This window comes from Mycolicibacterium sp. XJ2546 (assembly GCF_053483195.1).
Window position 1 is genome coordinate 115,344 of the sequence record NZ_JBEFRW010000009.1, and the last position, 57,671, is coordinate 173,014.

Genomic DNA, 57,671 nt, shown 5'->3' on the forward strand with positions numbered 1-57,671 from the left:
TACACCCCACGTTCCTGTACGAACTACTGTGGAACCTCCTGGTTTTCGCGTTCTTGATCTACGTGGACCGTCGGTTCACGCTCGGGCACGGCCGGTTGTTCGCGATGTATGTCGCGGGTTATTGCCTCGGCCGGTTCTGGATCGAGCTGTTGCGGGTCGATGATGCGACGCTCATCGACGGCGTGCGAATCAATTCGTTCACGTCGACGTTCGTGTTCATCGGTGCGGTGGTCTACATCATGGTTGCGCCGAAGGGCCGCGAAGATCCGGCCATGCTGAAGGGCAAGGCGGTGTCCGCCGAGGACGTGACCGAAGAGCTTGCGGCGGTGGGCGCGACGGCGGGTGTGGTGGCTGCGGCGAAGGTCGCTGTCGACGACGAGCCCACGTCCGAGGCCGCGAGCGAAGCGGAGAAGCTCACCGCCGATGTCCTTAGCGCACCGTCGGAAGATATCGCCTCGGCGGAAAAGTTTGCCGCGGAAGGTGAGCCCGAGGCGGCGGAGGAGCCGGACACCGAGTCCGAGGCCGCTGCGGAAGCCGAAGAGCTCGCCGAGGATGTCGAGGAAGCGCCGGCAGAGGACATCATCGAGGCGCAGGACTTCGCGGAGGCCAAGGAAGACGCGGAGACTGAGGCTGCCGTCGACGATGTCGATGAAGGCGAAGAGCTCGCTGCCGAACTCGACGAAGCCGCCGATGCGATGGCCGAAGAGGTGGCTGTCACGGAGGCAGCCGGCGCGGATACGGTCGAGCCTGAGGCCGGCGTCGGTGCGGTCGAGGGGCTGAAGGAGGCCGAGCCCGAAACGGACGGGGACTCGGGGGCATCCGATTCTGACGCTACGGGCGAGACTGCAGTCAGGGCTGTCGAAGCCGACGAGCCTGATGCTGGTGTGGGTGCGGCCGAGGGTGAGGCGGCCGTCGAGGGGCTCGAGGAGGCCGAAGACGTCGCCGCCGAAGTCCATGAAGGCGCCGACGAAGCCGACGAGGAGGCCGAGCCCGAAACGGACGGGGACTCGGGGGCATCCGATTCTGACGCTACGGTCGAGACTGCAGTCAGGGCTGTCGAAGCCGACGAGGCTGAAGAAGTCAACGAAGCCGCGGAGCCTGATGCTGGTGTGGGTGCGGCCGAGGGTGAGGCGGCCGTCGAGACCGAAGACGTCGCCGCCGAAGTCCATGAAGGCGCCGACCAAGCCGACGAGACTGCGGAGGTCGAGGACGCCCAGCCCGAGGCAGGCGTCGGTGATGTAGAGGACGACGACACCGACGAGACGGCCGAGGCCAACACTGAGCAGGACAGAGCCGACACCGAACAGTCGAAGACCGTTTCTGTTGAATCAGCCGCCGAGTCGGGAGGACGCTTACGCCGCTGGATGCGAAGGCGGCGGAGGACCTAACGGGCTCGGTTATCCACAACTGCGAATTCATCCACAGGCCTAAGGTAACGCCTTCGCAGCGAGGCGCCCGGCAGCAGGGTCGACGAATACGGTGCTGCGCCGCTTCCCGCTCACGTACGAGAAGTGTTGGTACACAACGGAACTGCATTATCACGCCGCTGCGTGTCGGGGCTGCCGCGCCGACCATCCCATCGCAGTACAGACCGCCACCTCTTGCGCGGACCGACTGGTCCGGTTTTGTCGGTAGGTGCTGTCATGATGCGGTTATGTCTTCGTCGACCGCATCTGATGCCGTGGAGTTGAGCTCCGTTGAGCGGCTGGATGGGTTGTTTGATGAGTTGGCGGAGTTGGCCGGTCAACGCAATGCCATTGATGGACGCATGGTCGAGATCGTGGCCGAGATCGACCGTGACCGGTTATGGGGATCGACTGGGGCGCGGTCGTTGTCGGGGTTGGTGGCCTGGAAGTTGGGGGCATCGACCAAAACCGCCACCACGATCACTGCGGTGGCTCAGCGCTGGGAAGAGTTCCCGCGCTGCACCCAGAGTCTGCGCGAGGGCCGGGTGTCGTTGGATCAGGTCGGGGTGATCGCCCAGTACGGCGGGGCGGGATCAGATGATCATTACGCGCAGTTGATCGAGTACGCCACGGTCAGCCAGTTACGCACGGCCACCAAGCTCGAACCGCCGCGTGACCCCAAACCCAAACGCGACTCCTACTACGACGCCGACCCCGACCCTGATGCCGAGCCGCAGCCCGCGCCGGTGCCCGAGCCGACGATTTCGAAGACCGTCGATGTGGATGGTTCGCATCGCTATCACATCACCCTGCCCGCGATCGAGGCCGCCAAACTCGACGCGGCGTTGCATGCCCATCACGAGGGGATGCTGGCCGATTGGAAACACGACCGCGACACCAGCGACAGCAGCGGCAGCGTTGAGCACCCGGGCCCGGAAGCACCGCCGATGCCGACGCTGGGGCAGGCGTTCGTGCATCTGGTGGAAAGCAGCTGGGATGCTGAGGCCGCGCGGCGCCCGCACGGGCAGCGCACCACCGTGGTCGTGCATGTCGATGTCAACGACCGCATCGCCTCGTTGCATCTGGGCCCGCTGCTGGCCGATGCCGATCGGCAATACCTGCTCTGTGATGCCAGCTGTGAGGTGTGGTTTGAACGAGACGGTCAACCCATCGGAGCCGGACGCAGCACGCGTTCGATCAGTCGCCGGTTGCGTCGGGCGTTGGAGTATCGCCATCCCACCTGTGCGGTGCCCGGTTGTGGGGCCACCCGCGGTCTGCACGCCCATCACATCCAACATTGGGAAGACGGTGGGCTCACCGAACTCGACAACCTGGTGCTGGTGTGTCCCCATCATCACCGGCTGCACCACCGCGGGTTGATCACCATCACCGGGCCCGCTGATCGCCTGACCGTCACCGACAGCGCCGGACGCACCATGAGCAACGCATCACTGGCGCGCCCACCCACCACCGCCGCACCCGCGGTGCCTCCATGCCCGGGTCCGACCGGTGAACGCGCCCAATGGTGGTGCTATGACCCCTACGAACCCCCACCCCAACCGCTGAACTAGCACCCGGTCCGCCGATGCCCAAACCACATGCGGCATCGAAGGATTCAGGCTGCGTCGACTCGGCGAAGTGCCGGCTAACGCCCCGGGGTGACGTGGAAGTCGCGGTCGTCCGGCTCGCTGAGCATCGTGGCCATCGTCCCGCGATCATAAGGCCAAAGATCGACGGTGCCTTCGTCGGTGAGATACCACGAGTTACAGCCGGTGTTCCAGACCGTCGGGCCCAGCGCGGCAGCGACGTCGTCGTTGAACTTGGCGGTTGCTTCCTCGGTGACCTCCACAGTGTCGATGTCACCGTCGCGAAACCTGGTCAGCCACTGGGCGATATAGCGTGCGGTGAGTTCGGCGGAGTACTGCAGCAGGATTGAACCGGTCGGCGAATTCGGCCCGAGCACCGTGAAGAAGTTCGGAAAGCCAGGAATGGCCGTCATGCGATACGCACGCGGGCCCTTCGCCCACACATCGTCGATCGACACACCGTCACGGCCCCGTAAGTTCATCGGCCGCATGTAGTTATGCGCGTGAAATCCGGTAGCCAACACCAGCACATCCAGATCGACCTCGACGCCATCCGCCGTCCGAACACCACCTGACGTGACCGCCTCGATAGGCGACGTCACCAACCGTGCGTTGGCAGCCCGCAATGCACGGTAATAGGAACCCGAGACCACCTGGCGCTTGCACAGCGGTTCGTAGTCCGGCGTCAGCCGTCGCCGCAACTGCGCGTCACGCACCTGAAAACGCAACGACGACCGCGCATATGCCTGAACAAGCCTCCGTCGCCAACTCGGCCGGGTGGTGACGTCGGCCAGAATTCCCGACCCCTGCAACAACACCTCGTACAAGCCACGGTTCAGCCCCGGCCGCCCAGTCAACAGTTTGCCCACCAACTTCGGTTGTCGCAGGTTTGTCGGCACCCACATCACCCATTGCGGGGTGCGCACGAAATGCGTGATTTCGGTCGCCTCGGGTTGCAACGCCGAAACGACCTGGACCCCGGTAGAACCATTCCCAATGACACCGATTCGGCTGCCGCGCACTTCGACGCGGTGATCCCAGCGGGCCGTATGCGCCACCTGTCCCTCGAACGTGGCCAATCCCGGTATCTGCGGCGTGTACGGATGATGCAGCACACCGGTTGCTGCGATCAGGAAGTCGGCGTCCCACCGTGTGCCATCACCTGCGACCACTCGCCAACCGGTCCCAGTGAACTCCGCGGCGACGACCTCGGTATTCAACCGGAGATACCGGTCAAGGCCGAACCGGTCGACGACGTCGCGCAGATACCGCTGGATCTCTGCCCCCGGCGCGAAGACCGACGACCAGTCCGGTTTAGGCGCGAACGAGAACTGATACAGCTGCGACGGCACGTCGCACGCCAGCCCGGGGTAGCGGTTCCAATGCCATACGCCTCCGACGTCGGCACCCTTCTCGAGGATGGTCATGCCACGAAAACCAGCCCGCTGCAGCGTCACTGCCGTCGCGATACCCGCGATACCAGCCCCGATGATGACGACCGTTGGTTCCCGGCTCATCGCTGCAACATACTTCCCGATCGAAAAGGTGGGTTTTCCTTACTTACTGGGCCGAACGGATTCTGGCATGCTGGCCCTATGACTGAGCCGCAGTTCGGTGGCAACGAGAACTCCAACCCGCCTCCGCCGCCACAGCAGCCGTATCCACCACCTGGCCAGTACGGTCCGCCACCAGGTGGCTACCCGCCCATCTACACCGACCCGGCCGCGCCGTTCGGGCGTCACCCGCTGACCGGTGAACCGCTTTCGGACAAGTCCAAGGTGGTCGCCGGCCTGCTGCAGTTGGTCGGGCTGATCGGGATCGTCGGCATCGGCCGCATCTACCTGGGCAACACCGGCCTGGGCATCGCCCAACTCATCGTGGGGCTTATCACCTGCGGTGTCGGTGCCGTCATCTGGGGCATCGTCGATGCCGTGCTGATCCTGACCGACAAGGTGCGCGATCCGGAGGGGCGTCCGCTGCGCGATGGCACCTAGCGCCACCTTCGGCCGGAAACGGACATATGGCGCGCTCGGGACGGGCGCCCTGGCGGTGGGCGCGCTGACCTATGTCGGCCTGGCCGACCCGCACCGCACCGACTTCTTCTTTCCCGCCTGCCCGTTCAAGGCGCTGACCGGGCTCGACTGCCCCGGCTGCGGCGGTCTGCGCATGACCCACGATCTGCTCCACGGCGACCTGGCCGCGGCCGCCGCCGACAACGTCTTCCTCCTCGTGGGCCTGCCGTTACTGCTGATCTGGGCGCTCGCGCGGTGGCGGCAGAATCGACCAGTGTGGAACATCCCCGTCGTCGTCCTCATCATCGTCACCACCGTGACCTGGGGGGTGGTCCGTAACCTTCCCGGTTTTCCGCTCGTCCCGACGATGCTCGACGGCTGACTGACCGACGCACGAAAGACACAGGCGCACTAGGGATTCACACGCCCGCACCGGACACACCCGCCGGGGGCGCGCAGCCCAGCATCTGAATCGATCAACGACTATGCTGAACAGTCGTGAGTAGACGCGGAAAGATCGTCTGTACGTTGGGGCCGGCCACCGCTTCTGACGAGGCCGTCAGGGCGCTGGTCGACGCCGGGATGGACGTCGCGCGGCTGAACTTCAGCCACGGCGGATACCCCGATCACGAAGCGAACTACAAGCGTGTCCGCGCCGCTTCCGACGCCTCCGGCCGCGCCGTCGGGATACTCGCCGATCTGCAAGGTCCCAAGATCCGGCTCGGCCGGTTCGCCGCCGGGCCGACCTACTGGGCCACCGGCGACACGGTGCGCATCACGATCGACGACCTGGAAGGCACCCAAGACCGGGTCTCGACGACTTACAAGCGGTTAGCCGAGGACGCCAAACCAGGCGACCGGGTTCTGGTCGACGACGGCAACGTCGGCCTCGTCGTGGAAAGCATCGACGGCAACGACGTGGTGTGCACCGTCACCGAGGGCGGGCCGGTCAGCAACAACAAGGGCATGTCCATGCCCGGTATGAACGTTTCGGCGCCGGCGCTGTCCGAGAAGGACATCGACGATCTCGAGTTCGCGCTGCGCCTCGGCGTCGACCTCGTCGCGCTGTCGTTCGTTCGCTCACCCGCCGACATCGAGGTCGTGCACGAGGTGATGGACCGCGTCGGCAGGCGCGTCCCCGTCATCGCCAAACTGGAGAAGCCGGAAGCCATCGACAACCTCGAAGCGATCGTGTTGGCGTTCGACGCGATCATGGTCGCCCGAGGCGACCTCGGTGTGGAGCTGCCGCTCGAAGAAGTCCCGCTGGTCCAGAAACGCGCCATCCAAATGGCAAGGGAGAACGCCAAACCCGTCATCGTCGCCACCCAGATGCTGGAGTCGATGATCGAGAGCTCCCGTCCGACGCGCGCAGAAGCCTCCGATGTCGCCAACGCGGTGCTCGACGGCACCGACGCTGTCATGCTCTCGGGGGAGACGTCGGTGGGCAAGTACCCGCTGGAATCGGTCCAGACGATGGCCCGCATCATCTCGGCGGTCGAGGACATTTCGGTGGCAGCCCCGCCGCTGACCCACGTGCCGCGCACCAAACGCGGCGTCATCTCCTATGCCGCACGCGACATCGGCGAACGCCTGGACGCCAAGGCGCTTGTCGCCTACACGCAGTCCGGCGACACCGTGCGCAGGCTCGCGCGACTGCACACACCGCTTCCGCTGCTCGCGTTCACCTCGCTACCCGAGATCCGAAGCCAGCTGGCTTTGACGTGGGGCACGGAAACATTCATCGTGCCGCACATCCAGACCACCGACGGCATGATCCGGCACGTGGACCAGTCGTTGCTGGAACTGGGCCGCTACAAGCGCGGCGATCTGATCGTGATCGTCGCGGGAGCCCCGCCCGGCACCGTGGGTTCCACGAACATGATCCACGTGCACCGCATCGGCGAGGAGGACGTATAAGACGTATAAACAGGCCTGTGTCTTCCGACGAACCGTCCGCACGGGCAGTAGCCAGCTCAGCAGACTTCGACGAACTGCTGGCGATTCTCGACCTCAAACAAACCGACGAGAACCTCTACGTCGGCAAGCATCCCAGTAAGAACCCGGTCCGCACCTTCGGCGGCCAGATGATGGCGCAGGCTTTCATGGCCGCGAGCCGCAGCCTGAAGCATCTGACCCCGCCGAGCGCGCTGTCCGCGCACTTCATCGCCGGTGGCGACCCGCAGAAAGACCTCGAGTTTCACATCGTGCGCCTGCGCGACGAGCGCCGCTTCGCCAACCGCCGTGTCGACGTGATGCAGGACGGTCAGCTGCTGACCACAGCGATGGTGTCCTATCTGTCGGGTGGACGCAGCCTCGAGCACGGCATCAAGCCGCCCGAGCTGCCGGGCCCGCAGTCGGTGCCCCCGGTCGACGACCTGCTGCGCGGCTACGAGGACGTCGTACCGCATTTCGTCAACGCGCTGCGCCCGATCGACTGGCGCTACACCAACGACCCCACCTGGGTGATGCGCAAGAAGGGAGAGAAGCTGCCGCACAACCGGGTGTGGATGAAGGCGCTGGGCCAGATGCCCGACGACCCGGCCGTGCACGCCGCGGCGCTGGTGTACTCCTCGGACACCACGGTGCTCGACTCGATCATCACCACCCACGGGCTCTCATGGGGTTACGACCGGATCTTTGCGGTCACCACGAACCATTCGGTGTGGTTTCACCGGCCGATCCGTTTCGACGACTGGGTGCTCTACTCGACGTCGTCGCCGGTGGCCGCTGACTCCCGCGGCCTGGGCACCGGGCACTTCTTCGATCCGTCCGGTCAACTGCTGGCGACCGTCGTGCAGGAAGGTATCGTCAAGCACTTCCCGGCGACCTGATCGCTACGGGGTCGGGGTGACCGTGACGGAGAACTGGTCTTCGACGCGTTGTTGGAACTCAGTGGCGCATTGCTCGAGGGCCGCCTGATCATTGCCGGCTTGTGACACGCAGTCCAGGTAGTCGGTGCCGCCTGCCCTGTCGAATCCCCACACCAGCAAGGTGATCGCGGCGATCGCCTCGATGATGCTGAGGATGCCCAGGATGATGCCGGCCACGGCCATGCCGCCGTTGGTCGCCTCACCGCGCTTGGCTCGGCCCCAGCCGAGGAAACCGAAGATGATCGCCACGACGCCGAGCACGACGCCGAAGATGATCGACAGCAGCGCGACGATCGCGATCACCAGCGAGGCGATGCCGAAACCGTTCTTGGGGCCCGTCGGTGGCAGTGGGTAACCGCCGTAAGGCTGCTGTGGCGGCGGGGGCGGCGGATAGCTGCCCGGGTACGCGCCGTACTGGCCGGGTGCGGACGGCGGCAGAGTCGACGGCGGGGTCGGCGGCGGCGTCTCGGGTCTGTCCGGTTCGCTCATACCGACGAGGCTACCCCGGGCATGTCGAGGTTAAGGACGCGACAGCGAACATCTTTGGGCAGATGGTGGGTCGCGACGACGACGGTGCGGTCGGCGCCGAACAGCCCGCCCGGGGTGAGCAGCGCGGTCAGTATTTGCTGACCGCTGTCGGCATCGAGATGTTCGGTGGGTTCGTCCAGCAGCACAGTCGGCGCCGCGCAGATCAAGGCGCGGGCCAACAGAAGCCGTCTGCGCTGTCCCGCGGACACCGCGGCCGCACCGCCGACCAGCACGGTGGACAACCCGTCGGGCAGCCCCTCAAGCCAGTCCCCAAGGCCGACGCGGCACAAGGCGTTTCGCAGCTCGTCGTCGGTGGCATCACCGCGGGCGACCAAGAGATTGTCGCGCACGGTGGTCGCGAACATGTGCGCGTCCTCGGCGAAAAATGCGGTTTCTGAGGGATTTTCGGCCATCGCCATCAGCAGCGTCGTCTTTCCTGAGCCGCTGGGGCCCAGCACCGCCAGCCGGGAGCCCCGTGGCAGTTCGATTGGAGTGACCGGTGGGCGCACGCGGTCGACCGGCGTGGTCAACTCGGCCAGCCGGCGTGCGGCGATGCGCGAACGGGTCAGCTGCACGGCTGCGGCGGGCAGCGCGGTCGTCGCCTCGAAAGCCGACAGCGGCAGCAGCATCAGGATCGCCACCGTCATCGGCGCGACGGTATCGGCGATCGCGATCGCGGCCACGACCGCGCCGAGCACGCTGAGCCCCACCGCGGCCGTGGGCGCCGCCGCAGCAACGGCACCGGGTGCGGCCGCCCGGTCGGTGTGGTGACCCCAGTCCCGGTGGCGGCGGCCCGCTTCGGCGATGACGTCGTCGAGACGCCCGCCGACCCGAAGCTCCGGGGCATGCTCGAGCGCGAGCATCACCGCGACATCACGGCCGGAATGATGCTGTGCGGCAACTGCTTCCGCGGCTGCCGCGGCGCGCGCAGCGGCCCACGGCGCGACGACGCCCGCGACGAACAGGCAGATCGTCAACACGGCCGCCGCCGCAGGCGAGATGACCGCGATCACCGCCACCGCCGTCACCGAGAGCACCGCGGCCACGGCGATCGGCAGCACCGCCCGCACCAACACATCGGCCAACTCGTCGACCGAGCCGCCGATCCGGGCCACCAGCTCACCGCTCGGGAGCCGCGACGCCACACCGGTCGGCGCGTCGGCCAGCCGGCGGAACAGGGTTTCGCGGACGTCGGCGGCCGAGCGTAAGGCGGTGTCGTGTGACGCCAGCCGTTGGCAGTAGCCGAGCACGCCGCGGGCGATGCCCAGCGCGCGGACCGCGACGACGGCGACCGTCAGATGCAGCACCGGCGGCATCTGCCACGCCCGGGTGATGAGCCATGCGGAGATCGCGGCCAGCGCCAACGCGCTGCCCAGCGACAGCACCCCCAACATGGCCGCCAACGCCAGTCGCGGAAGTCGGGGCCGCAGCAACTCAAGCATCGACGAGGCTTCCCATGCGCAGCACCCGGTCGCCGATCGCGCAGACGGTGTCGCGGTGGCCGACGACCAGCACGGTGGCTCCCGCGCGGGCCCGTGCCACGATGGCGTCGAGCACGCGCGCCTCCATGCGGGCGTCGAGGTGCGAGGTCGGCTCGTCGAGCAGCAGCACCGGCGCGGGCGACCCCAGCGCCCGGGCCAGCCCGAGCCGCTGGCGCTGGCCCAACGACAGCCCGACGCCGCCGCGGCCGAGCATGGTGTCCAGCCCGTCGGGCAGCGAAGCGAGCACCTCGTCGAAGCCCGCATCTTGGCAGGCGGTCTGCATATCGCGCAGCGGCCCGAACAGCTCGAGGTTGTCGCGCACGCTGCCGGGGATCAGCACAGGGCGGTGCGGCAACCACGTCACCTGCCGCCACCAGTTCTGCGGCGCGAGGTCGGCGACCTCGATGCCGTCGACCAGAACCCGTCCGGGATGCAGTCCGAGGACCGTCTCCAGCAGGGTGCTCTTGCCGACGCCGTTCGGGCCGGTGAGAACAGTGACCCGGCCCGGCTCGACGTCCGCGTTGAGCACGTCGAGATGGATGGTGGCGCCGCGCGCCGACACGGTGCGGGCGCCCGGGGTTCGGCGCGGCAACGTGTCGAGGAGCCGAAACGCCTTGTCGGCGGCGGTCTTACCGTCCTGGGCGGCATGGAACTCCACCCCGACGCGGCGCAGCGGCCAGAACACTTCCGGCGCCAGCAGCAGCGCCGTCAACCCGGCCGTCAGCGTCATCTCGCCGAACACCAGCCGCAGCCCGACGCCCACCGCGACCAGCGCCACCCCGAGCGTGGCGAGCAGTTCCAGCACCAGCGCGGACAGGAACGCCATCCGCAACGTGGACATCGCCGAACGCCGGTGTGCCGCGCCGAGTTCGGCGATGCGTTGCGCTGAGCCACCGACCCGCCCGAGCGCGCGCAGCGTCGGGATCCCGGCCACCAGGTCCAGCAACCGCGCTTGCAGCGTGGTCATCGCCGCCAATGCCGCCGCCGAGCGGTCCTTGGTCAGCAGCCCGATGAGCACCATGAAGATCGGGATGAGTGGCAGCGCGATCAGCACGACGACCGCCGATGGCCAGTCGTACACGGCGATCGTCAGCACCGCGGCGGGGGTGAGGATGCCGGCCAGAAACACCGCGGGCACATACGCGGTGAGGAACGGACGCAGACCGTCCAGGCCGCGGGTGATCACAGCGGCGGCGGTGTCGCGTTCGGCGGCGAGTCGGCGCGATGGCAGATCAGTGACCGTGCGCAGCACCTGATCGGACAGATCGGCGATCACCGCCGTCGCGCCGGCTTGCGAAAGGCGCCCCTGCGCCCACTGTGCGAGCGTACGAAACAGCCAGAGCGCCAGCAGAATAGCCAGCGGGCCGGTCCAGTGCGACGGTGACCGCGATGCGGGGTCGGTGATCACACCGGCCACGATGCGGGCCAGCACCACCGCCGATCCGATGGTCGCCGCCGCGATGACGACCCCGCAGGCCACCGACATGGCCAGGTAGCGGCGCATCGCCGCCGATGCGCGCACGAGGTTCACGGTGAACGCCTGGTCAAGCCCGCCGGCGCCGGGATGTGTTCGGCGGAAACCCGTTGCCGGAACACCCAATACGTCCACCCCTGATACATCAGGATCAGCGGTGCGAACGCCAGCGCGGCCCAGGACATGATCGTCAGCGTGTACGGGCTCGACGACGCGTTGTAGATCGTCAAGCTCCAGTCCGGGTTCAGCGACGACGGCATCACGTTCGGGTAGAGCGCGCCGAACATCAGGACCACCACCGCCGCGACGACGAGGGTGGTCGACGCAAAGGCCCAGCCGTCACCGGTGCCGCTGACCATCCACAGGAGCGCCGCCACAAGGGCCACGACCGCGACGGCCAACACGATCCAGGTCCAATCCTTGCCGTGCGCCAGTTGGGTCCACAACCCGAAACCAGCCACCGCCGCCGTCACCGGCAGCGCCAACAACCTCGCGAAGTGCAGCGCGTCATCGCGCAGCGCGCCAGCGGTTTTCAGCGCGACGAACGATGCGCCGTGCAGCAGGAATAGACTGCAGGTCGCCAGCCCGCCGAGCAACGTGTAGGCGTTGAACAGGTCGCCGAAGGATAGGCGTAGCTGTTTGTCAGCGTCGACGGGCAGCCCCTGCAGCAGTGCGGCGAATACCACACCCCACAGGATCGCGGGGACCCACGAGCCCGCGGCGATGCCGACGTCGGCCCATCGCTGCCATACCGGATCGTCGATCTTGCCGCGCCACTCGATGGCGACCACCCGCAGGATCATTGCCAGCAGGATCGCCAGCAGCGGCAGATAGAACCCGGAGAACAAGGTGGCGTACCAGTCCGGGAACGCGGCGAACATCGCGCCGCCCGCGGTGATCAACCACACCTCGTTGCCGTCCCACACCGGGCCGATGGTGTTCAATGCGGCGCGACGGTGTTGTTCGGGGTCGCCCTTGGCGACGCGGCCGAACGGGCCCATCAGCATGCCGACGCCGAAGTCGAAACCTTCGAGGACGAAGAAGCCCAGAAACAGCCCGGCCATCACGACGAACCACAGTTCCTGCAGCCACATGTGCCGTCACCTCCTCAGTACGCGAACGACAGCGGCGCCACGTCGTCGTCCTCCGGTGAGTGCGGCGGTGCCGGTTCAGCGTCGTGTTCGGTGGGTCCTTGGATCACGTAGCGGCGTATCAGCCAGAACCAGATCACCGCCAGCACCCCGTACACCACGGTGAACGTCGCCAACGACGCCACGACCATGCCGACCGAATGTCCCGAGACGCCTTCGGCGACGGTCAATCTGATCATCTGGTCGCCGGTCGGGTTGGGCACCACGACCCAGGGCTGGCGGCCCATCTCGGTAAATATCCAGCCCGCGCTGTTGGCCAGAAACGGCGTCGGCAGGGTGGCCAGCGCGAACCGGGTGAACCAGGGGGACTGCGGGATTCGGCCGCCGCGAGTGAACCACAGCACGGCAAGCGCGAAAAGCGCCGGGACTGCGAGCAATCCGATCATGGCGCGGAACGACCAGTACGTCACGAAGAGGTTCGGCCGGTAGTCGCCGGGGCCGAACTTCTCCTGGTACTGCTCCTGTAGGTCCTTGACGCCTTCCAGGTGTACCCCGGAAAACGTGCCCTCCGCCAGGAACGGTAGGACGTAGGGCACCTCGATCAGGTGTACGACGCTGTCGCAGTTGTTGTGCGTGCCGACGGTCAGGATCGAGAAGTACGGGTCGGTTTGACTGTGGCACAACGATTCTGCCGAGGCCATCTTCATCGGTTGTTGTTCGAACATCAGCTTGCCCTGGATGTCTCCGGTGAAGACGAGGCCGGCGCTGGACACCAACACGACAAGGCAACCGAGCACGGCGGCCGGCCGGTAGAGGGTCTGCGCGTCAGCCGTCGGCCCCTGACGATGGGTTCGGACCAGCCACCACGCGCAGACGGCTGCGACGAACGTTCCGGCGGTCAGGAAGGATCCGAACACCGCGTGGGCGAACGCGGCGATCGCGGTGTTGTTGGTGAACAACGCCACGATGCTGGTCAGCTCGGCACGACCGGTGTCGGGGTTGACCCGTGCGCCGACGGGGTGCTGCATCCACGAGTTGGCGGCGATGATGAAGAACGCCGACATGTTCACCGCGATGGCCACGACCCAGATGCAGGCCAGATGGACCAACCGGGGCAGCCGGCTCCATCCGAAGATCCACAGCCCGATGAACGTGGACTCGAAGAAGAATGCGGCGAGGCCTTCCATGGCCAGCGGAGCGCCGAAGACGTCGCCGACGAAGCGGGAGTACTCGCTCCAGTTCATCCCGAACTGGAACTCCTGGACGATGCCGGTGGCCACCCCGAGGGCGAAGTTGATCAGGAACAGCTTGCCGAAGAACCGGGTCAGCCGATACCAGGCCGGGTTGTCGGTGATCAGCCATGCGGTCTGCATGACGGCGATCAGCGGCGCCAGCCCGATAGTCAGCGGCACGAAGATGAAGTGGTACACGGTGGTGATGCCGAACTGCCACCGCGACACATCGAGCGCGTCCATCTGCCCTTCTTTCGTGGCTGTGCAACCAGCCTACGACAGGGCGTAGTAGACGTCAGCGTGTGTTAGGTCACCGGTGTCTCTGCCTCGGGCGTCTGGGTCTCAGGCGCCGTGGCCTGGGGTGACGGCGTTTCGGTGTCCTGGTCCTTCGAGGCCTTGCGGATGGCGAACGCGGAAACCACCTCGAACACACCTAGGACAACGAGCCCGATCCCGGCAACCAGGGTCAGCGCCGCGAGCGACGGGAACGGCAGTGCCAACAGGATGACGCCGGCGATCAGGTTGAGCACGCCGATGAAGATCTCCCATGCGCGGCCGGGCAGGGTGGGGTCGCTGATCGCCGACACCGCGGTGGCCACACCACGGAAGATGAACCCAATACCGATCCAGATCGCCAGCAGCAGGATCGACTCCTGCAAGCTGCGGAAACACAGCACCGCCAGGATCAGCGCCGCGGCGCCGCTGATGAACAACAGCACCCGCCCGCCGGCCGAGATGTGCAAGCTGAACGCGAAGATCACCTGCGCAATACCGGCAACCAACAGATACGCGCCGAAGAAGATCGCCGCGATGATGATCGTGATTCCCGGCCAGGCGAGGATCAGCACGCCGAGGATCAGGGCGATGACGCCGGAGAGCAGCGTCGACTTCCAGAGGTGTTGCGACAGGTTGGGTGGGGCTGGGCTTTCCATGCGCGAAGTCTGGCACAAAGCAGCATCCAAAGACCTGCTTTCCCGCACCACCGACCCGCAGATTGACGCTTGCGCAAATCTCTCCACGCGTCGCGCGCAAACGGTGTGACATGCACACTGGAGACTAGTGTTCGGTCGCACAGTGCGTATTCGGTACGATGATCAACCACCAGCAACCGTATGAGCACAGTCACCTGCCGCAACCGAGCAAACGAGGAGTGATGATGACACGGACCGTCCTGCGCCGGGGCGCCGCCGCAACGGTGGCCGCTTTACTCGTTGCGACAGGCGCCGGGCTGGCCGTCGCACCCGCGCACGCCGGCGAGAAGGACGACCAGTTCATCGAGTACCTGGACCAGAAGGGCGTGCCGTACTCCAATAAAACGGAGGCCATCCGCGTTGCCAAGGACTTCTGCCTGGCGCGGACGAGGCAGAACGCACCCAAGTGGCGCGCGGCCTACCACCTCGCGAACGATCAGGGCTGGACCGAGACCGAAGCCGCCCACTTCGCCGAGGCTGCGATACCGACGTACTGCCCGCGAGTCTGGCAATAGGCGCGGGTCCGAGTTCTCCTGCTCCCGCCTTAGCTCTCCACTACTGTTCCGTTACCGGTCTTGCAAACCGGTTCCCGGGAGGCAGAAAGCCGAGGGTGAAGCGTGTCAGGTGCGGGTCAAAACCGTCGAAGGGCACTGTGGCGCATCGCCACAGCGGGTGCTGCGGCCAGCGCCCTTGCGCTGTCGGGTTGCGCTGGCAACACGGCCACAGACGACACCGCCGCACCGACCACCACGGCGCCTGCGCAGAAGATCGACAAGATCGCCAATACCGTGCCCGAGGCGATCAAGTCGTCCGGAGAGCTGGTCATCGGCGTCAAGATTCCCTACCCGCCCAACGAGTTCAGAGATCTCAGCGGCAAGATCGTCGGCTTCGACGTCGACCTGATGAACGCGATCGCCGCGACGCTGGGGGTGGCACCGGACTACCGTGAGTCCGATTTCGCCAAGATCATCCCGTCCGTCCAGGGCGGCACGTACAACGTCGGCATGTCGTCGATCACCGACACCAAAGAGCGGGAGGAGTCCGTCGACTTCGTCACGTACTTCAGCGCGGGCATCCTGTGGGCGCAGCGTCCCGGTGAGCCGGTCGATCCGAACAACGCATGCGGAATGAAGGTGGCGGTGCAGGCCACCACCATCCAACAGGTCGAGGAACTACCCGCCAAGAGCAGAACCTGCACCGACGCCGGTCGACCGCCGATTGGGATCGTCTCGTTCGACGGGCAAGACGCGGCTACCGACGCGCTGATCCGAGGCGAAGTCGATGCGATGTCGGCGGATTCGCCGGTCACGTCCTATGCCATCAAGCAACGCAACGGCAAAATCGAGGCGGCAGGTGAGATGTTCGATTCAGCGCCGTACGGATGGCCGGTGCAGAAGGGTTCGCCCTTGGCGCAGTCGTTGCAGATGGCCCTTCAGCATCTGATCGACACCGGTACCTATGAGGAGATCGCCAGGAACTGGGGCGTCGAGAGCGGGATGATCGACAAGCCGGTCATCAACGGCGCCACCAACTAGGGATTGCGCGGTGATGCGGAACACGCCCGACCCGGCCGCCCCGCTATGGCGGGCGGCCCAGGTGTTCCGGTTGCTGAGTTGTCTTTACGCGCTTGGTTTTCAAATCGCGGTCAACCCCGCGCTGGACCGGCCGGTGCTCGGCTGGCTGCTGTTCGGTGCGCTGATCGCGTGGAGCGCAGCCTGTGCGGTCGCCTACCTGAGCGGGTTCGGCCGACGCCCGTCGTGGGTGCTGGCTGAGATCGTGGTGGTGCTGGTGTTGATCCTGTCCACCGAACTGGTTGCCTCGCAGCAATGGGCGCTTGACAACCAGTCCTGGCCGACGACGTTGTGGGCCACCAACGCCACGATCTCGGCGGCGATCCTGTTGGGCCCGATCGCCGGCATGCTGACCGGGGTGGCGGTGGTGATCGCCAGCATGGCGGTAAAGGGCGTCGTCACTTACGATCTGGGCCGCAACGCCACCATCGTCATCGAACTGGCTGTCGGTCTCGCGGTCGGCATGGCCGCCCAGACCGCGCGCAGGGCACACGCCGAACTGTCCGCCGCGGCGCGTCTGGCCGCCGCACAGCAGGAGCGGGAACGGTTGTCGCGAGAGGTGCACGACGGCGCCATTCAGGTGCTCGCGTTGGTATCGCGGCGCGGCCGCGAAATCGGCGGCGACACTGCGGAACTCGCGCAGCTTGCCGGTGAGCAGGAGCGGGCGCTGCGGCGGCTGGTGAGCTCCGGCGATGCCGAACCGCGGGTCGGGCAGATGACCGACATCGGGGCGCTGTTGCGGTCGCGCGCATCCGATCGGGTGTCGGTGAGCCTGCCCGCCGAACCCGTGCTGCTCGACGCACACACCGCGACCGAACTGTGCGCGGCAGCCACCAACGCGCTGGACAACGTCGCCGCCCACGCCGGACCGGGCGCCCGGGCCTTCGTGCTGCTGGAGGATCTGGGTGACTCGGTGACGGTGAGCGTGCGCGACGACGGCATCGGCATCCCCGACGGCCGGCTAGCCGAGGCCGTGCATGAAGGGCGCGTCGGCGTGGCCAAATCGATTGTGGGACGGATGGCTTGGCTGGGCGGAACCGCCAAGCTGCACACCGGACCGGAAAGTGGAACGGAATGGGAACTGACGGTACCCCGACGGTGATGGTGGTCGACGACCATCCGATCTGGCGTGACGCGGTGGCCCGCGACCTGGCCGAGGACGGGTTTGACGTCGTCGCGACCGCTGACGGGGTCGGGACCGCTCGGCGCCGGGCGGCCGCCGTGCAGCCCGACGTCGTCGTGATGGACATGCGCCTCGCGGACGGCGACGGTGCGATGGCCACGACGGAGGTGCTCGCCGTGTCACCGTCGTCGCGCATCCTCGTGTTGTCCGCCTCCGATGAGCGCGACGACGTCCTGGAGGCGGTTAAGGCTGGGGCCATCGGATATCTGGTCAAGAGCGCGTCCAAACAAGAGCTCGGCGATGCGGTACGGGCGACGGCCGATGGCCGCGCGGTGTTCACCCCGGGTTTGGCCGGTCTGGTGTTGGGGGAGTACCGCCGCATCGCGAAGAACCCGGCGCCGGGCCCGCAGACACCGAGCCTCACGGAGCGGGAGACCGAGATCCTGCGTCATGTCGCGAAAGGGTTGACCGCCAAGCAGATCGCCGCACGGCTGTCGTTGAGCCACCGTACGGTCGAGAACCACGTGCAGGCGACGTTTCGCAAACTTCAGGTTGCCAACCGCGTTGAACTGGCCCGTTATGCGATCGAGCACGGGTTGGACAAGGAATCCGAGTAGTCCTACTCATCCGGAAACGCTCGTCGCGCTGCGACGATGACGCCATGAGCGAACCGCAGCATGCCGTCATCGCCCGGCTGTCGGCCGACTTCTCCGCGATCTCGCAGTACATGGCGCGGGTCTCAGCAGACCTGACGTATTTGGACCGACTGCTTTCGGAGCGCACGTCGGGCGCGCCCGCGCCGGCACCGTCGTACTGGCCGCAGTACGCCCAACCGCAACAGGCGCCGTCCCAGCCGACGCAACTCACGGCGGCCCCACCTGTGACGCCGACACCGCCCAGACAACCCCGCGACGACGGCTGGATCGGCAAGGTGCTCGCCGTCGCCGGCGTCGCGGTCACGTTGATCGGCGTCGTGCTGCTGCTGGTGCTGGCCGCCCAGGCCGGCATCCTGCGACCGGAGATCCGCGTCGCGGCCGGCGCCGGGCTCGCCGCCGCGCTGGTGGCCACCGCGGGCTGGCTATGGAGTAGGCCCGGGGGCCGGACCGGCGCGATCGCGTTGGCGGCCACCGGCGTTGCCGCGGCCTACATGGACGTCATCGCCGTCACCACGATCTATGACTGGGTATCGGCGCCGGTCGGTCTCGTCATTGCCGCGGTGATCGGCGGTGCCGGGCTGACGTTGGCCCGGCGCTGGGACTCCGAGCAACTGGGACTGCTGGTGCTGGTCCCGCTGTTGCTGCTGGCGCCGGTCCTGGTCGGCACCGTCAACCTGCTGCTCGTGGCGTTCATGCTTGCGTTGGCGGCCGCCTCGCTGCCGGTGCAGCTCGGCAAGGACTGGATCTGGTTGCACTGCGCTCGAACCGCCGCGGCCACCGTTCCGCTGCTGATGGCCCTGCTCGCCGTGAGCTTCGACGACGGCCACGATCCGGCGCTGGCAGCGGCGTGCGCTATCGCGGCGGGGTTGGCGCTCCTCGGCGCGCTGATCCTGTCGCCGTGGACCGCGAACCGGATCGGGATGGCGCTGCTGACCGGCGCCGGGGTGCTGCCGGCGCTGTGTGTTGGCCTGGCGGCGGACCGGCTGGTGGCCGCCGCCATGGCGGCTGTCCTGGCGGCGGTGCTGCTCGCGTTCGTGCTTCTCGGTGGACGGCTACCCGCGGTTCAAGGCGGTGCTCGGCAGGTGTGGGCGGTGTTGTCGGCGGTCGCGGCGTTGATCGCCGTGCTGGTCGCATTCGACGGGCACATCGCCGCGCCGGTGCTGCTGGCGATGGCGGTTGTGGTGGCCGTAGCGGGCCGCTCCGACGCGGTCGCGAGGTGGGCCGCGGTCGGGTTCACCGTCGTGGGCGGCGCTTTCTACCTGAGCTATGCCCCGCCCGACACCTTGGTCGAGGCCACCGCCACCCCGTCGGCGACGGGTATCTCCACGCTGATCGCGAGCCTTCTGCTGATCGCATGTGCCGCGGCGATCGTGTGGTCGTTTCCGGGTCGTGATTCGACGGCCTGGGCCGGCGCGGCCGTCGTGGTGGTCTATGCGCTCACCGCGTTCACCGTCACGGCCGGTGTGCTGATCGGCGGTGTGGAAGGCGGCTTCTTCGGTGGGCACATGGCAGCGACCATCTGCTGGATCGCCCTGGCCGCGGCGCTGTTCGGCTACGGGGCACGGCTGCCGCGCGCGGACCGCTCACTGCCGATCGGCGGCGGACTGGCACTGGTTGTCGCCGCGATGGCCAAGCTCTTTCTGTTCGATCTTTCAACGTTGGACGGCATCTTCCGGGTGGCCGTGTTCATCGTCGTCGGGCTGGTGCTATTGGGTATGGGCGCCGGGTACGCACGGCTGCTCGAGCGCCAGGACCAGCAAAAAGAGCAGCCGGTGTGATACGCATCATATGCTAAACTGGATTGAGTCCAATCTAGGAGATGTTGGAGTGGATATGACCAAGAACGCACGTCGAACCGAAGACGATGTCCAAGAATTTGTCGCCTCGACCGAACTGAGCGCGAACCTACAGCGAGTACTTATCGACCTCATTGAACTGCACCTCCAGGGTAAGCAGGCGCACTGGAACGTCGTCGGGACCAACTTCCGCGACCTTCACTTGCAGCTCGACGAACTCGTCGACCTGGCCCGTGCGGGCAGCGACGTCGTCGCCGAGCGGATGCGCTCCCTGTGGGCTGTTCCGGACGGCCGTACGGACACCGTCGCAGCCACCACGACCCTTCCGCAGTTCCCTGGCTTTGAGCAGAGCGCGAGCGAGGTCGTCGACCTGATCGCGACCCGTACCTACGCCGCTGTCGACACCATGCGCAAGGTGCGCGACGCCGTCGAGGCTGAGGACCCCATCAGCGCCGACATCCTGCACGGGCTGATCGACGGTCTGGAGAAGCAGGCCTGGCTGATCAAGTCGGAGAACCGGAAGGTCTAATCCGATCGCATCGTTTCGCGCCGGAGCGGGTACTCCGCTCCGGTGACCGTGACACGAGACATACGCGCTTCGCGCCAACAGGTGTGGGACGTAATGGCCGACGGGTGGACTTATTCGCAGTGGGTGGTCGGTAACAGCCGGATGCGGGCGGTGGACCCGAACTGGCCAGACCCCGGCTCCAAGATCTGCCACTCCATCGGCGTTTGGCCGCTGTTGCTCGACGACGTCACCGTCGTCGAGCACAGTGAGCCGTTGGAGCAGCTGGTGCTGCACGCGAAGGGCCGTCCCATCGGGGGCGCGCGGATAACATTGCGGCTCAGCGATATCCCCGGCGGCTGCCGGGTGGAGATGGAGGAGTGTCCGGTCAGCGGGCCCGCCGCTGTGCTTCCGGACCGGCTGTCTGACCTCGCGGTGTGGCCGCGCAACCGTGAAACGCTGTGGCGGCTGGGTGCACTGGCCGAACGGCTCAACCCCGCCGAGGTGTCGGATTAGCTGACCGGGCGCAGTTCGACGGCGCGGCGGGTGGCCGCGTCGTCGCGGCGCCCCACCAGGTACCAGGTGTACATCACGCCCTTACCTTTGACGTCGACCGCGCCGCGCTCCTCGAACAGGTACGAATCCTTGAGCCGCTCATAGACGTTTTGCGGGACCTGGATTCGGCCTTCTTCATCGGTGGATTCCATGCGCGCCGCGACGTTGACGGTGTCGCCCCACACGTCGTAGAAGAACTTGCGTGCCCCGACGACGCCGGCAACCACGGGGCCGGCCGCCAACCCGATGCGGATCGGCACGATACGGCCGTGCGGGTCACGGTAATCCGCGACGGCTTCGGCCATGTCCAGCGCAAGGCAGGCCAGCGCCTCGAGGTGGTCCTCCCTCGGGTTGGGCACCCCGCTGACCACCATGTACGAATCACCTGTGGTCTTCACCTTCTCCAAGCCATGCCGATCGACCAGCGCGTCGAGATCGGTGTAGAGGCGATCGAGAAACCGCACCAGATCGCTGGGTGTGGTGTCGCTGGCGCGCTTGGTGTATCCGGCGATGTCGGCGAGCAGAATCGAGGCGTCGTCGTACTTGTCGGCGATGATGTTGTGGGTCGGATCCTTCAGACGCTCGGCGATGGTGGCCGGCAAGATATTGGCCAGCAGCTGTTCGGACCGGTCGTATTCGGCCTCCATCGCCAGCCGGGCGCGCCGGATTTCCCGCATCGCGTACCAGATGGTCGCCACCAGCAGGAGCCACGCGGTGATCACCGTCAGGACAAACGACATTTGAAACGCCCATGGCGGTTGCGCACCGGTGTCGTTGGGCACCAGGAACTCGAGCAGGATGACCGCCGCGGCGCCGACGGCCATCAGCACGGCCGCTACGACCATATGGTCCAGACCGAGGACCACAAGCGTGATCGCCGCGGCGACCACGAAGTACAACTGCAACCCGGTGCCGGTGCCCAGGTGCACGCACAACACGGTGATCGTCGCGTAGGCGACCACGAAGTACACCAGCGGCGCCACGAGTTCCCCGAACCGGCAGAGGGAGGGGATCGTCATGAAGACCAACGCGCAGCCGAAGTTGAGCAGCGGAACCCACCAGATGTTCCCCTCGACCAGCACGGCTTGTACCCCGAAGAAGGCGATGATGGCAGCGCTGATCCGCGCGGTCATGCTCAGCACCCGGCGATGACGCTCCGCGGTCTTGATGTGGTGGCGAGTTCGGGCCGGCGCTCGACTCTCCAGTGCCACGTCGGGCACGCAGACCGCTCGGAAGTTCGCGACCACCGTCAAAGCGTAACCGCCGCACACCGTGCCGACCTGCGATTTTGCCTCCGCCTCGCACTCGGCTTAGGAAGTGGCAGGCAATACCGGCGACGGGGTCGGCGCCGAGAAATCACCGCTGACGAAAATAATGGCCGACATGACGTTGCTCGAGATTCAACTGGCTAGCCGGCAAGCGAACCCGACCTGTACCGGTGAAGACGGCGGTACACAGGTCTTTCAGAGCTGACGGCCGCATGCCATCGCGTGTAATAAGTGTCGGAAACGAGTTTGCTGTATTCGCAGCGAAAGTCCCATTGGCGCGTTATTTGCGAATTGCGTATTGCGCTATCTTAAATCGGCTAATTTGAATCCATCGTCTGTGGCAACGCCAAGCGTGCGTCGAGAACAGGAGTGGCATGAGGGCCATCGTCAAACGTCGACTTCGGCGCTGGGGGTTGGCCGCGGTGATTGCCGCCGCGCCGATAGCCATTCTGTGCGCGTACGTGACCAATTTGCTCGTCCCGACCGAGCCGACGGGCAAGCCCAGATACGACGCGGCGGCGCTGCACATCGTGCCCACGGCGACCATCAAAGACGAGTCGACGACGATCGGGATCGCCGACTCGGATATGTATGACCCGAATCTGACCGAGGATGAGATCATCAAGCGCTTCGACGACATGCAAGCGCTAGGCGTCGACACTTTGCGGGTTCTGGTGCCGTGGGCGGCGATCCAGCAGGCCGAGCCAGGTAGCCCCCTGGAAGAGCTGTTCCCGCAGGATTGGAGCCGAATCGACTTCATCCTCAGCCAGGCCCAAGAGCGCGATATGGCAGTGCTGGGCGTGCTGAACTCCACCCCGTACTGGGGCGGCGCCGACGGCAGCGGCTGCCTCGGCTGTCCCGGCGTCGCGCCGGATCCGGCGAAGTTCGCCGCGTTCGCAAGTGAAGCGGTCACCCGGTTCGACACGCTTTATCCGGGCGTCGTCTCGGCCTATGAAGTGTGGAACGAGCCGAACTATTACCGCTCGTGGTTCCCGGCGGTGGATCCCATCGCCTACACCGAGGTGTTGAAGGCGGCCTACACCGCGATCAAGGCCGCGGACCCCGACGCGACTGTCGTCGCCGGCGTGCTGGGCGCGGTCATTTCGGCGGGCGGGTTCACGATGGATCCGGTGACGTTTGTGCAGACGATGTATGCCAACGGCGCCAAGGGGTACTTCGACGCGCTGTCGTACCACCCGTACAGCTACGACCGGCCGTTCGGGGAGCAGAACCCCAATTTCATCTCGCCGCTGCGCGCCCTGTTGGAAATGCGCCAAACGATGTTGGACAACGGTGATGACCTGGTGAAGATCTGGGCGACCGAGTATGGGCTGCCGACGTCGATCGTCAGCGATCAACAGCAGGCCGATTTCATCGAGGACTTTCTCAACACCTGGGCGGACGGGCTGACCGAGGAACAACTAGCCCAGTTGCCAGCGGAGTTCCTCCCGTTGGTGGCCGACTGGGAGAACTGGATCGGCCCGGCGTTCATCTACACGCTGCGTGACCGGTTAGCCGCCCCGGACACCGAACAGGGCTCGATGGGGCTGTACTACTTCGACGAGGCCAGCGGTGATTGGAAGATGAGGCCAGCCGCCGAGGTCATCAAGTCGATCATCGAGGGCCGCGCGCCCGACAGCCTGGCAGAAGCGCTGGCCGCGTCGCTGCAGAAGCTCGTCGAGCAGGTGGCTGACTCGGTGGCGGCCGCGGTCCAGAACGCGGTGCCGGCGGTGACTGCGACCGTCCAGCAGATCGGGGCACAGGTCGCCGATGCGTTGGCGAATGCCCTTGCCGCGTTGTTGGGCTCGGTGTCGAAACCCGCGGCGACGACGGCGGCGACGGCGGCCGATGCGCCGTCGGCGGATGCGTCCGCGACCGCTGAGCCGTTGATGGCTGAGGAGCCCATTGAGCCCACCGAGCCCGTCGAGGAGAAGGTGACCGAGGCCATTGAGTCCACCGAGCCCGTCGAGCCCGTCGCGGCCGTCGAAACCATCGAGACCGAGGCCGAGTTAGAGGTCACCGACTCCGTCGAGGTCGACCCTGAACCGCAGCCTGCCCGCGACGACTCCGGCGAAGACGAGGTCGATCTGGACGAGGACGCGCTGGATTTCGAGGACATCGATACGGACATCGAGACGGACCTCAGCGATGTCGACGACGTGACGGACACCGACAGCACGACGACGGACGGTAAATACGACCACGGTGGCGTCGAAAATGAGACATCCGTCGACGCCGACGCGTCGGACACGGACACCGGGGGAGACGACGCGGGCGACACAAGCGATGCGGACACCGACGCGGCGGCCTAGCGGAAAGCCCTGGAGCACAAGGGTTCCAGAGCGCAAACAGTGCCCTCGGTGGGATTCGAACCCACACTGTCTGGGTTTTGAGTCCAGTTCCTCTGCCAGTTGGGATACGAGGGCGTCGGGACGTGTACTCCCGCGCGGCTTACTACCTTAGAGGATGCCCCGGCGTCGCTGATCGTGGCCGCTACCGCCACAATATCCACTATGACCGGGTCACCGACCGACGCCGAGAAATCACGCCGCGTTCTCGTCGCAGAAGACGAAGCGCTCATCCGGATGGACTTGGCCGAGATGCTGCGCGACGAAGGCTACGAAATCGTCGGTGAGGCCGGCGATGGGCAGGAGGCCGTCGACCTGGCCGAGCGCCTCAAACCCGATCTGGTGATCATGGACGTCAAGATGCCCCGTCGTGACGGCATCGACGCGGCCTCTGAGATCGCGAGCAAGCGCATCGCGCCGATTGTCATCCTCACCGCGTTCAGCCAGCGTGACCTCGTCGAGCGGGCCAGAGATGCCGGCGCGATGGCCTACCTGGTCAAACCGTTCACCATCACCGACCTTGTCCCGGCCATCGAAGTGGCGGTCAGCCGGTTTCGTGAGATCTCTGCCCTTGAGCAGGAGGTCGCCACCCTGGCGGACCGGTTGGAGACCCGCAAGCTCGTCGAGCGCGCCAAGGGGTTGCTGCAGAGCACACACCAGATGACCGAACCCGAGGCGTTCAAATGGATCCAGCGCGCCGCGATGGATCGGCGAACGACGATGAAACGGGTCGCCGAGGTGGTCCTGGAAACCCTCGACACCTCCGACTCGTCGTGAGCATCGGGCGTTTTTCCGACTAATGGTGACTCCGCTTCCCTAAGATCACAGCTTGGCCATGCCGACCTCTGCTGTGCGTGCATCTGATTTAGGAGCGACTCGATGAAGAACCGGACACTGGCTCGCGCCTTCGCCGCTGCGGGTATCGCCTCGTTGGCACTCGCCGGCTGTTCGTCGGGTGAGCAGTCGAGTGAGGAATCCGTCGCCGCCGAGGGCGAAGCGCAGGGCACCGCCGAAGTCGTCACCACCGACTGTGAACCCCCACAGGCGACCGCGGGCCCCACCCCGGACACCACCGCGATGAAGATCGGCACCTTGCTGCCCGAAACCGGGACGCTGTCCTTCCTCGGACCGCCCGAGATCGCGGCTGTGCAGGTAGCCGTTGGCGAGATCAACGAGGCAGGCGGAGTGTTGGGCCAACCGGTCGGGTTGGTCACCGGCGATTCCGGCGACACCACCACCGACACCGCGAACGTCACGGTCGACCGCGAGCTCGCCGAGGGCGTCGACGTCATCGTCGGGGCCGCCTCATCGGCGGTGTCGCTCAAGGTGATCGACAAAATCACCAGCGCGGGCGTGGTGATGTTCTCCCCGGCCAACACCTCCGACCAGTTCGTCTGCTACCCGGACCGGGGCCTGTATTTCCGGACCGCGCCTACTGACGTGCTGCAGGCGCAGGCGCTGGCCCAGCTCATCACCCAGGATGGTGCGCAGCGGGTGGTTGTGTTGGCGCTCAACGATCCCTACGGAACGGGCCTGGCCAACAACGCGGTCAATAACCTCGAGACCGCAGGCATCGGATCCGACCAGATCAAGAAGATCATCTACGACCCGAACGCGCAGTCTTTCAACGCCGAGGTCGACCAGATCAGGGAGTTCAACCCGGACGCGGTCGCGGTGATCGGCTTCGAAGAAAGCGCGAAGATCCTCACCCGCATGCACGAGGTGGGCATCGGCCCCTCCGACGGCATGTTCGTGTACGGCACCGACGGCAACATGGGCAACGCGCTGGGCGAGGGCGTCGCGCCGGGACTGCTGGCCGGGATGAAAGGCACCGCGCCGATGACCGAGACCAGCCCCGAGTTCCGGGATCGACTGCTCGCGGTCAACGGCGCCCTGGTCGACTTCAACTACGCCGGCGAGGCCTACGACGCGGTAGTCATCTCCTCGCTCGCCGCCGAGCAGGCCGGTTCGACGGCCGGAGTCGACATCGCTGCGAACATCAACGCGGTGACTCGCGACGGCGTGAAATGCACGACGTTCGCGCAGTGTCGGGATCTGCTCGCCGCCGGCGAGAGCATTGACTACGACGGTGTGACCGGCCAGTTGGCGTTCGGACCCGCGGGCGAGCCGTCGATCGGCTCCTACGGCAGCCTCGAGTTCGACGCGAACAACAAGATGCAGACCATGGACTACATCGTGGTGGAGAACACGTAGCTAGCCGCGACTAGCCCGAATCACGTTTGCCGGCAAGGGTTCCCAGGTACAGCTCGATCACCTTGGGATCGTTCATCAGGTTGCGGCCGCTGTCGGTGTAGGCATTGACACCCTGGTCCAGGACGTAGCCGCGGTCGCAGATCTGTAGGCATCGGCGGGCGTTCTGCTCGACCATGATGACCGAGACGCCCGTGGCGTTGATCTGCTTGCAGCGGATGAAGACCTCGTCGGCGAACATCGGTGACAGCCCTGCCGACGGCTCGTCGAGCAGCAGCACGGACGGTTCCATCATCAGGGCCCGGCCCATCGCGACCATCTGGCGCTCGCCGCCGGACAGCGCCCCGGCCTTGACGCGGCGTCGCTCGGCCAGCAGCGGGAACAGCTCGCTGACGAACTCGAACCGCTCGGCGAATTTGGACGACCGCAGATAGATGCCCATCTGCAGGTTCTCCTCGATGGTCAGCGAGGCGAACACGTTTTGGTTCTGCGGCACGTAGCCCACACCCATGGTGACGAGAACGTGCGCGGGGGCGGCGGTGATGTCCTCACCGCGCAGGGTCACCCGCCCGGACCGCACCGGGATCATCCCGAACAGCGCCTTGAGCAGCGTGGACTTACCTGCCCCATTGGGCCCGATGATGCCGACGATCTCGCCGTCGCGTAGGAAGAAGTCGCAACCGCGCAGGATGTCGACGTCGCGCAGGTAACCGGCGACCAGGCGGTCCGCTCGCAGCAGCGCGCCTTCGGCCTGACGCGCATGCTCCTCCGGGGTGGCCGCGACTTCGCTCACGGGATTGGCTCAGACAGGTCGCCGCCGGCCTCGATCGTGCCCGCAACAGCCCGCTCGAGCTGCACGGCCAGCTGCGCGGTGGCGCCGACCGGGTTGCCGTGCGCGTCGAACTCGAGCACCTGATCGTGGTGGCTGCCCAGATACGCATCGACCACCGCCGAGTTGTCGGCCAGGTTCTCCGGCGTCGACTCGGCGATGACCGCGCCCTGCGCCATCACGACGACCCAGTCGCTGATATCGCGGATCACGTCCATGTCGTGCTCTACGAACAGCACCGTCATCCCTTCGTCGCGCAGCGACCTGATGTGCTCGAGCAGGTTCTGGGTGAGCGCCGGGTTCACCCCCGCCATCGGCTCGTCGAGCATGATCACCTTCGGATCGGTCATCAACGCCCGCGCCATCTCGAGCAGTTTGCGCTGGCCACCGGACAACGAACCGGCCATATCGTCGGCCTTGGTGTCCAGCTTGAAGCGGGACAGCATCTCGTGCGCACGGGCCGTGATGTCGCGCTCCTGCTGGCGCCAGGCCGGCCGGATCAGCGAGGTGAAGAAGCGTTCGCCGGTCTGGTTGCCCGCGCCGAGCCGCACGTTGTCGAGCACGGTCATTTTCGCCAGCGCCTTGGTGAGCTGGAACGTGCGCACCGCGCCCCGGCGCGCCACCCGATGCGGAGGTAGCTTGCCCATCGCTTTACCGTCCAGCGTCCAGGATCCGGTGTCGGGCCGGTCGAACCCGGTGAGCAGGTTGAAGAACGTGGTTTTGCCGGCGCCGTTGGGGCCGATCAGGCCGGTGATGACGCCGCGTTCCACCTCCAGATGCGTGACATCCACAGCCTTGAGGCCGCCGAAGGTCCGAGACATGTTGTCCACCACCATGATCGGATCCGGTTTGGCGGAGCCGGGCTCGGCGGCCACGCCAGCGAACGGGGACGTGTCAACCATCGAGCGCCACCTCCCGTCTTCGTCCCATGATGCCCTGTGGACGAAACACCATCAGCAATGCGATGACAACGCCCAGCAGCACGTAGCGCATCGCGCCGACTTGGGCGTCGGTCAGCGGCAACAGCGGCTCGGGTCCGGCGATCGCCTGGCGCATCAACGCATCGGGAATCGCCAGGAAAAACCAGAACAGCATGGCGCCGACGACCGGCCCGAACACGGTGGCAGCCCCGCCGAGAAGCAGCGCCCCGAACGCATAGAACGTCTGCGCCGTCGAGTAGAAGTCGGGGTGGATCGACTTGGTCTGCAACGCGTTGAACACCCCGCCCATGCCGCCGATGATCCCGCCGATGATCAGCGCCTGCAGCTTGTAGACGAAGACGTTCTTGCCGAGCGCGCGCGCCGCATCCTCGTCTTCGCGGATCGCCTTGAGGACCCGGCCCCACGGGCTGTGCGCCAGCAGGTACACGAACGCGCACAGCACCAGGACCAGCGTCCAGCCCACCACCATCGCCCATACGTCGTCGCCGACGAAGCGCACCCCGAAAATCGAATACTGCTTGCTGGAATCGAACGGGCTGAACCGGGTGAACGGTTCGGCGAATCCGTAGAGGCCGTTGGTCGAGCCCGTGACCGGATCCGACGCGGTAGATCGGAATATCAGCCGTAGCACCTCGGCGGCGGCGATCGTCGCGATCGCCAGGTAGTCGGCGCGCAGCCGAAGTGTGGGGATTCCCAACACAATTGCGAGCCCACCGGCTGCCGCCAACCCCACCAACACCCCGACCCAGAGCGGCTGTTGGTACGTGACGGTCATGATCCCGACGCCGTACCCGCCGAGCAGCGCGAAGCCGATCTGGCCGAAGTTCAGCAGCCCGGTATAGCCGAAGTGCAGGTTCAACCCGATGGCGAGCAGCGCATAAAAGATCGCCGATGGGCCGATCAACTGGGCGAACGATGTCTGTAGCGCGCTGACGATGTCCATGGCGGTCCTCAGCCGATTCTTTCCCGCGAGCCCAAGATGCCCTCCGGGCGCACGATCAAGATGAAGATCAGGATCAGCAACCCACCCACGTATTTGAGGTCCGGGTTGATCACCAGGGTGGACAGCTGCACCAGCATGCCGACGATCAGGCAGCCCAGCAGCGCACCGTAGGCGGTGCCGATCCCGCCGAGGATGATGCCGGCGAACATCAGCAAAAGCAGTTTGAATCCCATCTCCCACTGCACGCGGCCACCCAGTTCGGAAATTGCGAGCAGTACCCCGCCCAGGGCGGCCAGCCCGCCACCCAGGCACCAGACATAGGTGATCACCCGTTCGACATTGATCCCGGACGCCGCAGCCAGGCTCTTGTTGTCGGCGACCGCCCGCATCGCCTTGCCGATCCGGGTTTTCTGCAGCATCACGGCCACCGCGATGAGCACGACGACGCTGATGGCCATGGTCATCAGGTTGGTGTCGGTGATGGCGATCGGACCCCATTGGCGCTGGACGCTGACGGTGTGGTCGGCGAACGCCTGGGTGCGATCGGAGAACAGCATCAGGATCAGATACCTCAGGCAGATGGCCACGCCGATCGAGACCACCAGTTGCGGGATGAGCCCGATTCGTCGCGTCCGCAGGGGACGCCAGATCCCGGCGTTGTTGAGCCAGCCGACCGCGACGCCCGCGACCACCGCCAGCAGCGCGGAAAGCAGCAGCGAGAACCCCATCGTCACGTTGAACACCCAGGCAAACACGGCGCCGAGGGTTACCAGTTCCCCGTGCGAGAAGTTCGTCAAACCGGTCGTGCCGTACACCAGGCTGAGCCCGATCGCGGCGACCGCGATGACGAGCCCGAACCGCAGCCCGTCGATGGCCAGGTGGATGACGCGCGCATACAGGGGGGTGCCTTGGCCGGTGCGGACCTCACCGAACGTGAACACGACGGCGTTGACCCTGCCTGCGGTCACCTTCCGCGTCACCGTGCCCTGCACGCTGGTGTCCTCCGGGAGGGTGTCGGCGACCACCTCGAACGTGTAGGTGCCGTCGGGAACTTGCAGGGTCCAGCGTCCGGCCGCGTCAGATTCCGTGGTCGCGGCCTCCGCGCCGTCGGCATCCAGCGCACGGATCTCCGCGCCCGCGACCGGTTCGCCGGCGTCCACGAGCCGCCCGGACACCCGTGCGGTGTCCTCTTCGTCGGCGCCGGCCGGTCCTGCGCTCAACACGGCCGCGAACATCACGAACAGGAGCAGCAACAGGGCTCGCGAAAGCGTTCGAGCGCACGAGCCCAATGATCAACCTCCGTCACGATCGTTCCCCGGGACTGAGGGGACTGTATAGCGTGCGCGCACGTGTTGCCGGGAGCTAAATGAGTTGCACGCGACAGTTTTGGTTCGGGAAAGTGTGAAGGGCCGCGCCAGCCCGGTGGCGGAATTTATACGGAAGGCGTCACTACTGCCACTGTCGTGGGCGTTGCGGAAGGCGGAACATCGCTGACATGACCATCCTGATCGTGTTCATCGCAATGCTTGTGGTGCTCACGGTTGCCGCGATCGCGGAAAAGACTCCCGACACCCATCGCGAAGTCAGCCCGCACGGCCACTTCGACTTCTGAGCGGCGCGTCCGACGGCGTTGCTATGTTTTACCTCGGGGTTCTCCCTTGACTCCCGAGGCCAGAAGCCGCATGACCCGGAGGTGACCGCGTGCGCCGTCGTTGCACACGGAGCGCGCTGGTGTGGGGGTTGGCCTCGGCGACGGTGCTGAGCATGGCCGCGTGCGGGCAGTCCGCACCGGGCCCGACGGCGCCGCCGCCGGATTTGACGATCGTGGCCCAGGAGTCGATCGACCGGACCGGCGCCCGAGTCGACGTCGAGGCCCTCGGAGATCCGGCTGACCCGGCCGGGGACGGCAACGCGGTCTGTCCGCCGGTGTCGATCGCCATGGCCGGGCCGCTCAACGGCCCCGACGCGGCGCTCGGCGTCGGGATCAAGAACGGCGTGCAACTGGCCGTCGACAAGCACAACGCGGCCAACCCGGCGTGCCAGGTGCAGTTGAAGCCGTTCGACACCGAAGGCGATGCGGAGACGGCCACGCGGGTCGCGCCCCGCATCGTGGAGGACGCGTACACGATCGGGCTGCTGGGTCCGGTGTTCTCGGATGCGGCCATGGCGGCGGGGGAGGTGTTCGACCGCGCGGGTCTGGCGGCCGCGACGCCGTCGGCCACCAACGCGGCACTGAGCGCGCAGAATTGGCGCACGTTCTTCCGGGGATCGGCCAGCGACGCAGTGCAGGGTCCCGCGGTGGCCAACTACATGACCGCCACCCTGGGCAACCGCAAGGTATGCGTGGTCGACGACAGCACCGACTACGGCCTAGGGCTCGCCACGCGGGTGCGGGAAACCCTTGGTGCGATAGCGAATTCGGAATGCAACATCGCCGTCAAGCGCGGCGACACCGACTTCGAGGGGGCGGTGACACTGATCAACGCCGCCGCACCCGACTCGGTGTTCTTCAGCGGCTACCATGCCGAGGCCGCGCGACTGGTGCGGCAACTGCGCGACGCCGGCTTCACCGGCACATTCGTCGGGTCCGACGGCTCGAAGAACACGGCGTTTCTCGAGCAGGCCGGGGCAGCGGCCGCCGATGTCGTGCTGTCGTGTCCGTGCAGTCCGGCCACCCCGGAGTTCGCCGACGAGTACAGCCACACGTTCGGCGTCGTACCCGGCCCGTACAGCGCCGAGGCATACGACCTGGGCACCATCCTGCTCCGCGGTATCGACTCGGGCGCGATCACGCGCCCGGCACTGCTTGACTATGTGCGCACCTACGAAGGGCAGGGGATCGCGCGGGCGTACAGGTGGGCTGACAACGGCGACCTGGAAGATGCGCTGAACTGGATCTACCGCGTCGAGTAGCCCCGGGCTATTCGACGCGAAACCGCTTGGTACGGGTCGTCTTACCAGAGATCAGCCGCACCCGGCTGGGCGGCACGCCGAGGTGGCCGGCCAGCACTTTGGTGACGGCTTCGTTGGCCTTGCCGTCGACGGCGCGCTCCTGCACATAGATGGTCGTCGACCCGTCGTCGCCGACCTCCACCAGCGGCCCTTTCCGGCTCCCCGGCTTGACGCGCACCACGAGCGTGCGCGGGCTCGGCCCGCAACCCGGTGTGTCGCTCGCTGGGCCCACCGCTCGCTCGCGCTATCGGGCGACGATTACCGACGAGCCGTGGCCGAACAGACCCTGGTTCGCGGTGACACCGACCTTCGCGCCCTCGACCTGACGGCCGGTGGCCCGGCCCCGCAACTGCCAGGTGAGCTCGCAGACCTGCGCGATGGCTTGCGCCGGGATCGCCTCGCCGAAGCAGGACAGCCCGCCGGACGGGTTCACCGGGACCTTTCCGCCCAGAGCCGTTGCGCCGCTGCGCAACAGGCTTTCCGCATCGCCCTTGGCGCACAGGCCCAGGTGCTCGTACCAGTCGAGTTCCAGCGCGGTGGACAGGTCGTAGACCTCGGCGACGTCGACATCCTCGGGCCCGATGCCGGCCTCGGCGTACGCGGCGTCGAGGATCTGATCCTTGAACACCCGCTCAGGTGCCTCCACAACCGCGGTGGAATCCGTTGCAATGTCGGGTAATTCGGGAAGGTGCTGCGGATAGCGCGGGGTCACCGTGCTGACCGCCCGCACCGACGGTACCCCGTCGAGCGACCCGAGATGCTTCTGCGCGAAGGACTTGCTCGCAACGATCAACGCCGCCGCGCCGTCGGACGTCGCGCAGATGTCCAGTTGGCGCAGCGGGTCGGCGACCATCGGGCTGGCCATCACGTCCCCGACAGCGGATTCCTTGCGGTAGCGGGCATTCGGGTTGTGCAGGCCGTGGCGGGAGTTCTTCACCTTCACCGAAGCGAAGTCCTCCTGCGTCGCGCCGTAGAGATCCATCCGGCGGCGGGCCAGCAGCGCGAAGTACACCGGGTTCATCGCCCCGATAAGGTGGAAGCGCTGCCAATCAGGGTCGTTCTTGCGTTCACCGCCGACCGGCGCAAACGCGCCTTTGGGCGTGGTGTCCGCCCCGATCACCAGCGCGACGTCACAGAAGCCCGCCAGGATGTGGGCCCGGGCGCTCTGCAGCGCCTGCGAACCGCTGGCACACGCGGCATACGAGGACGACACCGGAACGCCGTTCCAGCCGAGCTTCTGCGCAAACGTGGACCCGGCGATGAAGCCGGGGTAGCCGTTGCGGATGGTGTCGGCGCCGGCCACCATCTGAACCTGCGGCCACTCCAAACCGGCCTCGGCCAGCGCGGCACGGGCGGCGACCACGCCGTACTCGGTGAAATCATTACCCCACTTGCCCCACGGGTGCATACCCGCGCCGAGGATGTAGAGCGGCGCCGAAGTGCCAGTGCTCATTCCGCCACCTTCCATGCGTAGACGACGCGCTCGACGTTGTCGTCATCGACATACAGCGTCATCGTGTCCAGCTCCATCTCCATACCGACCTTGAGGTCCTCGGCCAACGTGCCGTCCACCACTTTGCCCAGGATGATCAGACCCTCGTCGGCGAGCTGCACCGCGGCGACCGCGAACGGTTCGAACGGGTCTGGCGCCGGATAGGGGGCGGGCGGCGGATAGCGGTTTTCGGTGTAGCTCCACAGCGTGCCGCGGCGCGACAGCGGCACCTGGGCCAACTCGTCGCCGGTACAGGCGGGGTTGGGGCAGTTGTTGGCGCGCGGCGGGAACACATAGGTCCCGCACTGGTGGCATTTGCTGCCGATCAGATAGGGCGCGCCGGACTCGTCGGTGGCGAACCACCCGTCGATGGCTGGCTTCGTGGAGGCTGCTGACACGTCGGTCAGCCTACCGACCCGCCAAACCGCGCTGAAACATGTTCCAGTTTCGCGGTCACGGGGTGGCTTTCCGCGGCGCCGCGGTCGGCGAACCTCGGCGATTCTCTGCCATACCTGCGGGTTACCCGGGTAGCGTCCGCCCATACATCACGACCGGGGGCGGGCAGATGGGGGGCCGGGGAAGCGATGGGGCGTCGTGCCGGGAAACGAAGGACGGCGACCGGGGTCCGGCAGGCGGTCGACGCGTACACCGCCGGTCCGGTCGACCTGGCCTCGATGGCCGGTCCCTCGACACGTCCGCGTGGCGTCGACGACCCGATCTGGCAACCGATCAGCGGCATCTCGTTACAGGACTACGCCAGGCTGGTCCGCGAGGCACAGGCCCGCGGGGTCTTCGATCAGGCCGGGATGATCAACCTCGCGACGGCGCGTGGCTGGAACCCGCTGGCGACCAAGGCCGCGCTCGACGGGTGGTCGATCCGTATCGGCCAGTCGGTGGAAGTGGGTCAGCAATTCCGCAGCTTCCTTGGTTGTTGAGGCTGCCTACTACTTGTCACAGGCGGTGCATAGAGTAAGGCCGTGAGCCCAGCCAGCACCGCCACCGACAAGAAGAAGGGTTCGGTTCCTGCAGCCGAGCAGCAGCCGACATTGATGCTGTTGGACGGCAATTCACTGGCGTACCGAGCGTTTTACGCCCTGCCCGCGGAGAACTTCAAGACCAGAAACGGGCTGACCACCAACGCCGTCTACGGCTTCACCGCGATGCTGATCAATCTGCTACGCGACGAACAGCCCAGCCACATCGCGGCGGCGTTCGACGTGTCCCGGCAGACGTTCCGGGTCGACAAGTACCCGGAGTACAAGGCCGGCCGCTCGACCACGCCCGACGAGTTCCGCGGCCAGATCGACATCACCAAGGAGGTACTGGGCGCGCTCGGCATCACCGTGCTGGCCGAACCCGGTTTCGAGGCCGACGACATCATCGCCACGCTGGCCACCCAGGCCGAGGAGGGCGGTTACCGCGTGCTGGTCGTCAGCGGCGACCGTGACTCGCTGCAACTGGTCAGCGACGACGTCACCGTGCTGTACCCGCGCAAGGGTGTCAGCGAGCTGACCCGGTTCACCCCGCAGGCCGTGGTCGAGAAGTACGGGCTGACACCGCAGCAGTACCCCGACTTCGCGGCGCTGCGCGGCGACCCCAGCGACAACCTGCCGGGCATCCCCGGCGTCGGCGAGAAGACGGCGACCAAGTGGATCGCCGAATACGGATCCCTTCAGGGGCTGGTCGACAATGTCGATTCGGTGAAGGGCAAGGTGGGCGACGCGCTGCGGGCCAACCTGTCCAGCGTGGTGCTCAACCGCGAGCTGACCGACCTGGTCAAAGATGTGCCGCTGGCGCAGACCCCCGACACGCTGCGGATGCTGCCGTGGGACCGCGACCAGATCCACCGGCTGTTCGACGACCTCGAGTTCCGTGTCCTGCGCGACCGGCTGTTCGAGACGCTGGCATCGGCCGACCCCGAGGTCGACCAGGGCTTCGACGTCCGCGGCGGGCCGCTCGAAGCCGGAGAACTGGCCGGCTGGCTGGCCGAACACAGCCTGGGAAACCGGTTCGGTCTGGCCGTGGTGGGCACACACCAGGCGTTCGACAGCGACGCCACCGCACTGGCCATCGTTGCCGCCGACGGCGACGGCCGATACCTCGACACCGCGACGCTGACCCCCGAGGACGAGGCCGCGCTGGCGTCCTGGCTCGCCGACCCCGGACCACCGAAGGCGCTGCACGAAGCCAAGCTCGCGATGCACGACCTGGAAGGCCGCGGCTGGAAATTGGCTGGCGTCACGTCCGACACCGCGCTGGCCGCCTACATCGTCCGGCCCGGGCAGCGCAGCTTCGCCCTCGACGACCTGTCACTGCGGTATCTCAAGCGCGAACTGCGCGCGGAAACACCTGAACAGCAACAACTTTCGTTGCTCGACGATAGTGGCGGCGTCGACGACCAGGCTGTCCAGACACTGCTTCTGCGGGCCAGCGCGGTGATGGACCTCGCCGACGCGCTCGACGAGGAGCTCGCGCGGATTGACTCGTTGGCGCTGCTGAGCAACATGGAGCTGCCGGTGCAGCGGGTGCTTGCCGAGATGGAGGCCGCCGGCATCGCCGTCGACCTCGACCAGCTCGGCGAACTGCAGAGCGATTTCGCCGACCAGATCCGCGACGCCGCAGAGGCGGCGTACGCGGTGATCGGTAAGCAGATCAACCTGGGTTCGCCCAAACAGCTGCAGGTGGTGTTGTTCGACGAGCTGGAGATGCCCAAGACCAAGCGCACCAAGACCGGTTACACCACCGACGCGGACGCGTTGCAGTCGCTGTTCGACAAGACCGGGCACCCGTTCCTGCAGCATTTGCTGACCCACCGCGACGCCACCCGGCTCAAGGTCACCGTCGACGGGCTGCTGAACTCGGTGGCCTCCGACGGGCGCATTCACACCACGTTCAACCAGACCATCGCCGCCACGGGGCGGTTGTCCTCGACCGAGCCGAACCTGCAGAACATCCCGATCCGCACCGAGGCGGGCCGGCGGATCCGCGACGCGTTCGTGGTCGGTAAGGGTTATGCGGAGCTGATGACCGCCGACTACAGCCAGATCGAGATGCGCATCATGGCGCACCTCTCCAAAGACGACGGGCTGATCGAAGCGTTCCGTACCGGAGAGGACCTGCACTCGTTCGTGGCGTCGCGGGCATTTTCGGTGCCCATCGACGAGGTCACCGCCGAACTGCGGCGCCGCGTCAAGGCCATGTCGTACGGCCTGGCCTACGGGCTCTCCGCCTACGGGCTGGCCGCCCAGTTGAAGATCTCCACCGAAGAAGCCAAGGTGCAGATGGAGCAGTACTTCGACCGGTTCGGCGGGGTGCGCGACTACCTGCGCGACGTGGTGGACCAGGCGCGCAAGGACGGTTACACGTCGACCGTGTTCGGCAGGCGGCGCTATCTGCCCGAACTGGACAGCAGCAACCGGCAGGTCCGCGAAGCCGCCGAACGCGCCGCGCTCAACGCGCCGATCCAGGGCAGCGCCGCCGACATCATCAAGGTGGCGATGATCGACGTCGACAAGGCGATCAAGGACGCCGGGTTGACCTCGCGGATGCTGCTGCAGGTGCACGACGAGTTGCTGTTCGAAGTGGCGCCGGGGGAGCGCGACATCCTGGAGAAGCTGGTGCGCGAACAGATGGGCAACGCCTACCCGCTCGACGTACCGCTGGAGGTCTCGGTCGGTTACGGGCGCAGCTGGGACTCCGCGGCCCACTAGGCGGCAAGTAGCGCCCATGGACAATCTTCGCCACGACCAGCAGATCCGGTTCCTGGCGCGGCTGGGTTCGGCCATGGGCGCCGCGAACTACCCGGTTACCTTGATCCGGCAGATGCTGGCCCGGTCCTCGGCCGCCTACGGGGTGCCCAACGACTTCCTGGCGCTGCCCTACACCGTGCAGGTCGTCGGACCGGCCACCGAAGCCGGTACGGCGATGAAGTCCGCGCACCTGGAGGATGACCTGCGGTTCGATCAGACCTTTCCGTTGGCGCGGCTGGTGACAGCCACCATGAACGGCAAGGTGGATCCGGCCGAGGGCGATACCAAGCTCGACGAGATCCTCGCGACGCCGGCGCGGTTCCCCCAGTGGGTGACCGTGCTCGGATACGGCGTGTGGAGCGCGGGCCTGGGCCTGGTGCTGGAACCCACACCGCTGAACCTGCTGGGCGCCACCGTGCTGGGGCTGATGGTCGGCCTGATCGCCGTCGCGGGCCGACGGGTGCAGGCCTTGGCCCAGCTGGTGCCGGTGACCAGCGCCTTCCTCGTGGCGACGGTCTGCATCGCCGTCGCCGAATACCTGGGCCTGGACCACATCGGGCTGCGCGCGCTGATCCCGCCACTGGCGATGTTCCTGCCCGGGGCCGCCATCACGCTGGCGGTCATCGAGCTCACCTCGCGCGACACAGTCTCGGGTTCCAGCCGTCTGATCGGGGGGTTCATGCAGCTGGCGCAGCTGGTGTTCGGGATCCTCATCGCCGCCCAACTGTTCGGCCAGGACACCGCCAACCTCAGCGCGAGCCCGCTGAACACCATCGGTCCGTGGGCGCCGTGGCTGGGGGTGGCGGTCTACGCCGTCGGCGTGATGCTGTTCTTGGCCCCACCCGCCTCGTTCCTGCCGTGGCTGCTGGGCGTGTCCTACGCCGCCTACACGGCTCAATACGTCGGTGACCTGCTACTCGGCAGCTACGCCAGCGGTTTCTGTGGCGGTGTGGTGCTGACGATCGCCGCGCTGGCGCTCGCGCGTCGTCCCGCTGCACCGCCGGCCATCACGATGATCCTGCCCGGATTCTGGCTGCTGGTGCCGGGCTCGATGGGGTTGATCGGGATCGCCGAGCTGTTCGGCGCCGACGGCGATTCCGCGCTCGGCGTCACGTTCATCTCCATGTTCTCGGTGGCCATCGGCCTGCAAACCGGCTTTGTGCTGTGGCAGCTGGTCCGACGCCGCCGCATCTGACCGGGTTTGTCCAGCGTGGAGTCAGTCGAGTACCCTCGACAGGTACTCGTCTGGGCGTTCTTGAGGCTTACCGAGCGTCCGTGGCGGGTAACACCAAATAATTCAAGTCCCAGTCCCTACGACCAAACCTGTCCGGAGCAACCCAACATATGCCAAGTCCCTCCGTCACCTCGCCGCAAGTAGCCGTCAACGACATCGGCTCGAGCGAGGACTTTCTCGCCGCCATCGACAAAACCATCAAATACTTCAACGATGGCGACATCGTCGAAGGGACCATCGTCAAGGTTGACCGTGACGAAGTCCTGCTCGACATCGGCTACAAGACCGAAGGCGTCATCCCTTCCCGAGAACTTTCCATCAAGCACGACGTCGACCCCAACGAGGTCGTTTCCGTGGGCGATGAGGTCGAAGCCCTGGTCCTCACCAAGGAGGACAAGGAAGGCCGGCTGATCCTGTCCAAGAAGCGCGCTCAGTACGAGCGGGCCTGGGGCACCATCGAAGAGCTCAAGGAAAAGGACGAGGCCGTCAAGGGCACCGTCATCGAGGTGGTCAAGGGCGGCCTGATCCTCGACATCGGCTTGCGCGGCTTCCTGCCCGCGTCGCTGGTCGAGATGCGCCGCGTCCGCGATCTGCAGCCGTACATCGGCAAGGAGATCGAAGCCAAGATCATCGAGTTGGACAAGAACCGCAACAACGTTGTGCTGAGCCGCCGCGCCTGGCTGGAGCAGACCCAGTCCGAGGTGCGCAGCGAATTCCTCAACCAGCTGCAGAAGGGCGCCATCCGCAAGGGTGTGGTTTCCTCGATCGTCAACTTCGGCGCGTTCGTCGACCTCGGTGGAGTCGACGGCCTGGTGCACGTCTCCGAGCTGTCCTGGAAGCACATCGACCATCCGTCCGAGGTGGTTCAGGTGGGCGACGAGGTCACCGTCGAGGTGCTCGACGTCGACATGGATCGCGAGCGGGTTTCGTTGTCGCTCAAGGCAACTCAGGAAGATCCGTGGCGCCACTTCGCCCGCACCCACGCGATCGGCCAGATCGTACCGGGCAAGGTCACCAAGTTGGTGCCGTTCGGCGCGTTCGTCCGCGTCGAGGAGGGCATCGAGGGCCTGGTGCACATCTCCGAGCTGTCCGAGCGCCACGTCGAGGTCCCCGACCAGGTGGTCCAGGTCGGCGACGACGCGATGGTCAAGGTCATCGATATCGACCTGGAGCGCCGTCGAATCTCGCTGTCGCTCAAGCAGGCCAACGAGGACTACATCGAAGAGTTCGACCCGTCCAAGTACGGCATGGCCGACAGCTACGACGAGCAGGGCAACTACATCTTCCCCGAGGGCTTCGACGCCGAGACCAACGAGTGGATCGAGGGTTTCGAGAAGCAGCGTGAGGAGTGGGAGGCCCGCTACGCCGAGGCCGAGCGCCGGCACAAGATGCACACCGCGCAGATGGAGAAGTTCGCCGCCGCCGAGGCCGAGGAGGCGGCCAAGCCGTCGACGTCCAACGGCACCTCGCGTGGTGACGACGCTCCGGCTGGTGGCTCGCTGGCCAGCGACGAACAGCTTGCTGCGCTGCGGGAAAAGCTCGCCGGTTCCGCGTAACAAGGCGCTGCGATGCTGCGCATCGGTCTGACCGGAGGTATCGGTGCCGGTAAATCGACGGTGTCCGCCGCGTTCAGCGAGTGCGGCGGCGTCATCGTCGACGGTGACGTCATCGCCCGCGAGGTCGTCGAACCCGGTACCGAGGGGCTCAAGCAGCTCGTCGAGGCGTTCGGTGACGACATCCTGCTGCCCGACGGTGCGCTGAACCGGCCGGCGTTGGCTGCCAAGGCGTTTCGGGACGACGACACCCGCGCGCTGCTGAACGGCATCGTGCATCCGCTGGTCGGTAAGCGGCGCGAGGAGATCATCGCGGCCGTGTCGGAGGACACCGTGGTGGTCGAGGACATCCCGCTGCTGGTGGAAACCGGGATGGCGCCGACGTTTCCGCTCGTCGTCGTGGTCACCGCACCCATCGAAACTCGAGTAACCCGGCTGATCAAGCGGGGAATGGACGAGGCGGATGCCCGTGCCCGCATCGCCGCGCAGGCCACCGAAGAGCAGCGCCGGGCGATCGCCGATGTGCTGCTTGACAACTCGGGTTCACAGGGCGAACTCGTCGAGAAGGCCCGCGACCTTTGGTACAACCGAGTGTTGCCGCTCGCGCACAACATCCGGACGCGCGAATGCGGCAAGGCGATCCATGAGCTCACGCCGTACCGGCCCTCGTGGGCCGAGGACGCGGCGCGAATCATCACGCGCATCGAAATGGCGTGCGGTGCAACGGCCATACGTGTCGACCACATCGGCTCCACCGCGGTGCCTGAAATGGACGCCAAGGACGTCATCGACATCCAGGTGACGGTCGCCTCGCTCGATGACGCCGACGTGCTCGTCAAACCGCTGACCCAGGTGGGTTTTCCGCGCCGGGAGGACATCACCGCCGACACGGCGCACACCGAGGATCCGGGGGTGTGGCGCAAACGATTCCACTGCGCCGCCGACCCCGGGCGGCCGGCGAACGTCCACGTCCGCGTCGACGGCTGGCCGAACCAGCAGTTCGCGCTGCTGTTCACCGATTGGCTTCGCGCCAATCCCGGTGTGCGCGAGGACTATCTGCACGCCAAGCGGCATGCGGTGACCACCGCGGATTACGTCCAGGCGAAGGAACCCTGGTTTCTCGACGGGTATCGGCGCGCCTGCGAGTGGGCCACCACCACCGGATGGCGCCCGTAGCCCGTCAGGTCAGCGGCGGTTCGACCGGCGGCGGCGCGTTCGGGTCCGCGGGCGGCGGTGGTGCGTCGGGGTCGGCCGGAACCGCATTCGGTACACCGCCGACAGGCACCTCGCAGACGAGCGCGCCGTAGTCGGGATCGTCGCGCTGAGGCAGCACGGTCGGTCCGATGAAGTCGTCGGCCTGGGCGACAACCTTGTCGTCGATCAGGATCTCGCAATGCAGGTTGGCCGAGTACGGCCACTCGATCGCGACGCGCATGTTGGCGGTGCTCGACGCGGGCAGCACGGTGTTCACCTCGAAGACCCGGCCCGGCACCATGGTGGGGTCGGCGGACTGGATTTGGTTGCCTTGGGCGGTGTAGGTGATCGTCGCTCCGCGGGACACCCCGTCGATGCGGGCCCGGTAGATGATGTTGTGCAACACCTCGGCGTCGCCCTGCGCGGCGTTCTCCCCGGCGTGCGTATCGACCGTCGGGTCGGCCAGCGCGGGCGCCGATACCGCACCCGGCACCCCCAACGTCACTGCCACCGCGGCCGCCCCGGCCGCGATCCAACTGCGTTTGATGGGGCTCACGTGGCCAGAGGTTACCGCCCGCCCCGGAACGGGGCCATTCCCTTTCGTCTTCGCCATCACGATCAAGATCGTCCCAAACCGGTCACCCGTTACGCCAAGTGAGGGTCATCCCGTGCCCGGCGAGCCAGCGGCCGAGGTGGTAATCGTGCCTGGCCAGCCCGTCGATTGCGGAGACGGCGGTCTGCACGGCCTGCTCGCCGGTCTCCGGGGTCAGCAAACCGTGCCGGACCGCGGTCAGCAGCTCGTCAACGTCGCAGAGCTCGACGCCGACGCCGGTGCGCAGTACGAGGTCGAGGTAGTGGTCCTCGGCGTGCCAGGCCGTCGGGCCCGCGGTGATGTGCCCGACATCGAGGTAAAAGTCCTGTTCACGGCGGTGGCCCGGGTTGAAATGGAACACCGTGGCCCGCAGCCCCAGCGACGGCAGCAGCCACGACTCCAGGTAGTGGAACTGGACGCGGCCGGGCGTGGGCCTGGCCATGTAGAGGCCCCAGGGCTCGACGGTGTAGACGTCGACCGCCCGCACGATGCCTTTCGGATCGGTGTTGGTGCGGGCGACGAGGTCGAACGTCTCGTGTTTGGGAGCGTGGATGCGGTCAGCCTACTGTCGGCGGAACAGAATCTGTCGGTGGCTGGTTCTACCCTGGTGAATTATGGCTTTCGCGACCGAGCGCCCCGTGCTGGCGCATTCCGAATATCGACCGGCGGTCGATGCCGTAGACGGCCTCGTGCGCGCGGGCGGCCGTTTCGAGGTGGTCAGCCCGTACTCGCCCGCGGGTGACCAACCGGCCGCCATCGATGAGCTCGAGCGCCGGATCAAGGCCGGTGAGCGCGACGTGGTGCTGCTGGGCGCCACCGGAACCGGGAAGTCGGCGACGACGGCGTGGCTCATCGAGCGGGTGCAGCGGCCCACCCTGGTGATGGAGCCGAACAAGACGCTGGCCGCCCAGATGGCCAATGAACTGCGGGAAATGTTGCCGCACAACGCGGTTGAGTACTTCGTCTCCTATTACGACTACTACCAGCCCGAGGCGTACATCGCGCAGACCGACACCTACATCGAGAAGGACAGCTCGATCAACGACGACGTGGAGCGGCTGCGGCACTCGGCCACGTCAGCCCTGTTGTCGCGGCGCGACGTGGTCGTGGTGGCATCGGTGTCGTGCATCTACGGCCTGGGCACACCGCAGTCCTACCTGGATCGCAGCGTCGAGATCAACGTGGGCGACGAGGTGCCCCGCGACGCGTTGTTGCGGCTGCTGGTCGACGTGCAGTACACCCGCAACGACACGGCGTTCACCCGCGGCTCGTTCCGGGTACGCGGCGACACCGTCGAGATCATTCCGAGCTACGAGGAGCTCGCCGTCCGCATCGAGTTCTTCGGCGACCAGATCGAGGAGCTGTACTACCTGCACCCGCTGACCGGCGACGTCGTCCGCAAGGTGGACTCGTTGCGGATCTTCCCGGCCACCCACTACGTGGCCGGTCCGGAGCGGATGGCACACGCGATCTCCACCATCGAGCAGGAGTTGGAGGAGCGGCTGGCCGAACTGGAAGGGCAGGGCAAGCTGCTGGAGGCGCAGCGGCTGCGGATGCGCACCAACTACGACATCGAGATGATGCGCCAGGTCGGGTTCTGCTCCGGGATCGAGAACTACTCGCGCCACATCGACGCCCGGCCTGCCGGGTCGGCGCCGGCGACGCTGCTGGACTACTTCCCCGAGGATTTCATGCTCGTCATCGACGAGTCACACGTCACGGTGCCGCAGATCGGCGGGATGTACGAGGGCGACATCTCCCGCAAACGCAACCTGGTTGACTTTGGGTTCCGGCTGCCCTCGGCCGTCGACAACCGGCCGCTGACCTGGGAGGAGTTCGCCGACCGGATCGGGCAGACGGTGTACCTGTCGGCCACGCCCGGCCCCTACGAGCTGAGCCAGTCCGGCGGCGAGGTCGTCGAGCAGGTGATCCGGCCGACCGGGCTCATCGACCCCAAGGTCGTGGTCAAGCCGACCAAGGGCCAGATCGACGACCTGATCGGGGAGATCCGGCAGCGCACCGAGCGCGATGAGCGGGTGCTGGTCACCACGCTGACCAAGAAGATGGCCGAGGACCTCACCGACTATCTGCTGGAGATGGGCATCCGGGTGCGCTACCTGCATTCCGAGGTCGACACGTTGCGCCGCGTCGAGCTGCTGCGGCAGTTGCGGCTGGGGGAGTACGACGTGCTGGTCGGCATCAACCTGCTGCGAGAAGGTCTGGACCTGCCCGAGGTGTCGCTGGTGGCGATCCTCGACGCCGACAAGGAAGGGTTCCTGCGGTCCACGCGCAGCCTGATCCAGACCATCGGACGTGCCGCCCGCAACGTGTCCGGCGAAGTCCACATGTACGCCGACAACATCACCGACTCGATGCGGGAGGCCATCGACGAGACCGAGCGGCGCCGCGCCAAACAGGTCGCCTACAACGAGGCCAACGGCATCGATCCCAAGCCGCTGCGCAAGAAGATCGCCGACATCCTCGACCAGGTGTACCGCGAAGCTGACGATGTCGAGATCGGCGGCTCGGGCCGCAACGCGTCGCGCGGCCGTCGCGCACAGGGCGAGCCCGGCCGGGCCGTAAGCGCGGGCATCATCGAGGGCCGCGACACCACGAACATGCCGCGGGCCGAGCTCGCGGATCTGATCCGGGACCTCACCGAGCAGATGATGGCCGCCGCGCGGGATCTGCAGTTCGAGCTCGCGGCGCGCATCCGCGACGAGATCGCCGATCTGAAGAAGGAATTGCGCGGCATGGACGCCGCCGGGCTGAAATAGACCCACGCCGTGACCTTCGACCCTCGCGCCCGGCAGCGCGGTCACGTACAAACGCAGACATGAGCGATGGATCCGAAACTGCGTCTGTGATCAACGTCGACGTGACGACGCGCGGTGAATTGCCGGGCGCCGCCGACTACGCCAAGGACAAGATCTCCGGCCTGGGCCGGTTCGCGCACCGGCCCGTGCGGCACGCGCACGTCAAGCTGACCAGGCACGGGGATCCAGCGCAGGAGCGACCGGTGATCGCGCAAGCCAACCTCGACGTGGACGGCAGGCTGGTTCGGGCCCAGGCCCATGGCGACACCGCGCGCGAAGCGATCGACCGCCTCGACGATCGGTTGCGAAGCCGGCTGCGGCGGGCCGCCGAACACTGGGAAGCACGCCGCGCGAACCGGCCCGCACCGGCTGCGCAGGAGGCCCACGCCGACCGGCCCACACATCTCCCGGTGCCGCCGGAGGAACGCGAGATCGTGCGGCGCAAGTCGTACACGATCGCGGCCTGCAGCGCCGACGAGGCGGTCATGGAGATGGAGCTGCTCGACTACGACTTTCACCTGTTCACCGAGAAGGCCACCGAGATGGCCAGCGTCATCTACCGGGACGGCCCCACCGGCTACCGGCTGGCACAGGTCGCGCCGGTGCCCAAGGAGCAGCTGGCCCCGTTCGAGCTGCCGGTGACCATCAGCGCCACGGGGCCGCCGTGTATCACCGTCGAGCAGGCCACCGAGCGGCTCGGCCTGCTGGGGCTGCCGTTCCTGTTTTTCATCGACGCCGCCCAGGGCCGCGCCGGCGTGCTCTACCGCCGCTACGACGGCCACTACGGGCTGATCACCCCCGCCGGCTGACGGCTTCACCAGGTTGACCTCAACTCCGGTTGAGCTCGTAGGTTGACCACGTGACCGATGACGCCGCGGTGACCGCGGGTGGCTGGCGGGAGCTATTGGGCCCAGCGAACCTCGGCGCGTCCACGGTGCTCGCCGGCGGTGTCGCGCTGTATGCGACCAACGAGTTCCTCACCATCAGCTTGATGCCCAGCGCCGTCGCCGAGATCGGCGGGCACCGGCTGTACGCCTGGGTGACCACGGTGTACCTGGTGGCGTCGGTGGTCGCGGCGACCACCGTGTACTCGACCTTGATGCGGTTCGGCGCGCGGCGGTCCTACCTCATCGCGCTCGCGGTGTTCGGCGTCAGCAGTGTGGCGTGTGCCGTCGCACCCACCATGCAGATCCTGCTGGTGGGTCGCACGGTCCAGGGTTTGGCCGGTGGTCTGCTGGCCGGTCTCGGCTACGCCGTCATCAACACCGCCCTGCCCAGCACGTTGTGGACCAAGGCCTCCGCGCTGGTATCGGCGATGTGGGGGGTCGGCACGTTGCTGGGCCCCGCTGCAGGCGGGTTGTTCGCCCAGTTCGGTTCGTGGCGTTGGGCTTTCGGCGTACTGGCCATCCTCACGGCCGCGATTGCGGTGGTGGTTCCGATCGCCCTGCCCGCCCGCGACGACGCCACCGCGGGGGTTGCGTCGACGCCCGTTCCGGTGTGGTCGCTGGCGCTGCTGGGCACTGCTGCGCTGGTGGTGAGCGTCGCCGCGATACCCCACGACGCGCGGGCCACCGCCGGGCTGCTGGTGCTCAGCGGCCTCCTGGTCGCGGCCTTCCTGTACGTCGACCGGCGGCGGTCCGCAGCGGTGTTACCGCCGAGCGCCTTCCGCGCCGGGCCGCTGAAATGGATCTACCTCACGCTGGGTGTGCTGATGGCCGCGACGATGGCCGACATGTACGTACCCCTGTTCGGCCAGCGGTTGGCGCATCTGACCCCCGTCGCTGCCGGTTTTCTCGCGGCGGGTCTGGCCATCGGCTGGACGGCCAGCGAGATCGGCAGCGCCTCGCTGCGCGCCAATTCCACGATCAGGCGCACGGTGGCGGTCGCGCCGCTGGTGATGGCGACCGGACTGGCCCTGACCGCCATGACATGGTCCGAGGACGCATCGGCTGGCCGCGTTGCGGTATGGGCGGTCGCGCTGTTCATCACCGGGGCGGGGGTCGGTATGGCGTGGCCGCACCTGTCGGCGTGGGCGATGAGCCGGGTCGACGATCCGGCGGAGGGGCCGGCGGCGGCTGCGGCGATCAACACCGTCCAGTTGATCAGCGGCGCGTTCGGCGCGGGGCTGGCCGGTGTGGTGGTCAACCTGACCGAGACGGGTGACGCCACCCCGGCCCGCTGGTTGTTCGCGGCGTTTACCGGGTTGGCGGCGATCGGCGTTGTCGCATCGGTGCGAAGCGGACGACCGTATCCCGCGCGCACGCTCGCGAAATAACATTCAGGTCGCTGAACATCCAATTCGACAGCGCGGAATGCTATTTCGCCACCAGACGGCGGGCAAACACTCGGAATAGGGCATCGCGTCGACGCGGTTGGCAACGTTAGAATGACGACGGGTCGGATTGCTGAATTTGACGCTCTAGTAAGGAATTTAACGTGAACGCGAAGATGTTCGGCGCCGGAGCGGCGATGGTCGGCGCGCTGGGATTTGCGGCTCTCGGTGTGGGTGCCGGTGTGGCCACTGCCGACGCGGCGGTTCCCGGTTCGCTGGGTGTGACGTACAAACTCGACCGGCCGCACTGGGACGACGACTGGCACGACTGGCGCCACGAACGCGGCCCGCGCGGCTGGCACGGACCGCCGCACAGCCCGTGCGCATGGGTTCCGCCGGCGGCGTCGCCGTGGGTGCCACCGGCGGTGTGCTAACCGCCCCGAGGCAGAAGTCCGGCGGCGAAACGCAGATCGGACACCAGCGCGTCGAACGCCTTGTCCCGTTCGGACGGGGGACCACGCAACACCGATGACGGGTGGACGGTGACCGCCACCCGCGGATTGAAGTCGAGCTCGACAGCCTCCTCGCCCGGCAGGCTCAACTCCTCGCCGCGGTGGGCGGTGAGGCGAAAACTACTGCCCAACAGGGCCTTCGAAGCCGTCGCGCCCATCAGCACCACCACGTCGGGTCGCAACACCATCAGCTCCTGCATCAACCACGGCCTGCACGCCACCACCTCGGTGCGGCTGGGTGTCTTGTGGATGCGACGCTTACCGCGTTCGGGCAGCGTGAACTTGAAGTGCTTTACCGCGTTGGTGACATAGACGCCATCCCGGTCGATTTCTGCGGCCACCAGCGCCTTGTCCAGCAGCCGTCCGGCCGGGCCGACGAACGGTTCGCCCGCCTTGTCCTCCTGGTCGCCGGGCTGTTCACCGACCAAAACCATCTCCGCAGTGGCCGAACCGCCCCCGAACACGGCCTGGGTGGCGTCCAGGTAGAGATTGCATCCCTTGCAACTCTGGACGGCTTCGGCCAACGCGTCCAGATCGACGGTGTCGGGAATAAAATCCGTGGCGGTTCGCGCTGCCATGCTCACCGGATACCCGTCTGCGGGCACCGAAACCGCACGCGGGCGGCGAGCGTTATCGCCGTTGGGAATTGAATACCAAGCGGCGGCCAGAAATTGGAAATTAGCACCGACGACGATTGTGGCGACGGAAGAAATCGATGTTTCCCGATTAAACATGACACCGCTTCTCCGCCGGTCGTTTTGCCTGGGTGTTGGGCAGGTCACGCTGGACGACTCGCGGTGATCTTGCCGGTAAAAGGGCGCTAAAAGGGCAGGAGAATGGTATTCATGTGTAGTGATTCGCACCCGTGTTCGGGTCCGAAAGGGCTACTGTCTCGGGTGGCGTTAAAACTGACCTTGGGAGGATATGGATGAGCGCCTATCAGACCGTCGTGGTTGGCACGGACGGATCCGATTCATCGCTGCGCGCGGTGGAGAAGGCCGGCCATATCGCCGGGGAGAACGCCAAATTGATCGTTACGACGGCGTATTTCCCCCAAGAGGAAGACCAACGCGCCGCTGACGTGCTCAAGGACGAGGGCTACAAGATGTCGGGTAACGCCCCCATCTACGCCATCCTCCGCGAAGCGCGGGAACGTGCACACCAGGCCGGGGCGAAGAACGTCGAGGAGAAGGCGGTCATCGGCGCGCCGGTCGACGCGCTCGTGGAACTGGCCGAAGAGGTCAAGGCCGACCTGTTGGTGGTCGGTAACGTCGGGCTGTCCACCATCGCCGGGCGGTTGCTCGGTTCGGTGCCCGCTAACGTCGCCCGGCGCGCCAAGACCGATGTGCTGATCGTGCACACCACGCCGTAAACGTCAGCAACGCCACCACGATCAGCCAGTCGCCGAAGCGCTGGTAGCCGGTGGTCCGCGCGCCCAGCGGAACATCGACGACGGCGACGCCGCGCTGAGCGGCAGGAAGCCAGCCGAGTACCCGCCCGCCGGCGTCGAACGCCGAACTCACCCCCGATGTGCCGGCATGGACGGCCGGACGGCCGACTTCGACCGCGTGCACGGCGACCATGCTCGCCAGTTGCGGCTGTGCCCAACTGCTCTGGTAGGTCGATGTCGCGCTCTGATAGGCCAGCAGGTCGGCGCCTCGATCCACCAGCCGTCGCGGTAGGTCGGAGAACAACGTCTCGAAGCTGATCAACGGTCCGACCGCGAGCCCGTCGGTGCGCAGCACGACCGGTCCGTCGCCGCGACGACGGTCTTCCGCCGCGGCCGCGGTGTGTCGGGTGGCCCAGCCGAGCAGCGACCGAAACGGGACGTATTCGCCGAACGGCACCAGCCGCGTCTTCGCATACCTGCCGCGCACACCGTCGGGCCCAACCAGCACCGAGGATTTGTAGATCCCGCCCGAGGGGGCGCGCGCGTCGACGTTGACCAGCAGGTCGGCACCGACCCGACGGGACAGTTCGGCCAGCCGTGCGCTGACGTCGGGGTGGCTGTCCAGGTCGACGGCGACGCTGCTCTCACCCCAGACCACCAGGTCGAGGTGCTGCCCCGCGAGATCGGCGGTCAGCGTCTCGGCGGCGGCCTGGCGGGCGGTCGCGTCGGCGATGTCGCCGGGCTGCACGAGCGCGACGCGCACGGACCGGGCGGCAGTGGGTGCGTCGGTGGGCGCCGGACCGAGCCAGAACCACAGCGGGCCGGCAGCCACGACGGCGATCGGTAGCGCGAGCATCCGGACCGAGCGCAGCAGCACCGCTGCGACGATCGCGGTGTTGGCCGCGACGATCAGGAAGCCGACCAACCACACGCCGCCCACGGACGCCGCCGCCAACGTCGACGGCTGATTCCACTGCGACGCGCCGAGCAACGCCCACGGGCCGCCGAGCCGGTCCCATGAGCGAACGGCCTCGGCGAGCACCCAGGCGCAGGGCAGCACGACGACGGCGGTCAGCGCCGCGCGGGTCGTGGTGTCACCGCCGAGCAGCCGGTGTGCCGCCCAGCCCCACGGCAGCCACAGCGCGCCGAGCCCGGCGGCGAGCAGCGCGAGCAACGGTCCCGCGCTCGGCGCCAGCCAGTACTGGGTGGCCAGCACGAAACCGGCCATCGCGGCCCAGGCGCGCAGGGCGCCCTGACCGGACGTCGGCGCTGCGCGCACCACCAACAGCAGCGGGACCACACCGACCCACGCCAACCACCACCATGAGGGTGCCGGAAAGGCGAGGGCCAGCAGCGCGCCGGCGGGCAGCGCCGCTGCGAGGCCCCGAACCGAACTCAGGTGCTGGAGGCTTTGGCGATGCTGGCGATCGCCTGATCGAGGGTGGCGTTGAACTCCTCGTCGCTCTGTTGGGCGGACAGGCCTTCGGTAAGTGCCCGCGAGAAGCTCGCGATGATGCCGGTGTTGCGGGCCAGCTTCTCGTTGGCGACCTCGCGGCTGTAGCCGCCGGACAGCGCCACCACGCGCAGCACCTTCGGATGGTCGACGAGCTGCTTGTAGAGATTGTCGGTGTCGGGCAGGGTGAGCTTGAGCATGACCTTCTGGTCGTCACCGAGCTGGTTGAGGCCGTCGAGCAGGGCGGCGTTGAGCTGATCCTCGGCCTCGGCCTTCTTCGGGCTGTTGATGTCGATCTCGGGTTCCAGGATCGGGACGAGACCCTTTGCCAGGACCTGCTGGCCGACCTCGAACTGCTGCGCCACGACCGCGTCCACACCCGCGCCGGGCATCTTGATGACCGAGCGTTCCTTGGTGCCGAAGATGCCCTTCTCGACAGCGCGGTCCAGCAGGTCGTCGAGGCCGGGCATCGGCTTCATCACCTGCGCGCCGTCGTTCTCCTCGGCCAGACCCTTGTCGATCTTGAGGAACGGGACGACGTTCTTGACGTTCCACAGGTAGTCCGCGGTGGGGCGGCCCTCGACGTCGCGGTCCATCGTCTTCTCGAAGAGGATCGCGCCCATGACGCGGTCGCCGTTGAAGGCCGGGCTGGTGATGATGCGGCTGCGCATCTGGTGCACCAGGTCGAACATCTCGTCGTCGCCGGAGTAGGCATCTTCGGCAATGCCGTACAGCTTCAGCGCCTTGGGCGTGCTGCCGCCGCTCTGGTCCAGTGCAGCGATGAATCCGGCGCCGCTGCGCGCCTTTTCCAACTGGTCGCTATTCATCCGCATCTCCTCGCAACTCCCGAAGTCGCCGTCGCGAATTCGGCTAGGTCGTGTCGCATCAGCCTAGGCCAAAGCCGCGGACGTATGGTGTCGGGCCACATGATGTGACCGCAGGTCACCAGCCGCGTTCGCGCCACTCACCCAGCTGTGGGCGCTCGGTGCCCAGCGTGGTGTCGTCGCCGTGGCCCGGATAGACCACCGTGGAATCCCCGTAGACGTCGAACACCCGGGTGGTCACGTGGTCGAGCAACTTCTCGAAGTCACCTTCCTGCCAGGTCTTGCCCACACCGCCGGGGAACAGGCAATCACCGGTGAACAGGTGGGTGGCCTCATCGGCGCCGCCCAGCGCGAGCGCCACCGAGCCCGGAGTGTGGCCCTGCAGGTGGATCACGTCGAACGTCAGGTCGCCGATCTTGATCGTGTCGCCGTGTTCGAGGATCCGGTCGGGCTTGACCGGCAGCGGCTCGACGTCCAGCTGATGCGCGGCGGTCGGGGCGCCGGTGGCGTCGGCGACCGCCGCCAGCGCCTGCCAGTGGTCGAAGTGCTGGTGGCTGGTAACGATCAGCGACAGTTTCGGCGCGTGCTTCTCGATCAAGTCCAGCAGGATCTCCGCGTCGTTGGCGGCGTCGATCAGCAGCGTCTCGCCGGTTCGGGAACATGTCACCAGGTAGGCGTTGTTGTCCATCGGACCCACCGAGACCTTGACGATCGTGGCGCCGGGAAGCGTGCGCCTACCCGCGGTCTGGGGCTCGACATGGCCGGTGTAGTTGTCATCGACGACGGTCATGAGGCCACGGTATCGGGCTTGTCGGTGGCGGCACATAGCATGGGCGTGAACTGTTTTTCCGGGAGGACTGTGTCGTTGAAAGCAAACGGGCGTGGCTGACCGCCTGATCATCAAAGGGGCGCGCGAACACAACCTACGAAGCGTTGATCTTGATTTGCCGCGCGACGCGCTGATCGTCTTCACCGGGTTGTCCGGGTCGGGCAAGTCGTCGCTGGCCTTCGACACCATCTTCGCCGAGGGGCAGCGCCGCTACGTCGAGTCGCTGTCGGCCTACGCGCGGCAGTTCCTGGGCCAGATGGACAAACCCGACGTCGATTTCATCGAGGGGCTCTCGCCCGCGGTGTCCATCGACCAGAAGTCCACCAACCGCAACCCGCGCTCGACCGTCGGCACCATCACCGAGGTCTACGACTACCTGAGGCTGCTCTACGCCCGCGCCGGCACCCCGCACTGCCCCGTGTGCGGGGAGCGCATCGCCCGCCAGACCCCGCAGCAGATCGTCGATCAGGTGCTCGCCATGGACGAGGGGCTGCGCTTCCAGGTGCTGGCGCCGGTGGTACGCACCCGCAAGGGCGAGTTCGTCGACCTGTTCGACAAGCTCAACACCCAGGGGTACAGCCGGGTGCGCGTCGACGGCGTGGTGTATCCGCTCACCGAACCGCCCAAGCTGAAAAAGCAGGAGAAACACGACATCGAGGTCGTCGTCGACCGGCTCACCGTGAAGGCCACCGCCAAGCAGCGGCTCACCGATTCGGTGGAGACGGCGCTGAACTTGGCCGACGGCATCGTGGTGCTCGAGTTCGTCGATCGCGAAGACGACCATCCGCATCGTGAACAGCGGTTCTCCGAGAAGCTGGCCTGCCCCAACGGGCACCCGCTGGCCGTCGATGACCTCGAACCACGGTCGTTCTCGTTCAACTCGCCCTACGGCGCCTGCCCCGAGTGCGTGGGGTTGGGCATCCGCAAGGAGGTCGACCCCGACCTCGTCATCCCGGATCCGGACCTGACGCTGGCCGAGGGCGCCATCGCGCCGTGGTCGATGGGGCAGACGGCGGAGTACTTCACCCGGATGCTGTCCGGTCTCGGTGATTCGCTCGGGTTCGACGTCGACACCCCGTGGAAGAAGCTTCCGGCCAAGGCGCGCAAGGCGATCCTCGAAGGCTGCGACGAGCAGGTGCATGTGCGGTACAAGAACCGCTATGGCCGGACCCGTTCGTACTACGCCGATTTCGAAGGCGTGATGGCGTTCTTGCAGCGCCGCATGGAGCAGACCGACTCCGAGCTGATGAAGGAACGCTACGAAGGCTTCATGCGCGACGTGCCCTGCCCGGAATGTCAGGGCACCCGGCTCAAACCGGAGATCCTCGCGGTCACGATGACGGCCGGGCAGTTCGGCGACAAGTCGATCGCCGAGGTGGCCGAGCTCTCGATCGCGGAGTGCGCTGAGTTCCTCAACGCGCTGACACTCGGCGCGCGCGAACAGGCCATCGCCGGCCAGGTGCTCAAGGAAATCCAGTCGCGGCTCGGGTTCCTGCTCGACGTCGGGTTGGACTACCTGTCGCTGTCGCGAGCCGCGGCCACGCTGTCCGGCGGAGAGGCGCAACGGATCCGGCTGGCCACCCAGATCGGTTCCGGGCTGGTCGGCGTGCTGTACGTGCTCGACGAACCGTCGATCGGGCTGCATCAACGCGACAACCGCAGGCTGATCGACACGCTGATCCGGCTGCGGGATCTGGGCAACACGCTGATCGTCGTCGAACACGACCTCGACACCATCGCCCACGCCGACTGGGTCGTCGACATCGGACCCGCCGCTGGCGAGCACGGCGGTCAGATCGTGCACAGCGGCCCGTACGACGACCTGGTGAAGAACCCGGAATCGCTGACCGGCGCATACCTTTCGGGCAAGGAAGAGATCGAGGTGCCAGCGATCCGGCGCCCGGTCGACAAGAAGCGTCAACTCACCGTCGTCGGCGCGCGCGAACACAACCTGCGCGAGATCGACGTGACGTTCCCGCTCGGCGTGCTGACCTCGGTCACCGGCGTCTCGGGCTCGGGTAAGTCGACGCTGGTCAACGACATCCTGGCGGCGGTGCTGGCCAACAAGCTCAACGGCGCCCGACAGGTACCGGGCCGGCACACGCGGGTGACCGGCCTGGACAAGGTGGACAAGCTGGTGCGCGTCGACCAGTCGCCGATCGGCCGGACACCGCGGTCCAACCCGGCGACCTACACCGGGGTGTTCGACAAGATCCGCACCCTGTTCGCGGCCACCACCGAGGCCAAGGTGCGCGGCTATCAGCCGGGCCGGTTCTCGTTCAACGTCAAAGGCGGTCGCTGCGAGGCGTGTTCGGGTGACGGCACGATCAAGATCGAGATGAACTTCCTGCCCGACGTGTACGTGCCGTGCGAGGTGTGCCACGGCGCCCGCTACAACCGCGAAACCCTCGAGGTGCACTACAAGGGCAAGACCATCGCCGAGGTGCTCGACATGTCCATCGAGGACGCCGCCGAGTTCTTCGCGCCGATCACCTCGATCCACCGGTACCTGCAGACGCTGGTCGACGTCGGGCTCGGCTACGTCCGGCTCGGGCAGCCGGCGCCGACGCTGTCCGGTGGGGAGGCGCAGCGCGTCAAGCTGGCCTCCGAGCTGCAGAAGCGGTCGACCGGCCGCACGGTCTACATCCTCGACGAGCCGACCACGGGTCTGCACTTCGAGGACATCCGCAAGCTGCTCAAGGTGATCAACGGCCTTGTCGACAAGGGCAATACGGTGATCGTCATCGAGCACAACCTCGACGTGATCAAGACCTCCGACTGGATCATCGATATGGGCCCCGAAGGCGGTGCCGGCGGTGGCACGGTGGTGGCCACCGGTTCGCCCGAGGACGTGGCCCTCAACCCGGACAGCTACACCGGCCACTTCCTGGCCGAGTGCCTCGGTGTGCAGCGGCCGACCCCGAAGGCACGTAAGCGCAGCAAGACCGGCAAGGTCAGCGCCTAGGGGAACTCACCCCGGTTTGGACAGGGGAGAGGGGAATCGCGGGTTGATCCGCACACCGTCGAGCCAGTCGGTCAGCTCCTCGGCGCGCTGCTGCAGCGATTTGTGGGCGTCACGGCCGACCTCCTCGACAAGCCGCACCTTGACCCTGCCGTCGGCGTCCTGGAGCCAGCCGCCGACGATCCGGCCGTCGCACCAGGCGGTGGGCCCGCCGTTGCCGTTGCGGTCGAACACCTGGCTGCGGTGGTCGCCCAGATACCAGTCGCGGTCGAACCAGCCCATGGTGGTGACGTCCAGGCCGGGCAGCAGCGCGCACCACGGCTCGGGTTCGGGTTCCACGTCGAGGTCGTCGGGCAGCACATAGGCCGGGGCGCCGTCGAGGTCGACCTGGACGGCGTCGAGATCAGCCAGCGCCTGCCGGGCCCAGGTCACCGTGTTGCCGAACCACCACTTGATATCGGTGACGGTGGCCGGGCCGAAGGCTTGCAGCCATCGGCCCACCAGTGCGGTGCGCGCCACGTCGTGATCGACTGCGGCAGCAGTGTTCACCCATTGCGGGGTCGCCACCCAGCGCGGTCGCGAGGTGATCCACCCGCCCTCGTTCGGCCCGCGCATGATGTGTCCGCGCACCGCCAGCACCGTCAAAATCCTTGGCGCCAGGGGTGTTTCACCGCCCCACCGTTTATCCGGTGCCGGGTCATAGCTGCCGGCCAGTTCAGGCAAGGCCCTACGCAGGTCTCTGGCGTTGGTCGGCCCGTTGTCGGTCAGGTGGTGCAGCACCGCCGAGCAGGCGGCGTCCAGCCAGGCGTCGCCGTCGGTGCAGACGCCGGCTCTCTTGGCGTCGGCGATCAGCCGGCGGGCTTCGTTGTCGGCGACCCGGTCGCTGGCCGCGGCCTGCACCAACGGCAGATCGGCAGTGCGCACCATCCACAGCGTCCGCCGCATCGCCAGGTGCTTGACCAGACAGCGACGGTCGTAGAGCGCGGCGTCGACGTCGGCCACCGTGGCACCGGGCATCCGCGCCCACAACGACAGGTACGGCGTCGCCGGGTCGGTGGCGTGCAGCCCGACGAGATCGCCGGTGACCATATCGACCGAGTCAGCCGGCACACCGAGAAAGTGACGTCGCGCGAGCCGGGCGCGCCGCTCGGCAATTGTGAAGGAGCGCATCGTCCGCTACGTCGCGTCGTCGTCCTTCATCGACGCGCGGATCGCGGCCAGCCGCTCGGCGGCCGTGCGTTGACGCTTCGCGTACTGCTCCTCGGCGCTGCGGCCCTCCGGAGTCTCGGCGGCCAACTCGGACGCGCCGATCGCGGTGCCGTAACGGGTTTCGATCTTCTCGCGCACCGACTCGAACGTCGGCACCCCGCTGGGCGTGTAGCCGGTCTCGGCGGGGTCAGCAGGCGGAGGCGTCGGCGTCGGTTCGACGAGCTCGGCCTCGATGGCTGGTTGCGGCTCGGCGTCGGGTTCGTCGGGTTCCTCCGGCATACCGCCACGCTAGCGCGAGCAGACGCAAAGTCGCACGAAAAGGGCGCCGCCAGTGCGAGTTCACGTCTTCTCGCGAAGACTAGCGTGGTTTGGCCAACGGGAACGGCAACGTCTCACGAATGCTGCGCCCGGTGATCAACATGACCACCCGGTCCACGCCCATGCCCAGCCCACCCGTCGGCGGCATCGCGTACTCCATGGCCTGCAGGAAGTCCTCGTCGAGTTCCATCGCCTCGGGGTCGCCACCGGCCGCCAGCAGCGACTGCGCCTGCAGCCGCCTGCGCTGCTCGACCGGATCGGTCAACTCGCTGTAGGCGGTGCCCAGCTCCACCCCCCAGGCCACCAGATCCCAGCGTTCGGCCACGCCGGCGATGCTGCGGTGCGGGCGGGTCAGCGGCGACACCGACGTCGGAAAGTCCTTGTAGAACGTCGGCTCCTCGGTGCGGTCCTCGACGAGGCGCTCGTAGAGTTCCAGCACCACCGCGCCCGCATCCCAGTGCGTCAGGTAGGGGATATCGGCGGCGTCGCACAGCCGCCGCAGCGTCGCCAGATCGGTGTCGGGGCCGATGTGTTCGCCGAGGGCCTCCGACACCGCGTCGTGCACGGTCTTGACCGTCCACGCCCCGGAGATGTCGACCGGCTCCAGCGACCCGTCGTCGCGGGGACGCAGGAACACCTGCGCACCATTAGCGGCCTGCGCGGCGTTCTGGATCAGCTCCCGGCACCCGTCGATCCAGACGTGGTAATCCGCGTGCGCCTGGTAGGCCTCCAGCAGCGTGAACTCCGGGTTGTGGCTGAAGTCCACCCCCTCGTTGCGGAACGCGCGGCCCAACTCGAAGACCCGCTCGACCCCGCCGACACACAGCCGCTTGAGATACAGCTCCGGCGCGATACGCAGGTACAGGTCCAGGTCGTAGGCGTTGATATGGGTGAGAAACGGCCGCGCGTTGGCGCCGCCGTGG

53 protein-coding genes and 1 tRNA gene (2 of these 54 cut by a window edge) are annotated in these 57,671 nt (G+C 66.8%); 29 read left to right on the forward strand and 25 right to left on the reverse strand.

Annotation, left to right across the window (positions count from 1 at the left end; all coding sequences use genetic code 11):
- On the forward strand, positions 1–1,388 hold the 3' portion of the coding sequence (gene lgt / locus ABQE44_RS16455; RefSeq protein WP_448430865.1) for a prolipoprotein diacylglyceryl transferase. 574 nt of this gene lie to the left of the window's left edge; only the last 1,388 of its 1,962 coding nucleotides appear in the window; its start codon lies off the left edge, out of view; its stop codon occupies positions 1,386–1,388.
- Between the two features lie 266 nt (positions 1,389–1,654).
- Entirely contained in the window at positions 1,655–2,977 is a 1,323-nt protein-coding gene (locus ABQE44_RS16460; RefSeq protein ID WP_448430867.1) for an HNH endonuclease signature motif containing protein, read from the forward strand.
- Positions 2,978–3,051: 74 nt separating this feature from the next.
- Here ABQE44_RS16460 and ABQE44_RS16465 read toward each other — a convergent pair whose 3' ends face one another.
- Entirely contained in the window at positions 3,052–4,509 is a 1,458-nt protein-coding gene (locus tag ABQE44_RS16465; RefSeq protein ID WP_448430869.1) for a flavin-containing monooxygenase, read from the reverse strand.
- Between the two features lie 78 nt (positions 4,510–4,587).
- Here ABQE44_RS16465 and ABQE44_RS16470 point away from each other — a divergent pair, with 78 nt between their 5' ends.
- From ABQE44_RS16470 to ABQE44_RS16485, 4 genes are all read left to right on the forward strand, one after another.
- Complete coding sequence (locus ABQE44_RS16470) at positions 4,588–4,986, forward strand: NINE protein (protein ID WP_448430871.1); 399 nt, start codon at positions 4,588–4,590, stop codon at positions 4,984–4,986.
- A complete protein-coding gene (locus ABQE44_RS16475; RefSeq protein ID WP_448394423.1) occupies positions 4,976–5,386 on the forward strand; it encodes a DUF2752 domain-containing protein in 411 nt (136 codons plus the stop codon). The genes ABQE44_RS16470 and ABQE44_RS16475 overlap by 11 nt, the downstream gene beginning before the upstream one ends.
- A gap of 116 nt (positions 5,387–5,502) precedes the next feature.
- Entirely contained in the window at positions 5,503–6,921 is a 1,419-nt protein-coding gene (gene pyk, locus ABQE44_RS16480) for a pyruvate kinase (RefSeq protein WP_448394424.1), read from the forward strand.
- A gap of 17 nt (positions 6,922–6,938) precedes the next feature.
- Entirely contained in the window at positions 6,939–7,835 is an 897-nt protein-coding gene (locus ABQE44_RS16485; protein ID WP_448394425.1) for an acyl-CoA thioesterase II, read from the forward strand.
- A gap of 3 nt (positions 7,836–7,838) precedes the next feature.
- Here ABQE44_RS16485 and ABQE44_RS16490 read toward each other — a convergent pair whose 3' ends face one another.
- From ABQE44_RS16490 to ABQE44_RS16515, 6 genes are all read right to left on the reverse strand, one after another.
- Positions 7,839–8,363, reverse strand: coding sequence for a DUF4190 domain-containing protein (locus ABQE44_RS16490; RefSeq protein ID WP_448394426.1), 525 nt, complete (start codon positions 8,361–8,363; stop codon positions 7,839–7,841).
- The gene (locus tag ABQE44_RS16495; RefSeq protein ID WP_448430873.1) at positions 8,360–9,844 is read right to left on the reverse strand and encodes an ATP-binding cassette domain-containing protein; all 1,485 of its coding nucleotides are present in this window, start codon (positions 9,842–9,844) and stop codon (positions 8,360–8,362) included. The genes ABQE44_RS16490 and ABQE44_RS16495 overlap by 4 nt, the downstream gene beginning before the upstream one ends.
- Entirely contained in the window at positions 9,837–11,387 is a 1,551-nt protein-coding gene (cydD, locus tag ABQE44_RS16500; RefSeq protein WP_448430937.1) for a thiol reductant ABC exporter subunit CydD, read from the reverse strand. The genes ABQE44_RS16495 and cydD overlap by 8 nt, the downstream gene beginning before the upstream one ends.
- Before the next feature lie 23 nt (positions 11,388–11,410).
- Positions 11,411–12,451 carry a cytochrome d ubiquinol oxidase subunit II gene (gene cydB, locus ABQE44_RS16505; RefSeq protein WP_448430875.1) on the reverse strand — a complete coding sequence of 347 codons (1,041 nt, stop codon included), beginning with the start codon at positions 12,449–12,451 and terminating at the stop codon, positions 11,411–11,413.
- 14 nt (positions 12,452–12,465) lie between these two features.
- Entirely contained in the window at positions 12,466–13,923 is a 1,458-nt protein-coding gene (locus ABQE44_RS16510; protein WP_448394429.1) for a cytochrome ubiquinol oxidase subunit I, read from the reverse strand.
- A 62-nt stretch (positions 13,924–13,985) separates the two neighbouring features.
- On the reverse strand, positions 13,986–14,612 hold the full coding sequence (locus ABQE44_RS16515) for an HdeD family acid-resistance protein (protein ID WP_448430877.1): 627 nt from the start codon (positions 14,610–14,612) through the stop codon (positions 13,986–13,988).
- Positions 14,613–14,836: 224 nt separating this feature from the next.
- Between ABQE44_RS16515 and ABQE44_RS16520 the strand changes: the two genes are divergently transcribed.
- The 7 genes from ABQE44_RS16520 (at position 14,837) to ABQE44_RS16550 (ending at position 20,818) form a co-directional block, all read left to right on the forward strand.
- Positions 14,837–15,166 carry a DUF732 domain-containing protein gene (locus ABQE44_RS16520; RefSeq protein ID WP_448394431.1) on the forward strand — a complete coding sequence of 110 codons (330 nt, stop codon included), beginning with the start codon at positions 14,837–14,839 and terminating at the stop codon, positions 15,164–15,166.
- A 102-nt stretch (positions 15,167–15,268) separates the two neighbouring features.
- Complete coding sequence (locus ABQE44_RS16525) at positions 15,269–16,186, forward strand: ABC transporter substrate-binding protein (protein WP_448430879.1); 918 nt, start codon at positions 15,269–15,271, stop codon at positions 16,184–16,186.
- A 13-nt stretch (positions 16,187–16,199) separates the two neighbouring features.
- Positions 16,200–17,324 carry a MacS family sensor histidine kinase gene (gene macS, locus ABQE44_RS16530; RefSeq protein WP_448394501.1) on the forward strand — a complete coding sequence of 375 codons (1,125 nt, stop codon included), beginning with the start codon at positions 16,200–16,202 and terminating at the stop codon, positions 17,322–17,324.
- Positions 17,297–17,962: a response regulator gene (locus tag ABQE44_RS16535; RefSeq protein WP_448430881.1), complete on the forward strand. Its 666-nt coding sequence runs from the start codon at positions 17,297–17,299 to the stop codon at positions 17,960–17,962. Before macS ends, ABQE44_RS16535 begins: the two co-directional genes overlap by 28 nt.
- Before the next feature lie 44 nt (positions 17,963–18,006).
- The gene (locus tag ABQE44_RS16540) at positions 18,007–19,779 is read left to right on the forward strand and encodes a DUF2339 domain-containing protein (RefSeq protein WP_448394434.1); all 1,773 of its coding nucleotides are present in this window, start codon (positions 18,007–18,009) and stop codon (positions 19,777–19,779) included.
- A gap of 55 nt (positions 19,780–19,834) precedes the next feature.
- Entirely contained in the window at positions 19,835–20,326 is a 492-nt protein-coding gene (locus tag ABQE44_RS16545) for a Dps family protein (protein WP_448394435.1), read from the forward strand.
- 42 nt (positions 20,327–20,368) lie between these two features.
- On the forward strand, positions 20,369–20,818 hold the full coding sequence (locus tag ABQE44_RS16550; RefSeq protein WP_448394436.1) for an SRPBCC family protein: 450 nt from the start codon (positions 20,369–20,371) through the stop codon (positions 20,816–20,818).
- Here ABQE44_RS16550 and ABQE44_RS16555 read toward each other — a convergent pair.
- The gene (locus tag ABQE44_RS16555; protein WP_448394437.1) at positions 20,815–22,104 is read right to left on the reverse strand and encodes an adenylate/guanylate cyclase domain-containing protein; all 1,290 of its coding nucleotides are present in this window, start codon (positions 22,102–22,104) and stop codon (positions 20,815–20,817) included. The two genes, ABQE44_RS16550 and ABQE44_RS16555, sit on opposite strands and share 4 nt — an antisense overlap.
- Positions 22,105–22,174: 70 nt before the next feature.
- On the opposite strand from ABQE44_RS16555, the gene ABQE44_RS16560 reads away from it, so the two are divergent.
- Both ABQE44_RS16560 and ABQE44_RS16565 read left to right on the forward strand, forming a co-directional pair.
- On the forward strand, positions 22,175–22,330 hold the full coding sequence (locus tag ABQE44_RS16560) for a hypothetical protein (protein WP_448430883.1): 156 nt from the start codon (positions 22,175–22,177) through the stop codon (positions 22,328–22,330).
- 169 nt (positions 22,331–22,499) lie between these two features.
- Positions 22,500–24,437: a cellulase family glycosylhydrolase gene (locus ABQE44_RS16565; RefSeq protein WP_448430885.1), complete on the forward strand. Its 1,938-nt coding sequence runs from the start codon at positions 22,500–22,502 to the stop codon at positions 24,435–24,437.
- Between the two features lie 40 nt (positions 24,438–24,477).
- Here the strand turns inward: ABQE44_RS16565 and ABQE44_RS16570 are convergent.
- Positions 24,478–24,551, reverse strand: a tRNA-Leu gene (locus ABQE44_RS16570).
- 87 nt (positions 24,552–24,638) lie between these two features.
- Between ABQE44_RS16570 and ABQE44_RS16575 the strand changes: the two genes are divergently transcribed.
- Complete coding sequence (locus tag ABQE44_RS16575) at positions 24,639–25,250, forward strand: two-component system response regulator PdtaR (RefSeq protein ID WP_448394440.1); 612 nt, start codon at positions 24,639–24,641, stop codon at positions 25,248–25,250.
- Between the two features lie 102 nt (positions 25,251–25,352).
- Positions 25,353–26,687: an ABC transporter substrate-binding protein gene (locus tag ABQE44_RS16580; RefSeq protein WP_448430887.1), complete on the forward strand. Its 1,335-nt coding sequence runs from the start codon at positions 25,353–25,355 to the stop codon at positions 26,685–26,687.
- Between the two features lie 10 nt (positions 26,688–26,697).
- On the opposite strand, the gene ABQE44_RS16585 is transcribed toward ABQE44_RS16580, so the two are convergent.
- From ABQE44_RS16585 to ABQE44_RS16600, 4 genes are read right to left on the reverse strand one after another with little or no spacing between them, the layout of a single operon-like run.
- Positions 26,698–27,477 (reverse strand): ABC transporter ATP-binding protein, encoded by a 780-nt coding sequence (locus tag ABQE44_RS16585; RefSeq protein ID WP_448430889.1) that lies wholly within the window; start codon positions 27,475–27,477, stop codon positions 26,698–26,700.
- Positions 27,474–28,415, reverse strand: coding sequence for an ABC transporter ATP-binding protein (locus ABQE44_RS16590; protein WP_448394443.1), 942 nt, complete (start codon positions 28,413–28,415; stop codon positions 27,474–27,476). The genes ABQE44_RS16585 and ABQE44_RS16590 overlap by 4 nt, the downstream gene beginning before the upstream one ends.
- Positions 28,408–29,397, reverse strand: a complete 990-nt coding sequence (locus tag ABQE44_RS16595) for a branched-chain amino acid ABC transporter permease (protein ID WP_448394444.1) — start codon at positions 29,395–29,397, stop codon at positions 28,408–28,410. The genes ABQE44_RS16590 and ABQE44_RS16595 overlap by 8 nt, the downstream gene beginning before the upstream one ends.
- A gap of 8 nt (positions 29,398–29,405) precedes the next feature.
- Complete coding sequence (locus tag ABQE44_RS16600) at positions 29,406–30,632, reverse strand: branched-chain amino acid ABC transporter permease (RefSeq protein WP_448394502.1); 1,227 nt, start codon at positions 30,630–30,632, stop codon at positions 29,406–29,408.
- 466 nt (positions 30,633–31,098) lie between these two features.
- Between ABQE44_RS16600 and ABQE44_RS16605 the strand changes: the two genes are divergently transcribed.
- Complete coding sequence (locus ABQE44_RS16605) at positions 31,099–32,310, forward strand: branched-chain amino acid ABC transporter substrate-binding protein (protein ID WP_448394445.1); 1,212 nt, start codon at positions 31,099–31,101, stop codon at positions 32,308–32,310.
- 7 nt (positions 32,311–32,317) lie between these two features.
- On the opposite strand, the gene ABQE44_RS16610 is transcribed toward ABQE44_RS16605, so the two are convergent.
- Genes ABQE44_RS16610 through ABQE44_RS16620 form a run of 3 tightly spaced genes read right to left on the reverse strand, consistent with a single transcriptional unit; the run spans position 32,318 to position 34,239 of the window.
- Entirely contained in the window at positions 32,318–32,581 is a 264-nt protein-coding gene (locus ABQE44_RS16610) for a DUF167 domain-containing protein (protein WP_448394446.1), read from the reverse strand.
- Positions 32,582–32,593: 12 nt separating this feature from the next.
- Positions 32,594–33,802 (reverse strand): lipid-transfer protein, encoded by a 1,209-nt coding sequence (locus tag ABQE44_RS16615; protein WP_448430891.1) that lies wholly within the window; start codon positions 33,800–33,802, stop codon positions 32,594–32,596.
- Positions 33,799–34,239, reverse strand: coding sequence for a Zn-ribbon domain-containing OB-fold protein (locus tag ABQE44_RS16620; protein WP_448394448.1), 441 nt, complete (start codon positions 34,237–34,239; stop codon positions 33,799–33,801). The genes ABQE44_RS16615 and ABQE44_RS16620 overlap by 4 nt, the downstream gene beginning before the upstream one ends.
- 186 nt (positions 34,240–34,425) lie before the next feature.
- Here ABQE44_RS16620 and ABQE44_RS16625 point away from each other — a divergent pair, with 186 nt between their 5' ends.
- The 5 genes from ABQE44_RS16625 (at position 34,426) to coaE (ending at position 41,553) form a co-directional block, all read left to right on the forward strand.
- Complete coding sequence (locus ABQE44_RS16625; protein ID WP_448430893.1) at positions 34,426–34,776, forward strand: hypothetical protein; 351 nt, start codon at positions 34,426–34,428, stop codon at positions 34,774–34,776.
- A 42-nt stretch (positions 34,777–34,818) separates the two neighbouring features.
- A complete protein-coding gene (gene polA / locus ABQE44_RS16630; RefSeq protein ID WP_448394450.1) occupies positions 34,819–37,551 on the forward strand; it encodes a DNA polymerase I in 2,733 nt (910 codons plus the stop codon).
- 16 nt (positions 37,552–37,567) lie between these two features.
- Positions 37,568–38,785 carry a threonine/serine exporter family protein gene (locus ABQE44_RS16635; RefSeq protein WP_448430894.1) on the forward strand — a complete coding sequence of 406 codons (1,218 nt, stop codon included), beginning with the start codon at positions 37,568–37,570 and terminating at the stop codon, positions 38,783–38,785.
- 149 nt (positions 38,786–38,934) lie between these two features.
- Positions 38,935–40,380 (forward strand): 30S ribosomal protein S1, encoded by a 1,446-nt coding sequence (rpsA, locus tag ABQE44_RS16640; protein ID WP_448394452.1) that lies wholly within the window; start codon positions 38,935–38,937, stop codon positions 40,378–40,380.
- A 12-nt stretch (positions 40,381–40,392) separates the two neighbouring features.
- Positions 40,393–41,553, forward strand: a complete 1,161-nt coding sequence (coaE, locus tag ABQE44_RS16645; protein WP_448394453.1) for a dephospho-CoA kinase — start codon at positions 40,393–40,395, stop codon at positions 41,551–41,553.
- Positions 41,554–41,557: 4 nt separating this feature from the next.
- Here the strand turns inward: coaE and ABQE44_RS16650 are convergent, their stop codons facing one another.
- Positions 41,558–42,127 (reverse strand): hypothetical protein, encoded by a 570-nt coding sequence (locus ABQE44_RS16650; protein ID WP_448394454.1) that lies wholly within the window; start codon positions 42,125–42,127, stop codon positions 41,558–41,560.
- An 82-nt stretch (positions 42,128–42,209) separates the two neighbouring features.
- Positions 42,210–42,716 carry a ribonuclease FAU-1 family protein gene (locus ABQE44_RS16655; RefSeq protein WP_448394503.1) on the reverse strand — a complete coding sequence of 169 codons (507 nt, stop codon included), beginning with the start codon at positions 42,714–42,716 and terminating at the stop codon, positions 42,210–42,212.
- A 61-nt stretch (positions 42,717–42,777) separates the two neighbouring features.
- Between ABQE44_RS16655 and uvrB the strand changes: the two genes are divergently transcribed.
- From uvrB to ABQE44_RS16675, 4 genes are all read left to right on the forward strand, one after another.
- Positions 42,778–44,940: an excinuclease ABC subunit UvrB gene (uvrB, locus tag ABQE44_RS16660; RefSeq protein WP_448394455.1), complete on the forward strand. Its 2,163-nt coding sequence runs from the start codon at positions 42,778–42,780 to the stop codon at positions 44,938–44,940.
- 59 nt (positions 44,941–44,999) lie between these two features.
- Complete coding sequence (locus tag ABQE44_RS16665; protein ID WP_448430896.1) at positions 45,000–45,788, forward strand: sigma 54 modulation/S30EA ribosomal C-terminal domain-containing protein; 789 nt, start codon at positions 45,000–45,002, stop codon at positions 45,786–45,788.
- Between the two features lie 50 nt (positions 45,789–45,838).
- Positions 45,839–47,254 (forward strand): MFS transporter, encoded by a 1,416-nt coding sequence (locus tag ABQE44_RS16670; RefSeq protein WP_448394457.1) that lies wholly within the window; start codon positions 45,839–45,841, stop codon positions 47,252–47,254.
- A gap of 161 nt (positions 47,255–47,415) precedes the next feature.
- Complete coding sequence (locus ABQE44_RS16675) at positions 47,416–47,685, forward strand: hypothetical protein (protein WP_448394458.1); 270 nt, start codon at positions 47,416–47,418, stop codon at positions 47,683–47,685.
- Here ABQE44_RS16675 and ABQE44_RS16680 read toward each other — a convergent pair.
- Positions 47,682–48,341 carry a UdgX family uracil-DNA binding protein gene (locus ABQE44_RS16680; protein ID WP_448430898.1) on the reverse strand — a complete coding sequence of 220 codons (660 nt, stop codon included), beginning with the start codon at positions 48,339–48,341 and terminating at the stop codon, positions 47,682–47,684. The genes ABQE44_RS16675 and ABQE44_RS16680 overlap by 4 nt on opposite strands.
- A 350-nt stretch (positions 48,342–48,691) precedes the next feature.
- Between ABQE44_RS16680 and ABQE44_RS16685 the strand changes: the two genes are divergently transcribed.
- A complete protein-coding gene (locus tag ABQE44_RS16685; RefSeq protein ID WP_448394460.1) occupies positions 48,692–49,135 on the forward strand; it encodes a universal stress protein in 444 nt (147 codons plus the stop codon).
- On the opposite strand, the gene lnt is transcribed toward ABQE44_RS16685, so the two are convergent.
- The 3 genes from lnt to ABQE44_RS16700 all read right to left on the reverse strand — a co-directional run bounded on the left by lnt (position 49,080) and on the right by ABQE44_RS16700 (position 52,220).
- Complete coding sequence (lnt, locus tag ABQE44_RS16690) at positions 49,080–50,522, reverse strand: apolipoprotein N-acyltransferase (protein WP_448430938.1); 1,443 nt, start codon at positions 50,520–50,522, stop codon at positions 49,080–49,082. The genes ABQE44_RS16685 and lnt overlap by 56 nt on opposite strands.
- 26 nt (positions 50,523–50,548) lie before the next feature.
- Entirely contained in the window at positions 50,549–51,433 is an 885-nt protein-coding gene (locus ABQE44_RS16695) for a fructose bisphosphate aldolase (protein WP_448430900.1), read from the reverse strand.
- A 115-nt stretch (positions 51,434–51,548) separates the two neighbouring features.
- Positions 51,549–52,220: an MBL fold metallo-hydrolase gene (locus ABQE44_RS16700; RefSeq protein WP_448430902.1), complete on the reverse strand. Its 672-nt coding sequence runs from the start codon at positions 52,218–52,220 to the stop codon at positions 51,549–51,551.
- 91 nt (positions 52,221–52,311) lie between these two features.
- Here ABQE44_RS16700 and uvrA point away from each other — a divergent pair, with 91 nt between their 5' ends.
- Complete coding sequence (uvrA, locus tag ABQE44_RS16705) at positions 52,312–55,224, forward strand: excinuclease ABC subunit UvrA (protein ID WP_448430903.1); 2,913 nt, start codon at positions 52,312–52,314, stop codon at positions 55,222–55,224.
- A gap of 6 nt (positions 55,225–55,230) precedes the next feature.
- On the opposite strand, the gene ABQE44_RS16710 is transcribed toward uvrA, so the two are convergent.
- The 3 genes from ABQE44_RS16710 to lysX all read right to left on the reverse strand — a co-directional run.
- Positions 55,231–56,391 carry a winged helix DNA-binding domain-containing protein gene (locus ABQE44_RS16710; protein ID WP_448430905.1) on the reverse strand — a complete coding sequence of 387 codons (1,161 nt, stop codon included), beginning with the start codon at positions 56,389–56,391 and terminating at the stop codon, positions 55,231–55,233.
- A 6-nt stretch (positions 56,392–56,397) separates the two neighbouring features.
- Entirely contained in the window at positions 56,398–56,709 is a 312-nt protein-coding gene (locus ABQE44_RS16715; protein ID WP_448430907.1) for a hypothetical protein, read from the reverse strand.
- A gap of 79 nt (positions 56,710–56,788) precedes the next feature.
- On the reverse strand, positions 56,789–57,671 hold the 3' portion of the coding sequence (gene lysX / locus ABQE44_RS16720) for a bifunctional lysylphosphatidylglycerol synthetase/lysine--tRNA ligase LysX (RefSeq protein ID WP_448430909.1). The gene runs 2,444 nt beyond the window's last position; only the last 883 of its 3,327 coding nucleotides appear in the window; its start codon lies beyond the right edge, outside the window — the gene reads right to left on this strand; the stop codon is at positions 56,789–56,791.

Excerpts from the sequence above, each read along its gene's own strand:
- ABQE44_RS16510 (WP_448394429.1), bottom strand. The coding sequence starts at position 13,923 with ATGGACGCGCTCGATGTGTCGCGGTGGCAGTTCGGCATCACCACCGTG.
- ABQE44_RS16465 (WP_448430869.1), bottom strand. The coding sequence starts at position 4,509 with ATGAGCCGGGAACCAACGGTCGTCATCATCGGGGCTGGTATCGCGGGT.
- ABQE44_RS16695 (WP_448430900.1), bottom strand. The coding sequence starts at position 51,433 with ATGAATAGCGACCAGTTGGAAAAGGCGCGCAGCGGCGCCGGATTCATC.
- ABQE44_RS16685 (WP_448394460.1), top strand. The coding sequence starts at position 48,692 with ATGAGCGCCTATCAGACCGTCGTGGTTGGCACGGACGGATCCGATTCA.
- ABQE44_RS16545 (WP_448394435.1), top strand. The coding sequence starts at position 19,835 with ATGACCAAGAACGCACGTCGAACCGAAGACGATGTCCAAGAATTTGTC.
- ABQE44_RS16535 (WP_448430881.1), top strand. The coding sequence starts at position 17,297 with ATGGGAACTGACGGTACCCCGACGGTGATGGTGGTCGACGACCATCCG.
- ABQE44_RS16495 (WP_448430873.1), bottom strand. The coding sequence starts at position 9,844 with ATGCTTGAGTTGCTGCGGCCCCGACTTCCGCGACTGGCGTTGGCGGCC.
- ABQE44_RS16615 (WP_448430891.1), bottom strand. The coding sequence starts at position 33,802 with ATGAGCACTGGCACTTCGGCGCCGCTCTACATCCTCGGCGCGGGTATG.
- ABQE44_RS16580 (WP_448430887.1), top strand. The coding sequence starts at position 25,353 with ATGAAGAACCGGACACTGGCTCGCGCCTTCGCCGCTGCGGGTATCGCC.
- ABQE44_RS16710 (WP_448430905.1), bottom strand. The coding sequence starts at position 56,391 with ATGCGCTCCTTCACAATTGCCGAGCGGCGCGCCCGGCTCGCGCGACGT.
- ABQE44_RS16470 (WP_448430871.1), top strand. The coding sequence starts at position 4,588 with ATGACTGAGCCGCAGTTCGGTGGCAACGAGAACTCCAACCCGCCTCCG.
- cydD (WP_448430937.1), bottom strand. The coding sequence starts at position 11,387 with ATGCGCCGCTACCTGGCCATGTCGGTGGCCTGCGGGGTCGTCATCGCG.
- coaE (WP_448394453.1), top strand. The coding sequence starts at position 40,393 with ATGCTGCGCATCGGTCTGACCGGAGGTATCGGTGCCGGTAAATCGACG.
- ABQE44_RS16540 (WP_448394434.1), top strand. The coding sequence starts at position 18,007 with ATGAGCGAACCGCAGCATGCCGTCATCGCCCGGCTGTCGGCCGACTTC.
- uvrB (WP_448394455.1), top strand. The coding sequence starts at position 42,778 with ATGGCTTTCGCGACCGAGCGCCCCGTGCTGGCGCATTCCGAATATCGA.
- ABQE44_RS16700 (WP_448430902.1), bottom strand. The coding sequence starts at position 52,220 with ATGACCGTCGTCGATGACAACTACACCGGCCATGTCGAGCCCCAGACC.
- ABQE44_RS16680 (WP_448430898.1), bottom strand. The coding sequence starts at position 48,341 with ATGGCAGCGCGAACCGCCACGGATTTTATTCCCGACACCGTCGATCTG.
- ABQE44_RS16635 (WP_448430894.1), top strand. The coding sequence starts at position 37,568 with ATGGACAATCTTCGCCACGACCAGCAGATCCGGTTCCTGGCGCGGCTG.
- ABQE44_RS16665 (WP_448430896.1), top strand. The coding sequence starts at position 45,000 with ATGAGCGATGGATCCGAAACTGCGTCTGTGATCAACGTCGACGTGACG.
- ABQE44_RS16515 (WP_448430877.1), bottom strand. The coding sequence starts at position 14,612 with ATGGAAAGCCCAGCCCCACCCAACCTGTCGCAACACCTCTGGAAGTCG.
- ABQE44_RS16625 (WP_448430893.1), top strand. The coding sequence starts at position 34,426 with ATGGGGCGTCGTGCCGGGAAACGAAGGACGGCGACCGGGGTCCGGCAG.
- macS (WP_448394501.1), top strand. The coding sequence starts at position 16,200 with ATGCGGAACACGCCCGACCCGGCCGCCCCGCTATGGCGGGCGGCCCAG.
- ABQE44_RS16595 (WP_448394444.1), bottom strand. The coding sequence starts at position 29,397 with ATGGACATCGTCAGCGCGCTACAGACATCGTTCGCCCAGTTGATCGGC.
- ABQE44_RS16460 (WP_448430867.1), top strand. The coding sequence starts at position 1,655 with ATGTCTTCGTCGACCGCATCTGATGCCGTGGAGTTGAGCTCCGTTGAG.
- ABQE44_RS16520 (WP_448394431.1), top strand. The coding sequence starts at position 14,837 with ATGACACGGACCGTCCTGCGCCGGGGCGCCGCCGCAACGGTGGCCGCT.
- ABQE44_RS16600 (WP_448394502.1), bottom strand. The coding sequence starts at position 30,632 with ATGTTCGCGGCCGTGTTGAGCGCAGGACCGGCCGGCGCCGACGAAGAG.
- ABQE44_RS16575 (WP_448394440.1), top strand. The coding sequence starts at position 24,639 with ATGACCGGGTCACCGACCGACGCCGAGAAATCACGCCGCGTTCTCGTC.
- ABQE44_RS16590 (WP_448394443.1), bottom strand. The coding sequence starts at position 28,415 with ATGGTTGACACGTCCCCGTTCGCTGGCGTGGCCGCCGAGCCCGGCTCC.
- rpsA (WP_448394452.1), top strand. The coding sequence starts at position 38,935 with ATGCCAAGTCCCTCCGTCACCTCGCCGCAAGTAGCCGTCAACGACATC.
- ABQE44_RS16475 (WP_448394423.1), top strand. The coding sequence starts at position 4,976 with ATGGCACCTAGCGCCACCTTCGGCCGGAAACGGACATATGGCGCGCTC.
- cydB (WP_448430875.1), bottom strand. The coding sequence starts at position 12,451 with ATGTGGCTGCAGGAACTGTGGTTCGTCGTGATGGCCGGGCTGTTTCTG.
- ABQE44_RS16715 (WP_448430907.1), bottom strand. The coding sequence starts at position 56,709 with ATGCCGGAGGAACCCGACGAACCCGACGCCGAGCCGCAACCAGCCATC.
- ABQE44_RS16565 (WP_448430885.1), top strand. The coding sequence starts at position 22,500 with ATGAGGGCCATCGTCAAACGTCGACTTCGGCGCTGGGGGTTGGCCGCG.
- ABQE44_RS16490 (WP_448394426.1), bottom strand. The coding sequence starts at position 8,363 with ATGAGCGAACCGGACAGACCCGAGACGCCGCCGCCGACCCCGCCGTCG.